Annotated in this window: 57 protein-coding genes (2 of these 57 cut by a window edge); 21 read left to right on the top strand and 36 right to left on the bottom strand. The window is 61.2% G+C overall.

The annotated features are described in order from the left end of the window. The 4 genes from AC0J41_RS24880 to AC0J41_RS24865 all read left to right on the top strand — a co-directional run. Positions 1 to 1,697, top strand: the 3' portion of a protein-coding gene (locus AC0J41_RS24880) for a putative 2-aminoethylphosphonate ABC transporter permease subunit (protein WP_473013851.1). It extends 28 nt beyond the left edge of the window; the window shows 1,697 of its 1,725 coding nt (coding positions 29-1,725); its start codon lies off the left edge, out of view; its stop codon occupies positions 1,695 to 1,697. Positions 1,698 to 1,738: 41 nt separating this feature from the next. Next, positions 1,739 to 2,764, top strand: a complete 1,026-nt coding sequence (locus AC0J41_RS24875) for a putative 2-aminoethylphosphonate ABC transporter substrate-binding protein (protein WP_025112065.1) — start codon at positions 1,739 to 1,741, stop codon at positions 2,762 to 2,764. A gap of 146 nt (positions 2,765 to 2,910) precedes the next feature. After that, on the top strand, positions 2,911 to 4,044 hold the full coding sequence (locus tag AC0J41_RS24870; protein WP_025112066.1) for a TIGR03364 family FAD-dependent oxidoreductase: 1,134 nt from the start codon (positions 2,911 to 2,913) through the stop codon (positions 4,042 to 4,044). Beyond that, positions 4,044 to 4,601: a phosphonate degradation HD-domain oxygenase gene (locus AC0J41_RS24865; protein WP_473013850.1), complete on the top strand. Its 558-nt coding sequence runs from the start codon at positions 4,044 to 4,046 to the stop codon at positions 4,599 to 4,601. The genes AC0J41_RS24870 and AC0J41_RS24865 overlap by 1 nt, the downstream gene beginning before the upstream one ends. A 122-nt stretch (positions 4,602 to 4,723) precedes the next feature. Here the strand turns inward: AC0J41_RS24865 and AC0J41_RS24860 are convergent, their stop codons facing one another. Both AC0J41_RS24860 and AC0J41_RS24855 read right to left on the bottom strand, forming a co-directional pair. Next, positions 4,724 to 6,100 (bottom strand): GTPase/DUF3482 domain-containing protein, encoded by a 1,377-nt coding sequence (locus tag AC0J41_RS24860; RefSeq protein WP_473013849.1) that lies wholly within the window; start codon positions 6,098 to 6,100, stop codon positions 4,724 to 4,726. Next, positions 6,093 to 7,466 (bottom strand): DUF2868 domain-containing protein, encoded by a 1,374-nt coding sequence (locus tag AC0J41_RS24855; RefSeq protein ID WP_473013848.1) that lies wholly within the window; start codon positions 7,464 to 7,466, stop codon positions 6,093 to 6,095. Before AC0J41_RS24855 ends, AC0J41_RS24860 begins: the two co-directional genes overlap by 8 nt. 85 nt (positions 7,467 to 7,551) lie before the next feature. Between AC0J41_RS24855 and AC0J41_RS24850 the strand changes: the two genes are divergently transcribed. Next, positions 7,552 to 8,064: a dihydrofolate reductase gene (locus AC0J41_RS24850; RefSeq protein WP_025112070.1), complete on the top strand. Its 513-nt coding sequence runs from the start codon at positions 7,552 to 7,554 to the stop codon at positions 8,062 to 8,064. 104 nt (positions 8,065 to 8,168) lie between these two features. Here the strand turns inward: AC0J41_RS24850 and AC0J41_RS24845 are convergent, their stop codons facing one another. After that, positions 8,169 to 9,560, bottom strand: a complete 1,392-nt coding sequence (locus tag AC0J41_RS24845) for an L-cystine transporter (RefSeq protein ID WP_473013847.1) — start codon at positions 9,558 to 9,560, stop codon at positions 8,169 to 8,171. 241 nt (positions 9,561 to 9,801) lie between these two features. On the opposite strand from AC0J41_RS24845, the gene AC0J41_RS24840 reads away from it, so the two are divergent. Further along, positions 9,802 to 10,863, top strand: coding sequence for an HAD family hydrolase (locus AC0J41_RS24840; RefSeq protein ID WP_473013846.1), 1,062 nt, complete (start codon positions 9,802 to 9,804; stop codon positions 10,861 to 10,863). 227 nt (positions 10,864 to 11,090) lie between these two features. Here the strand turns inward: AC0J41_RS24840 and ilvD are convergent, their stop codons facing one another. The 6 genes from ilvD to AC0J41_RS24810 all read right to left on the bottom strand — a co-directional run bounded on the left by ilvD (position 11,091) and on the right by AC0J41_RS24810 (position 18,803). Beyond that, the gene (gene ilvD / locus AC0J41_RS24835) at positions 11,091 to 12,932 is read right to left on the bottom strand and encodes a dihydroxy-acid dehydratase (RefSeq protein WP_025112073.1); all 1,842 of its coding nucleotides are present in this window, start codon (positions 12,930 to 12,932) and stop codon (positions 11,091 to 11,093) included. 258 nt (positions 12,933 to 13,190) lie between these two features. Next, positions 13,191 to 14,423 (bottom strand): MFS transporter, encoded by a 1,233-nt coding sequence (locus AC0J41_RS24830; protein WP_473013845.1) that lies wholly within the window; start codon positions 14,421 to 14,423, stop codon positions 13,191 to 13,193. Then, positions 14,416 to 15,393, bottom strand: coding sequence for a diiron oxygenase (locus tag AC0J41_RS24825; protein ID WP_473013844.1), 978 nt, complete (start codon positions 15,391 to 15,393; stop codon positions 14,416 to 14,418). Before AC0J41_RS24825 ends, AC0J41_RS24830 begins: the two co-directional genes overlap by 8 nt. After that, positions 15,390 to 16,463, bottom strand: a complete 1,074-nt coding sequence (locus tag AC0J41_RS24820) for a SagB family peptide dehydrogenase (RefSeq protein ID WP_473013843.1) — start codon at positions 16,461 to 16,463, stop codon at positions 15,390 to 15,392. The genes AC0J41_RS24825 and AC0J41_RS24820 overlap by 4 nt, the downstream gene beginning before the upstream one ends. A 441-nt stretch (positions 16,464 to 16,904) precedes the next feature. Continuing rightward, on the bottom strand, positions 16,905 to 18,101 hold the full coding sequence (locus tag AC0J41_RS24815) for a class I SAM-dependent rRNA methyltransferase (RefSeq protein WP_473013842.1): 1,197 nt from the start codon (positions 18,099 to 18,101) through the stop codon (positions 16,905 to 16,907). Positions 18,102 to 18,263: 162 nt separating this feature from the next. After that, positions 18,264 to 18,803: a type 1 glutamine amidotransferase domain-containing protein gene (locus AC0J41_RS24810; RefSeq protein WP_473013841.1), complete on the bottom strand. Its 540-nt coding sequence runs from the start codon at positions 18,801 to 18,803 to the stop codon at positions 18,264 to 18,266. A gap of 228 nt (positions 18,804 to 19,031) precedes the next feature. Here AC0J41_RS24810 and AC0J41_RS24805 point away from each other — a divergent pair, with 228 nt between their 5' ends. The 3 genes from AC0J41_RS24805 (at position 19,032) to AC0J41_RS24795 (ending at position 21,062) form a co-directional block, all read left to right on the top strand. After that, positions 19,032 to 19,844 carry an HDOD domain-containing protein gene (locus tag AC0J41_RS24805; RefSeq protein ID WP_177327356.1) on the top strand — a complete coding sequence of 271 codons (813 nt, stop codon included), beginning with the start codon at positions 19,032 to 19,034 and terminating at the stop codon, positions 19,842 to 19,844. 12 nt (positions 19,845 to 19,856) lie between these two features. Beyond that, positions 19,857 to 20,669, top strand: coding sequence for a bifunctional DNA-formamidopyrimidine glycosylase/DNA-(apurinic or apyrimidinic site) lyase (gene mutM, locus AC0J41_RS24800; RefSeq protein WP_003229159.1), 813 nt, complete (start codon positions 19,857 to 19,859; stop codon positions 20,667 to 20,669). A gap of 69 nt (positions 20,670 to 20,738) precedes the next feature. Continuing rightward, entirely contained in the window at positions 20,739 to 21,062 is a 324-nt protein-coding gene (locus AC0J41_RS24795) for a hypothetical protein (protein WP_025112081.1), read from the top strand. A gap of 132 nt (positions 21,063 to 21,194) precedes the next feature. Here AC0J41_RS24795 and AC0J41_RS24790 read toward each other — a convergent pair whose 3' ends face one another. The 5 genes from AC0J41_RS24790 to AC0J41_RS24770 all read right to left on the bottom strand — a co-directional run bounded on the left by AC0J41_RS24790 (position 21,195) and on the right by AC0J41_RS24770 (position 25,865). Further along, the gene (locus tag AC0J41_RS24790; RefSeq protein ID WP_003195146.1) at positions 21,195 to 21,446 is read right to left on the bottom strand and encodes a YfhL family 4Fe-4S dicluster ferredoxin; all 252 of its coding nucleotides are present in this window, start codon (positions 21,444 to 21,446) and stop codon (positions 21,195 to 21,197) included. A 102-nt stretch (positions 21,447 to 21,548) separates the two neighbouring features. After that, positions 21,549 to 22,028, bottom strand: a complete 480-nt coding sequence (gene coaD, locus AC0J41_RS24785; RefSeq protein WP_003229157.1) for a pantetheine-phosphate adenylyltransferase — start codon at positions 22,026 to 22,028, stop codon at positions 21,549 to 21,551. 115 nt (positions 22,029 to 22,143) lie between these two features. Then, complete coding sequence (locus tag AC0J41_RS24780; RefSeq protein WP_473013840.1) at positions 22,144 to 23,739, bottom strand: GMC family oxidoreductase; 1,596 nt, start codon at positions 23,737 to 23,739, stop codon at positions 22,144 to 22,146. A gap of 121 nt (positions 23,740 to 23,860) precedes the next feature. Next, entirely contained in the window at positions 23,861 to 24,406 is a 546-nt protein-coding gene (locus AC0J41_RS24775) for a hypothetical protein (RefSeq protein ID WP_025112083.1), read from the bottom strand. Positions 24,407 to 24,434: 28 nt separating this feature from the next. After that, on the bottom strand, positions 24,435 to 25,865 hold the full coding sequence (locus tag AC0J41_RS24770; protein WP_473013839.1) for a coniferyl aldehyde dehydrogenase: 1,431 nt from the start codon (positions 25,863 to 25,865) through the stop codon (positions 24,435 to 24,437). A 145-nt stretch (positions 25,866 to 26,010) separates the two neighbouring features. Between AC0J41_RS24770 and AC0J41_RS24765 the strand changes: the two genes are divergently transcribed. Both AC0J41_RS24765 and AC0J41_RS24760 read left to right on the top strand, forming a co-directional pair. Beyond that, entirely contained in the window at positions 26,011 to 26,682 is a 672-nt protein-coding gene (locus AC0J41_RS24765; RefSeq protein ID WP_025112085.1) for a TetR/AcrR family transcriptional regulator, read from the top strand. Positions 26,683 to 26,713: 31 nt separating this feature from the next. Further along, positions 26,714 to 27,568 carry a sulfurtransferase gene (locus AC0J41_RS24760; protein ID WP_473013838.1) on the top strand — a complete coding sequence of 285 codons (855 nt, stop codon included), beginning with the start codon at positions 26,714 to 26,716 and terminating at the stop codon, positions 27,566 to 27,568. 113 nt (positions 27,569 to 27,681) lie between these two features. Here the strand turns inward: AC0J41_RS24760 and AC0J41_RS24755 are convergent, their stop codons facing one another. From AC0J41_RS24755 to AC0J41_RS24730, 6 genes are all read right to left on the bottom strand, one after another. Continuing rightward, complete coding sequence (locus AC0J41_RS24755) at positions 27,682 to 28,521, bottom strand: AraC family ligand binding domain-containing protein (protein WP_473013837.1); 840 nt, start codon at positions 28,519 to 28,521, stop codon at positions 27,682 to 27,684. Continuing rightward, positions 28,518 to 29,513: a hydrolase gene (locus AC0J41_RS24750; protein ID WP_473013836.1), complete on the bottom strand. Its 996-nt coding sequence runs from the start codon at positions 29,511 to 29,513 to the stop codon at positions 28,518 to 28,520. The genes AC0J41_RS24755 and AC0J41_RS24750 overlap by 4 nt, the downstream gene beginning before the upstream one ends. Positions 29,514 to 29,576: 63 nt before the next feature. Continuing rightward, positions 29,577 to 30,188, bottom strand: a complete 612-nt coding sequence (rsmD, locus tag AC0J41_RS24745) for a 16S rRNA (guanine(966)-N(2))-methyltransferase RsmD (RefSeq protein WP_025112089.1) — start codon at positions 30,186 to 30,188, stop codon at positions 29,577 to 29,579. Beyond that, positions 30,188 to 31,675: a M16 family metallopeptidase gene (locus tag AC0J41_RS24740; protein WP_473013835.1), complete on the bottom strand. Its 1,488-nt coding sequence runs from the start codon at positions 31,673 to 31,675 to the stop codon at positions 30,188 to 30,190. The genes rsmD and AC0J41_RS24740 overlap by 1 nt, the downstream gene beginning before the upstream one ends. Further along, positions 31,668 to 33,023: a M16 family metallopeptidase gene (locus AC0J41_RS24735; RefSeq protein WP_025112091.1), complete on the bottom strand. Its 1,356-nt coding sequence runs from the start codon at positions 33,021 to 33,023 to the stop codon at positions 31,668 to 31,670. The genes AC0J41_RS24740 and AC0J41_RS24735 overlap by 8 nt, the downstream gene beginning before the upstream one ends. A 152-nt stretch (positions 33,024 to 33,175) precedes the next feature. Beyond that, complete coding sequence (locus AC0J41_RS24730) at positions 33,176 to 33,370, bottom strand: hypothetical protein (RefSeq protein WP_025112092.1); 195 nt, start codon at positions 33,368 to 33,370, stop codon at positions 33,176 to 33,178. Between AC0J41_RS24730 and ftsY the strand changes: the two genes are divergently transcribed. From ftsY to rpoH, 4 genes are all read left to right on the top strand, one after another. Continuing rightward, on the top strand, positions 33,369 to 34,907 hold the full coding sequence (gene ftsY, locus AC0J41_RS24725; RefSeq protein WP_473013834.1) for a signal recognition particle-docking protein FtsY: 1,539 nt from the start codon (positions 33,369 to 33,371) through the stop codon (positions 34,905 to 34,907). The two genes, AC0J41_RS24730 and ftsY, sit on opposite strands and share 2 nt — an antisense overlap. Further along, positions 34,904 to 35,575 (top strand): cell division ATP-binding protein FtsE, encoded by a 672-nt coding sequence (ftsE, locus tag AC0J41_RS24720; RefSeq protein WP_003229148.1) that lies wholly within the window; start codon positions 34,904 to 34,906, stop codon positions 35,573 to 35,575. The genes ftsY and ftsE overlap by 4 nt, the downstream gene beginning before the upstream one ends. After that, positions 35,572 to 36,597 carry a permease-like cell division protein FtsX gene (gene ftsX / locus AC0J41_RS24715; protein WP_025112094.1) on the top strand — a complete coding sequence of 342 codons (1,026 nt, stop codon included), beginning with the start codon at positions 35,572 to 35,574 and terminating at the stop codon, positions 36,595 to 36,597. The genes ftsE and ftsX overlap by 4 nt, the downstream gene beginning before the upstream one ends. A 115-nt stretch (positions 36,598 to 36,712) precedes the next feature. Beyond that, positions 36,713 to 37,567: an RNA polymerase sigma factor RpoH gene (gene rpoH, locus AC0J41_RS24710; protein ID WP_003229146.1), complete on the top strand. Its 855-nt coding sequence runs from the start codon at positions 36,713 to 36,715 to the stop codon at positions 37,565 to 37,567. A gap of 179 nt (positions 37,568 to 37,746) precedes the next feature. Here the strand turns inward: rpoH and mtgA are convergent, their stop codons facing one another. Beyond that, on the bottom strand, positions 37,747 to 38,469 hold the full coding sequence (mtgA, locus tag AC0J41_RS24705; protein ID WP_025109130.1) for a monofunctional biosynthetic peptidoglycan transglycosylase: 723 nt from the start codon (positions 38,467 to 38,469) through the stop codon (positions 37,747 to 37,749). A gap of 74 nt (positions 38,470 to 38,543) precedes the next feature. Here mtgA and AC0J41_RS24700 point away from each other — a divergent pair, with 74 nt between their 5' ends. From AC0J41_RS24700 to trmB, 4 genes are all read left to right on the top strand, one after another. Next, positions 38,544 to 38,915, top strand: coding sequence for a DUF423 domain-containing protein (locus AC0J41_RS24700; RefSeq protein ID WP_025109131.1), 372 nt, complete (start codon positions 38,544 to 38,546; stop codon positions 38,913 to 38,915). A gap of 90 nt (positions 38,916 to 39,005) precedes the next feature. After that, complete coding sequence (thiS, locus tag AC0J41_RS24695) at positions 39,006 to 39,206, top strand: sulfur carrier protein ThiS (RefSeq protein ID WP_025109132.1); 201 nt, start codon at positions 39,006 to 39,008, stop codon at positions 39,204 to 39,206. A 60-nt stretch (positions 39,207 to 39,266) separates the two neighbouring features. Next, on the top strand, positions 39,267 to 40,061 hold the full coding sequence (locus AC0J41_RS24690) for a thiazole synthase (RefSeq protein WP_025109133.1): 795 nt from the start codon (positions 39,267 to 39,269) through the stop codon (positions 40,059 to 40,061). 9 nt (positions 40,062 to 40,070) lie between these two features. Continuing rightward, entirely contained in the window at positions 40,071 to 40,796 is a 726-nt protein-coding gene (gene trmB / locus AC0J41_RS24685) for a tRNA (guanosine(46)-N7)-methyltransferase TrmB (RefSeq protein WP_016983240.1), read from the top strand. 133 nt (positions 40,797 to 40,929) lie between these two features. Here trmB and AC0J41_RS24680 read toward each other — a convergent pair whose 3' ends face one another. From AC0J41_RS24680 to AC0J41_RS24635, 10 genes are all read right to left on the bottom strand, one after another. Next, the gene (locus AC0J41_RS24680; RefSeq protein ID WP_003229134.1) at positions 40,930 to 41,253 is read right to left on the bottom strand and encodes a DUF3392 domain-containing protein; all 324 of its coding nucleotides are present in this window, start codon (positions 41,251 to 41,253) and stop codon (positions 40,930 to 40,932) included. A 35-nt stretch (positions 41,254 to 41,288) separates the two neighbouring features. Continuing rightward, positions 41,289 to 42,494: a radical SAM family heme chaperone HemW gene (gene hemW / locus AC0J41_RS24675; protein WP_473013833.1), complete on the bottom strand. Its 1,206-nt coding sequence runs from the start codon at positions 42,492 to 42,494 to the stop codon at positions 41,289 to 41,291. Continuing rightward, entirely contained in the window at positions 42,491 to 43,087 is a 597-nt protein-coding gene (rdgB, locus tag AC0J41_RS24670) for an RdgB/HAM1 family non-canonical purine NTP pyrophosphatase (RefSeq protein WP_473013832.1), read from the bottom strand. Before rdgB ends, hemW begins: the two co-directional genes overlap by 4 nt. Further along, the gene (locus AC0J41_RS24665) at positions 43,084 to 43,518 is read right to left on the bottom strand and encodes a DUF4426 domain-containing protein (RefSeq protein ID WP_025109136.1); all 435 of its coding nucleotides are present in this window, start codon (positions 43,516 to 43,518) and stop codon (positions 43,084 to 43,086) included. Before AC0J41_RS24665 ends, rdgB begins: the two co-directional genes overlap by 4 nt. 26 nt (positions 43,519 to 43,544) lie before the next feature. Further along, the gene (metW, locus tag AC0J41_RS24660; protein ID WP_025109137.1) at positions 43,545 to 44,165 is read right to left on the bottom strand and encodes a methionine biosynthesis protein MetW; all 621 of its coding nucleotides are present in this window, start codon (positions 44,163 to 44,165) and stop codon (positions 43,545 to 43,547) included. A gap of 7 nt (positions 44,166 to 44,172) precedes the next feature. Then, positions 44,173 to 45,312 (bottom strand): homoserine O-succinyltransferase MetX, encoded by a 1,140-nt coding sequence (gene metX / locus AC0J41_RS24655; protein ID WP_473013831.1) that lies wholly within the window; start codon positions 45,310 to 45,312, stop codon positions 44,173 to 44,175. Between the two features lie 230 nt (positions 45,313 to 45,542). After that, positions 45,543 to 45,836: a DUF167 domain-containing protein gene (locus AC0J41_RS24650; protein ID WP_025109139.1), complete on the bottom strand. Its 294-nt coding sequence runs from the start codon at positions 45,834 to 45,836 to the stop codon at positions 45,543 to 45,545. Then, positions 45,833 to 46,423 carry a YggT family protein gene (locus AC0J41_RS24645; RefSeq protein WP_025109140.1) on the bottom strand — a complete coding sequence of 197 codons (591 nt, stop codon included), beginning with the start codon at positions 46,421 to 46,423 and terminating at the stop codon, positions 45,833 to 45,835. The genes AC0J41_RS24650 and AC0J41_RS24645 overlap by 4 nt, the downstream gene beginning before the upstream one ends. 10 nt (positions 46,424 to 46,433) lie before the next feature. Then, positions 46,434 to 47,252, bottom strand: coding sequence for a pyrroline-5-carboxylate reductase (proC, locus tag AC0J41_RS24640; protein ID WP_025109141.1), 819 nt, complete (start codon positions 47,250 to 47,252; stop codon positions 46,434 to 46,436). A gap of 33 nt (positions 47,253 to 47,285) precedes the next feature. Then, positions 47,286 to 47,972, bottom strand: a complete 687-nt coding sequence (locus tag AC0J41_RS24635; RefSeq protein ID WP_473013830.1) for a YggS family pyridoxal phosphate-dependent enzyme — start codon at positions 47,970 to 47,972, stop codon at positions 47,286 to 47,288. Positions 47,973 to 48,028: 56 nt separating this feature from the next. Between AC0J41_RS24635 and AC0J41_RS24630 the strand changes: the two genes are divergently transcribed. Next, positions 48,029 to 49,063, top strand: a complete 1,035-nt coding sequence (locus AC0J41_RS24630; RefSeq protein ID WP_473013829.1) for a type IV pilus twitching motility protein PilT — start codon at positions 48,029 to 48,031, stop codon at positions 49,061 to 49,063. A gap of 132 nt (positions 49,064 to 49,195) precedes the next feature. On the opposite strand, the gene AC0J41_RS24625 is transcribed toward AC0J41_RS24630, so the two are convergent. Beyond that, positions 49,196 to 49,822, bottom strand: a complete 627-nt coding sequence (locus AC0J41_RS24625; protein WP_003229112.1) for a C40 family peptidase — start codon at positions 49,820 to 49,822, stop codon at positions 49,196 to 49,198. A gap of 250 nt (positions 49,823 to 50,072) precedes the next feature. On the opposite strand from AC0J41_RS24625, the gene AC0J41_RS24620 reads away from it, so the two are divergent. Next, complete coding sequence (locus AC0J41_RS24620; protein ID WP_025109144.1) at positions 50,073 to 50,504, top strand: NINE protein; 432 nt, start codon at positions 50,073 to 50,075, stop codon at positions 50,502 to 50,504. 81 nt (positions 50,505 to 50,585) lie between these two features. Here the strand turns inward: AC0J41_RS24620 and AC0J41_RS24615 are convergent, their stop codons facing one another. From AC0J41_RS24615 to AC0J41_RS24600, 4 genes are all read right to left on the bottom strand, one after another. Then, on the bottom strand, positions 50,586 to 50,990 hold the full coding sequence (locus AC0J41_RS24615; protein ID WP_025109145.1) for a hypothetical protein: 405 nt from the start codon (positions 50,988 to 50,990) through the stop codon (positions 50,586 to 50,588). 40 nt (positions 50,991 to 51,030) lie between these two features. Then, a complete protein-coding gene (locus AC0J41_RS24610; RefSeq protein WP_473013828.1) occupies positions 51,031 to 52,017 on the bottom strand; it encodes a lipid II-degrading bacteriocin in 987 nt (328 codons plus the stop codon). 309 nt (positions 52,018 to 52,326) lie between these two features. Beyond that, on the bottom strand, positions 52,327 to 53,598 hold the full coding sequence (locus AC0J41_RS24605; protein ID WP_473013827.1) for a dihydroorotase: 1,272 nt from the start codon (positions 53,596 to 53,598) through the stop codon (positions 52,327 to 52,329). Next, positions 53,595 to 54,112, bottom strand: partial view of an aspartate carbamoyltransferase catalytic subunit gene (locus tag AC0J41_RS24600; RefSeq protein ID WP_025109148.1) — the 3' portion only. 487 nt of this gene lie beyond the right edge of the window; 518 of the gene's 1,005 nt are visible here — the last part of the coding sequence; its start codon lies off the right edge, out of view; it ends in the stop codon at positions 53,595 to 53,597. The genes AC0J41_RS24605 and AC0J41_RS24600 overlap by 4 nt, the downstream gene beginning before the upstream one ends.

Here is a 54,112-nt window from a genome sequence, read left to right as displayed (position 1 = left end):
CGCACAAGCGAGTGCAGCAGACTTCCCGTGCCGAAATCGGTGACCGGATCTTCGTCCTCGGCGGCAAACTCCTGCTGCTGTTGCTGCTCGGTGTTGCGGTATTGCTGCCGTTGCTGGCGATCTTCTGGCGCGGTTTCAGCAGCGAAGCCGGGCAGGGCGGTGGCTGGGTCGCGGCGAAAGAGTTGGTAACCAGCGACAATTTCCACTGGCTGCTCGGCAACAGCCTGAAAGTTTCCCTCAGCGTCGCGGCCATTGTCGTACCGCTGGCCTACCTGTTTGCCTACGCCCTGCAACGCACGTTGATTCCGGCGAAAGGCATCTGGCGCGGGATTTCCCTGCTGCCACTGATGGCGCCGTCGATGTTGCCGGGCATTGCGCTCGTCTATCTGTTCGGCAATCAGGGCATGTTGCGCGGGCTGCTTTCGGACAACATCTACGGCTTCTGGGGGATTGTGCTGGGCGAGGTGATCTACACCTTTCCGCATGCGTTGATGATTTTGCTCTCGGCGCTGTCGCTGGCCGATGCGCGCCTGTTTGATGCCGCGTCGAGCATGGGGGCCAGCCCGGCCAAGGCTTTTCGCAGCATTACCTGGCCGGCAACGCGTCAGGCGGTGTTCGCCGCGTTCTGTCTGGTGTTCACCCTGACCATCACCGATTTCGGTGTGCCGGTGGTGGTCGGTGGCGACTATCAAGTGCTGGCGCTGGAAGCCTACAAAGCCGTGGTCGGCCAGCAGCAGTTCGGTCGCGGAGCGCTGATCGGCATGGTGCTGTTGCTGCCGGCGCTGTTCAGCTTCGGCGTCGATGCCTGGTTGCGTCGACGTCACGGTGATTCCATGAGCGGGCGTGCGCAGGTGTTCAAACCAGCGCCATCGAGGCTGCGCGACGGCTGCTATCTGGCGATTGTTTTACTGATCAGCGCCGCGTTGATTCTGGTGTTCGGCATGGCGGTGTTCTCCTCGCTGGTGAAGTTCTGGCCTTACAACCTGTCGCTGTCGCTCAACCACTATCAGTTCAACGAAACCGCCGGCGGTGGCTGGCTGGCCTACAGCAACAGCCTGAAGATGGCGCTGGGCACGGCACTGATCGGCAGCGTGCTGATCTTCACCGGCGCATACCTGATGGAGAAAACCCGCAGCCAACGCGGCCTCAACCTGACCCTGCGCATGCTCAGTTTTGTGCCGATGGCGGTGCCGGGGCTGGTGCTCGGTCTCGGTTACGTCTTCTTCTTCAACCTCAGCGGCAACCCGTTGCACGTGCTCTACGGCACGATGACGCTGCTGATCGTCTGCACCATTGCGCACTATCTGACCACCGCACAAATGACCGCGACCACCGCGCTGCGCCAGCTCGACGCCGAGTTCGAAGCCGCCGCGCTGTCGCTCAAGGCGCCGCTGTACCGGCATTACCTGCGCGTCACCGTGCCGATCTGCCTGCCGGCGCTGCTGGACATCGTGCGCTACCTGTTCGTCTCGGCCATGACCACGGTGTCGGCGGCGATCTTCCTCTACAGCCCCGACACCATCCTCGCGGCGGTGGCGGTGCTGAACATGGACGACGCCGGCAACGTTGGCGGCGCGGCGGCGATGTCGACCCTGATTCTGTTCACCTCGGCGGGCGTGTCCTTGCTGCTGGCGTGGGCTTCGCGCGGCTTGCTGCGCCGTTCCCAGGCCTGGCGGCAAACCGCGCCCGGTCACTGATTCAAACCTGCCAACCTCAACTCACCTACAGGAAAACGATCATGTTCAAGCCTATGGCCCTGGCCGCTGCTGTGCTCGCTACTTTCAGCCTGAATGCCTTCGCGGCAAAAACCGAGTTGACGGTGTACACCGCCCTCGAAGCCGAGCAACTGACCGCTTACAAGGCCGCTTTCGAGAAGGCCAACCCGGACGTCGAGATCAAGTGGGTGCGCGATTCCACCGGGATCATCACCGCCAAACTGCTGGCCGAAAAGGCCCGTCCGCAGGCTGACGCGGTGTGGGGCCTGGCCGCTTCGAGCCTGGCGATCCTCGACCAGCAAGGCATGCTGCAAAGCTATGCGCCGAAGGATCTGGGCAAGATCGGCGCGAACTACCGCGACGCCGCCAACCCGCCAGCCTGGGTCGGCATGGACGTCTGGGCTGCGACTATTTGCTTCAACACCGTCGAAGCCCAAAAGCAGGGCCTGAGCAAGCCCGTGAGCTGGCAGGACCTGACCAAGCCTGAGTACAAGGGCAAGATCGTGATGCCCAACCCGGCGTCGTCCGGCACCGGTTTCCTCGACGTCAGCGCCTGGCTGCAAACCTTCGGCGAGAAGCAGGGCTGGGCCTACATGGACGGTCTGCATCAGAACATCGGCCAGTACGTTCACTCCGGTTCCAAGCCTTGCAAACTGGCGGCGGCGGGTGAATTCCCGATCGGTATTTCCTTTGAATACCCGGCCGTACAACTGAAACGCCAAGGCGCGCCGCTGGACATCATCCTGCCGAAGGAAGGCCTGGGTTGGGAGATTGAGGCGACTGCCGTGATCAAAGGCACCCCGCATGAAGACGCGGCGAAGAAACTCGCTGACTTCTCCGCCAGCGCCGAGGCGATGGATCTGTACAAGGAGAACTTCGCTGTTCTTGCGCAGCCGGGGATCGCCAAGCCGCAGACCGAACTGCCGGCCGACTACGAGCAGCGTCTGATCAAGAACGACTTTGCCTGGGCCTCGAAGAACCGTGACGAGATCCTCACCGAGTGGCGCAAGCGTTATGACGGCAAGTCCGAGAAAGTCGTTGCCAAGTAAGACCTTTATCGACTGACAGGGCCTCTTCGCGAGCAAGCCCGCTCCCACATTGGATCTTCAGTGAACGCAAATTCTGTGTGCACCAAAAATCCCCTGTGGGAGCGGGCTTGCTCGCGAAAGCGGTCTCGCATTCAGGGAAAATTTCCATGACACATCACCAAGACCTGCTCATCGTAGGCGCCGGCATCCTTGGCCTGTCCCACGCCTATGCCGCCGCCAAACGCGGCCTCAAGGTCAGCGTTTTCGAGCGCACCGCCACGCCCATTGGTGCCTCGGTGCGCAACTTCGGCCAGGCGCTGGTCACCGGTCAGCCGCCGGGCCCGATGCTCGAACTGGCCAAGGCCAGCCGCGACATCTGGGGCGACTGGGCGCAACTCGCCGGTTTGCAGATCAAGCGCAACGGCTCTTACCTGTTCGCCCGCACTGAAGCCGAAGAACACCTGCTGGAAGCCTTCTGCAACGGTCGCGCCGTTGAGCACGGTTACAACATCCAGCTCCTGCGCGGCGCCGCATTGCGCGACGTGTACCACGGCCAGTTCAGCCACCATCGCGCCGCGTTGCACGGCATGGACGATCAACAGCTGTACTCGCGGGAAGCTATTCCGGCGCTGATCGAATACCTGCGCCGCGACCTCGGCGTCGAGTTTCACTTCAGCACGCTGGTGCGCGACGTCGAACCGGGGCGCCTGCAAAGCACTGCCGGCAGCTTTACGGCAAAGCAGATCATCGTCTGCTCCGGTCACGACTATCAGACCCTGCTGGCCGAGCCGATTGCCGCGCTCGACCCGCAGATCTGCCGCTTGCAGATGCTGCGTGGCAAACCGCAGGTCGAACTGAATCTGCAACACGCCTTGCTCACCGGTTTGAGCTGCGTGCACTACGGCGCCTTCGCCGATTTGCCGGAAGCAGCGGCGGTGCAGGCGCAAATCCTGCGCGAGCAACCGCACCTGCATGACAACGGCATTCACCTGCTGATCAGCCCGACGCCGTATGGCGAATTGATCATTGGCGATTCGCACCATTACGGCAGCGACCCGTCGCCGTTCAACGCCGAGCAGGTCGACAACTGGATGCTGGAACTGGCCGAGCAGACGCTGGGCTGCAAGGTGCAAGTGGTCGAGCGCTGGCAGGGCGTCTATGGTTCCCGAGGGCCGGGGCCGTTTTCGTTCCTGCGCCCGGCAGCGGGGCTGAGTGTGGCGTTGATGCACACCGGCGTCGGCATGAGCGTCGGCCCGGCGCTGGCCGAGCGCAATGTCGCGCAGTTGCTGGAGGAAGTCTGATGGCCGATCACAAACAAGTCGTCGCCCGGGTGTTCGGGTTGTACGAGCGCTTTGGCAGCAGCGATTACATCGGTGAACCGGTGTCGCAGATCGAACACATGTCCCAGGCCGCTGAACTGGCGATCGCCGAAGGCTTCGACGATGAAGTAGTGCTGGCGGCGTTCTTCCATGACATCGGGCATTTGTGTGCCGAGGGTGCCGAGAACATGGGCGGTTATGGTGTGGTCAGCCATGAGCGGCTGGGCGCCAATTACTTGCGTGAGGCCGGTTTCAGCGAGCGTCTGGCGCGGCTGGTGGAATACCACGTGCAGGCCAAGCGTTATCTGACGCTGCGCGAGCCGGGGTACTTTGAGCGGTTGAGTGAAGCCAGTCGCAAGACGCTGGCGTATCAGGGCGGGGTGATGAGTGAGGCCGAGGCAGATGCGTTTGAGTGCGATCCGTTGTGTGCGCTGAGTTTGCGCATGCGCCAGTGGGATGAGCTGGCCAAGGAGATGGCGGTGCCGGTGATGGATCTGGGAGTCTTGAAGGAGAAAGCGGTGCGGCTGCTGGCGGCGTAATCCGTGTCACCTAGTCGCGCCATTCGCGGGCAAGCCCGCTCCCACATTCGACCGAGTGCCAGCAGAAGGAAAGCGATCCAACTGTGGGAGCGGGCTTGCTCGCGAAGAGGCCGGTTCAAGCGCTACAAATCTGCAGCCAGCCAATCAATCTGCTCCTGCCGCTCAGCCTGATTCAGCTTTGGATGCGGATTGAGCGAAGACCACTGCGGATGCGCCCGCGCCTTGCTCAGCGCATCTGGCAGCTTGCCCTCGCGCCAGGTCTTGTCCTGCGGGGTGGCGACCTGAACCGCGTCCATCGCCGCATGGCCTCGGGCATTCAGTGCCTGCAGCAACTGCCGTTGACGCAACGCCAACAAGCGCAATACGCCGTCATCCACCGTCAATTCCCGCTGGCCCTTGATCTTGCCCAGTAGGCGACTGCCATAACTGCGCGCGGTCTGTAGCGCGCCGCCAGCGATTGCACCGGCCAAAGCTGCGGCACCGAGAGTAATCCCGCCCACCAGCAAATCCACACCAGCCCCGGCAGCGGCGCCTGCCGCAATCCCGCCGCCGACGCGAACCCCCAGTTGCTTCAACGTTTCGGGGTTGAACAAATCATCGCCCCAACGCCCATCGAGCAACGGCAGATCACTGGCGGCCGCGTCCTGCGGGCGAAACGCGTAGAGCTTGAGCAACGCCTCGACGCACTTCTGTTCACGCTGACGCACAGCTTTGCGCAGTTCGCTGATCGCTTGCTGCTCCTGCTCGGCGTCGCTGACCACACTGCGCCGGCACGCAGCGCAGTCGATCAGCAATTCGGCAATCAAGCGCGCAGCACTTTGCTGGCGCGCCAGGCGTTGGGCCTGTTGATCGGCGATCAGGCGCTCCAGTTGCGGACGGGCATTTTCCAGCAGCAACGCGAGGCTTTCGTACAGCCGCCGCTCACCATCCTCCGGCGGCGCGACGCTGTCGAAGCGCACCAGCGCATGCAGGCCGAGCCGCGCCAACGCTTCGCGCCAGTCCGGCTCGCGATGGTTGGCGCTGCTGACGAAATTCAATACCGGCAGCAGTGGCTTGCCACAACTGGCGAGCACTTCGAGTTCATCGCGGTACTTGGCCAGCACCGGTTCGCGGGCGTCGATCACATAGAGACCGGCGTCGGAGGCGAGCAGTTGTCGCAGCACTTTCGCCTCCTGTTCGAAACGCTGGCGTGCCTCGCTGCCGTCGAGAAAGCGCGCCACTCGTGCCGGACCATCGAGGCGTTCGCCGGGGCGTTCCAGGCGCTCGAGGAAATCCAGCAGAGCAATCGCGTCTTCCAATCCCGGTGTGTCGTAGAGATCAAGCAGCGGCTCACCGTCCACCGACAACCGCGCACCCTCGACATGCCGGGTGGTGCTCGGCCGGTGCGAGACTTCGCCGAAGCCGACATCGCGGGTCAGGGTGCGCAGCAGCGAGGTCTTGCCGACGTTGGTGTGGCCGACCACCGCAAGTTTCAGCGGCGCTTTCCGGGCATCAGTCATGACCGTTCTCCAGCCAGTTCAACGGGGCGCAATCGGCGAACGGCAGCTCCAGTTGCTGCAGCGCCACGTGCCAATCGCCGAGGCGGGCGCTGTCCAGCGCTTCACCGGGCGGCGCTTGCAGCAGCCAGACGCGGGTGGCGCTGGCATTGCGCGCCAGTTCGGCGATCAGCGCGAGGCTGCCGCGATCCGGCGAGCGCCGTGGATCGCAGGCGATCAGCAGGCGCGCCGGGGGGAAGCGACTGAGTTGTTCGAGCAGTTTGTGTCGCGACTCGCGGCTGTCGAGGATGCCGGCGTTGCTCACGGTTTTCGGCAGGGCCGGTGGCCAGGGACGCTGGTCGTCGAGTTCGATGGCGACCAGCAGGGCACCGTCGCTCGCATGTTCGCTGACGCTGCTTTCGACCCGATGCAACTGCTGCGGCGCGGCGTCATTGATGCCGAGGCGTTCGCTGGTGGGCATCAGGCGTTCGCGCAACTGGGCGTAGCCGGGCAGGTTCAAGTCCAGGCTCAGTGCGGTTTTGCCGCTGCTCCAGCGCCAGAAGCAAAACAGTGCCAGCAGCAGGCGCGGCAGCACGCCGTAGACCACCAGTACACCGACCAGCCAGGTCGCCCAGGCCTGCCGCGCGCTTTCGATGTCCAGCGCGGCGGCGCCGCTGGCGCGGATCATTTCCACGCTCGGCACGTTGAAGCCGAGCAGCGCCGGCAGCGCGCCGAGGGCCTGGGTCATGTGGATGAAGGTGTCGGCGCTGAGGATCGTGGTTTCCCAGACGAAGCCGTAGCGCCGGGTCGCCATCAGCGTCAGCAGCAACACCAGCGCGCTGAGCATCGCCAGCAGCCACAATCCGTTGACCAATGTGCCGAGCGCCCAGCGGTTGAGCTTCTTGCGTTGCAGCATCAATAGCAGGGCTGGAGCCAGTTGTGCGGCTTTGGCGTCACGGGCGAACTTTTCGCTGAGCCACAGCCACAAGCGTCCAAGGGTGGCGCCGTGTTCGCCGGCAAAAATCAGCCCCAACGCCCAGCTCGACAGCAGAATCAGGTTCAGTCCGAGCAGGCTGCCCAAGGCCCAGAACACATTGACCGGTGTCTGGCTCAGCGCGGCGAAAGCCAGGCCGGCACCACTCAACACCGCGAAAATCATCAGCAGCACCAACGCCAGACGTGCGCCTTGCAGCCAGTGAGTGAGAGCGGCACGCAACCCGTCGCGTTCGGCCAGCCATGCTGCCCGGCGTTGAATGCGGCTCAGCAGATCGCCACCGGCCGCGCGGGCCAGACGATTGGCTTCCAGATCCTCCAGGGGGCCTGCGTGTTCTTCACGCAGGCGGACGGTTTCGGTCAGCCAGAGGTTTTGCAGTGGAGTGAGTTCAGTCACGCGCCATTCCGTTGCTCAATTGAGCAGTGAGCATAACCGCTGTGGCGCTTATCGGGTCAAGCGAGGCTCTGGTATCCTCGCCGGCATGACTAAATCACTCCCCCTCAGCCTGATCGCAGCCCTCGGTGAAAACCGTGTGATCGGCGTCGACAACAGCATGCCCTGGCACCTGCCGGGGGACTTCAAATACTTCAAGGCCATGACCCTCGGCAAGCCGATCATCATGGGCCGCAAGACCTGGGATTCTCTCGGTCGTCCGCTGCCGGGCCGCTTGAACATCGTGGTCAGCCGTCAGGCCGATCTGGTGCTGGAAGGGGCGCAGGTGTATCCGTCGCTGGAAGCTGCCGTGGTTCGCGCCGAGGAATGGGCGACAGAGCAGGGTGTTGGTGAGCTGATGCTGATTGGCGGCGCGCAGTTGTATGCGCAAGGGCTGGCGCAGGCTGATCGTCTGTATCTGACCCGCGTGGCGCTGAGCCCGGAAGGGGATGCGTGGTTTCCGGAATTCGATCTGAATCAGTGGAAACTGGTGTCGAATGTGGCCAATCCGGCTGAGGGCGACAAGCCCGCGTACAACTTCGAAGTTTGGGAAAGGGCCTAAGCGCTTCGCGAGCAAGCCCGCTCCCACAGGGGACTTGTGTCGATCACAGATCCGATGTGGGAGCGGGCTTGCTCGCGAAGAGGCCCGCTCAATCACTGAAAAGCTTAAGCCTGAGCCAGCTCCGCATGCTCATCCGCATCCAGCAGTTCTTTATCCGTCTGCTGCATCACCTGGCTGGTAATCGCACCCGCCGTGATCGAGCCACTCACGTTCAACGCCGTACGCCCCATGTCGATCAGCGGCTCAACCGAAATCAGCAGCGCCACCAGTGACACCGGCAAGCCCATCGCCGGCAGCACGATCAGCGCCGCAAACGTCGCGCCGCCACCGACACCGGCCACACCGGCCGAGCTCAGGGTCACAATCGCCACCAGCGTCGCGACCCACAGCGGATCCAGCGGGTTGATGCCCACGGTTGGCGCTACCATCACCGCCAACATCGCCGGGTACAGGCCGGCGCAGCCGTTCTGGCCGATGGTCGCACCGAACGAAGCAGCGAAACTCGCCACCGATTGTGGAATCCCCAGACGACGGGTCTGCGCTTCGATGCTCAGCGGAATGCTCGCCGCGCTGGAGCGGCTGGTGAACGCGAACGTCAGCACCGGCCAGATCTTGCGGAAGAAGCGCAGCGGGTTGATCCCGGCCGCCGACACCAGCAGGCCATGCACCACGAACATCAGGCCCAGACCGAGGTACGAGACCACGACGAAACTGCCGAGCTTGATGATGTCCTGCAGGTTGGAACCGGCGACCACTTTGGTCATCAGCGCCAGCACGCCGTACGGGGTCAGCTTCATCACCAGACGCACCAGACGCATCACCCAGGCTTGCAGGGTGTCGATGGCGTTGATCACTTTCTGACCTTTCTCGACGTCATCCTTGAGCAGTTGCAGCGCAGCAACCCCCAGGAATGCAGCGAAGATCACCACGCTGATGATCGAAGTCGGCTTGGCCCGGGCCAGGTCGGCGAACGGGTTCTGCGGAATGAACGACAGCAGCAGCTGCGGCACATTCAGGTCGGCGACCTTGCCGGCATAGTCGGTCTGAATGGTTTGCAGGCGGGCCATTTCCTGAGTGCCGGCGACCAGACCTTCGGCGGTCAGGCCGAACAGGTTGGTCAGGCCGATGCCGATCAGCGCCGCAATCGCGGTGGTGAACAGCAGGGTGCCGATGGTCAGGAAGCTGATCTTGCCCAGCGATGAGGCGTTGTGCAGACGCGCCACCGCACTGAGGATCGAGGCGAACACCAGCGGGATCACGATCATTTGCAGCAACTGCACGTAACCGTTGCCCACCAGATCGAACCAGCCGATCGAGGCTTTCAGCACCGGGTTGCCAGCACCGTAGACGGTATGCAGGGCGACGCCGAACGCCACGCCCAGACCCAGCGCAAGCAGGACTTTTTTCGCCAGGCTCCAGGTGGTGTGGCGGGTTTGCGCCAGGCCAAAGAGCAGGGCGAGGAACACCAGCAGATTGAGGATCAGCGGCAGATTCATGAAGACTCCGATAAGACTTGTGCCAGTCGCCTTCTTGGGCAACTGCGAACCGGCAAGCCTAACAGTTTGATTTCCAATGAATTAATACCGAAATCGCAGGTCGTCCGTCGTTTTTGGAATAAGCGCTTGTCGCTCTCGGCAATGCAGCTGGCGTTGAGGAGACGTAAGCGGTCGCTGACAGACGAGGACTGTCACACTTATTTGTTAGCGTCGATGTCTTTACATCAGGGAGAAAGCGCCAATGAAGTTCGCACCGAAGTTTCTGGCTGTCGCACTGACGTTAGGGTTGGGTCTGGCAGGTCAGGCGTTCGCCACTGACCTGAAACACTGGCCGGCGGATCAGGCCAAGGCACTGGACGCGATGATCGCGGCCAACGCCAACAAGGGTAACTACGCGGTGTTCGACATGGACAACACCAGTTACCGCTACGACCTCGAAGAGTCGTTGCTGCCGTTCATGGAAAACAAGGGCCTGATCACTCGCGACAAACTCGATCCCTCCCTGAAACTGATGCCGTTCAAGGACACCGCCGACCACAAGGAAAGCCTGTTCAGTTACTACTATCGCCTGTGCGAAGTCGATGACATGGTCTGCTACCCGTGGGTGGCGCAGGTGTTCTCCGGCTTCACCCTCAAGGAACTCAAGGGGTATGTCGATGAGCTGATGGCTTCGGGCAAACCGGTACCAACCACCTATTACGATGGCGACGTGGTGAAGAACCTCGACGTGCAGCCGCCGAAAGTCTTTACCGGTCAGGCTGAGCTGTACAACAAGCTGATGGAGAACGGCATCGAGGTCTACGTGATGACTGCCGCCTCTGAAGAGCTGGTGCGCATGGTCGCTGCCGATCCGAAGTACGGCTACAACGTCAAACCGCAGAACGTGATCGGCGTGACCACGTTGCTGAAGAACCGCGAAACCGGCGAGCTGACCACTGCGCGCAAGCAGATCACGGCTGGCAAGTATGACGAGAAGGCCAACCTTGGCCTCGAACTGACCCCATACCTGTGGACCCCCGCCACCTGGATGGCCGGCAAGCACGCGGCGATCCTGACCTACATCGACGAGTGGAAAAAACCGGTGCTGGTGGGCGGCGACACCCCGAGCAGCGACGGTTACATGCTGTTCCACGATGTGGATGTGGCCAAGGGCGGTATTCACCTGTGGGTCAACCGCAAGGACAAATACATGACTCAGTTGAACGGCATGATGGCCAAGCACGCAGCAGCGCAGGCCAAGGAAGGTTTGCCGGTGACAGCGGACAAGAACTGGGTGATCGTCAAGCCTGAAGAAATTCAGTAAGCCCCGGTCCTCTGTGGGAGCACAGACTCCGGGATCACTGACAGTCCCTGTGGGAGCGGGCTTGCTCGCGAAGAAGGAGTGTCAGGCGACAGTTTTTTTGACCGGTAGACCGCTTTCGCGAGCAAGCCCGCTCCCACAGTTTTGATCTTCAGGGTCTGGGATATTTTCATCAGGCAAAAAAATGCCCCGCACTTTGGCGGGGCATTTTTGTTTCTGCGATTGGACGCTTACAGCCCGTCGAGCATCGCCTTGTTACGTACGGCACCCTTGTCGGCGCTGGTCGCCAGCAGGGCGTAGGCCTTGAGCGCGGTGGTCACTTTGCGAGGGCGCTGTTCCACCGGTTTCCAGCCTTTCTTGTCCTGCTCGATCCGGCGTGCAGCCAGTTCTTCATCACTGACCAACAGGTTGATCGAGCGGTTCGGAATGTCGATCAGCACTTTGTCGCCGTCCTGCACCAGACCGATCGCGCCACCGGCGGCGGCCTCTGGCGAAGCGTGACCGATGGACAGGCCCGACGTACCGCCGGAGAAACGACCGTCGGTGAGCAGCGCACAGGCTTTGCCCAGGCCTTTGGATTTGAGGTACGAAGTCGGGTAGAGCATTTCCTGCATGCCCGGGCCGCCTTTCGGGCCTTCGTAGCGAATGATGACGATGTCGCCTTCCTTCACTTCGTCAGCGAGGATGCCGCGCACCGCACTGTCCTGGCTTTCGAAGATCTTCGCGTTGCCTTCGAAGACGTGGATCGACTCGTCGACGCCGGCAGTTTTCACCACGCAGCCGTCGAGGGCGATGTTGCCGTACAGCACGGCCAGGCCGCCTTCTTTCGAATAGGCGTGCTCGAAGCTGCGGATGCAGCCGTTTTCACGGTCGTCGTCGAGGGTTTCCCAACGGGTCGACTGGCTGAACGCCGTCTGCGTCGGGATACCGGCAGGACCTGCCTTGAAGAAGTGATGCACGGCTTCATCGGTCGTCTGGGTGATGTCCCACTTGGCGATGGCTTCTTCCATGCTGCGGCTGTGCACAGTCGGCAGGTCGGTGTGCAGCAGGCCGCCACGGGCCAGCGAACCGAGGATGCTGAAGATGCCGCCGGCGCGGTGCACGTCTTCCATGTGGTACTTCTGGATGTTCGGCGCGACCTTGCACAGTTGCGGCACGCTGCGCGAGAGGCGGTCGATGTCGCGCAGATCGAAATCGATCTCGGCTTCCTGGGCGGCAGCCAGCAAGTGCAGGATGGTGTTGGTCGAACCGCCCATGGCTATGTCGAGCATCATCGCGTTCTCGAACGCCTTGAAGTTGGCGATGTTACGCGGCAGCACGGATTCGTCGTTCTCGCCGTAGTAACGCTTGCACAGCTCGACGATGGTGCGGCCTGCCTGCAGGAACAGCTGTTCGCGGTCGCTGTGGGTAGCCAGGGTCGAACCGTTGCCTGGCAGGGCGAGGCCCAGCGCTTCGGTCAGGCAGTTCATCGAGTTGGCGGTGAACATGCCGGAGCACGAACCGCAGGTCGGGCAGGCGCTGCGCTCGTACTCGGCGACTTTCTCGTCAGAAGCGCTGGAGTCGGCGGCGATCACCATGGCGTCGACGAGGTCGAGGCCGTGGGAAGCGAGTTTGGTCTTGCCGGCTTCCATCGGGCCGCCGGACACGAAGATCACCGGAATGTTCAGGCGCAGAGCGGCCATCAGCATGCCCGGGGTGATCTTGTCGCAGTTGGAAATGCAGACAATGGCGTCGGCGCAGTGGGCGTTGACCATGTACTCGACGGAGTCGGCGATGATCTCGCGGCTCGGCAGCGAATAGAGCATGCCGTCGTGGCCCATGGCGATGCCGTCGTCCACGGCGATGGTGTTGAATTCTTTCGCTACGCCACCGGCGCGTTCGATTTCACGGGCAACCAGTTGACCGAGGTCTTTGAGGTGCACGTGGCCCGGAACGAACTGGGTGAAGGAGTTGGCAATGGCGATGATCGGCTTCTTGAAGTCGTCATCTTTCATCCCGGTGGCGCGCCACAGTGCGCGGGCGCCGGCCATGTTGCGGCCGTGGGTGGATGTTTTCGAACGGTAATCAGGCATTGGAGCACTCCGGGCGGCTAATCAGGTATCAAAAGGGAGTGAGCTTCTATTGACGTCTGGAACACTCAGAAATGGCCGTGTGTCCTGGATGTTGCCGATGACTTTGCGGGATCGCCGCTTGCCTCAGCCTGAGCTCATAAACCCGCCGGGGGATGAATGGCGATGAATCAGCCGATTCTACACCGCTGGCGTCCGGAGGGAATGGCGCAAAGCATTGTTCCAGTGCCGACGGTGCGTGTGGCATGACGACCGGCAGGCTCAATCGCCGCCCGTGGGGGCGATGGCACTGCTTTCGATGACTCTGGCGCGACGATTGATCCGCTTGTTCAACGCCAGTGCGATGCAACTGAGCAGGACAAAACAGTAACCGAGGGTTGCTTGAAGGTTGCTCGGGCTCAGGCTGATCAGGGCGCTGATCAAACCGCCACAGATGAAGATGATCGTACTGCCGGCCGATGCCGCAGTGCCGGCGTTTTCCGGGAACAGGCCCATGGCTCGCGAGGTGGCGGCCGGGCGCGCAATGGTGGTGCCCGCAGTGCAGATCAGCATAGGGATCAGTACCGTGACGGGTGAGAGCGCGAAGTGCTGCGACAGGAACAGCATCACCAGCCCCGCCAGCAGGATCATGCTCAAACCCGCGACGATCTGGTGCGCGGAGCTGATGCGCAGGCTCAGCAGCGCAGCGGCAATCCCGCCAACGATATAGGCCGCACCGTAGACCAGCAGGATCAGCGAATACTCATAGGCCGACAGCTGCAGTTGATCCATGAAGATCAGTGGCGAGATGACGATGAACGAGAAATGGCAGGCAAACGCAAATGCGGATATGAGCCAGTAACCGACGAACTCGAAATCGCCCAGCACTCGGCGATAGGCATTGAGGAAGTTGAGCGGCGTGTTGCGAACGACGCGATGACTGTTCTCCAGAAAAAACCAGGCCTTGACCAGTACAGCTGCCGCCAGCGCAGTGAATACCCAGAAGCTGCCACGCCAGCCGAGAGTGGCTTGCAGAAAGGTGCCGGCCAGCGGCGACACTGAAATGAAAATTCCGGTCGCGGTCACCATCAGGATGCGCAAGCGGTCGCGCTCCTCACCCTCGAACAGATCCTGAACCAGCGCCTGGGACAGCACGAAGCAGCCACACCCCAATGCCTGCAGCAACCGGAACGCCAGAAAGAGAGTGTAGTCGCGGGTCATGGCGCAGCCGAGCGCCCCCAGCATCGACACACCCATGCCTGCGAGCAGCAATCCTTTACGGCCGATCACATCGGAGAGTGGCCCGATCAACAGTTGCGCGAACGCAATCCCTACGGCGAACAGGCTGATCGACAGCGCAATGTCCGCCGGGGAACTGCGAAAGTGTTCGGCCAATGCGGGGAACGAGGGCAGCAGCACGTCCAGAGGAAACACCCCAAGCAGGACCATGGCCAGCAGAAGACTGACGGCGCCGCGTTTTTGTCGGGCAGTAGCGGTGTTTACTCGGTCATTCATCGATCAGGCCTGCCTTGGCAAAAAGTTTGCGGTTATGCGGCAGCGCAAAGAACCCTGCCTGCTCCAGTGCATGCAGCGTCGCGCCGGCGCCTGAGCGCGCTCGTTGCCGGTTGGCCTGTGCGGTCGCCAGGCCGCTGACAATCTGCGCCACATCGGTTTCTGCAATGCCGACGCCCCGCAGACTCTGTCGCAGCCAGCGTTCGTCCACTTCGAAGAAGATCCCGATGGCGTCCAGCAGGGTTCTGGCGGTGAAGGTGCGCTGGCGGCTGTTCAGGGTCAGCCACAAATAATGGAACACTTCGCTGAAGTAACGACTGTGGCGGGCCTCGTCGCTCAGGTGATCACGCAACATGCTGTTCACGCTGCTGACCAGAGTTTCGCGGCAAACCTCCAGCAACTCCCGGGCAATGATGGTTTCGGAGACGAAGCCGAGCACAAACCACGCCAGCGGACGTTGGCTCTCGGTTGTGCGGGCAATCAGGGCGTTCATTCGGGTGATTCGCAAGGGCATCACCGGACGTTCGACGAAACCATGCAAGTCGGCAATCTGGCTGGCCAGTCGATCAGAGAACAGCGCGTGGTAGCCCTCATCCGTGTAGAGCTGCAGTGCAGCAGTTTTCATCCGTGGCGGAATGTAGGCCGGCAACTCGCCGTGGACGATGGTTTCCACAGCCCGGTTGACGATGCGGTGTTCGAGCAGGGTGGTGTAGTCAAGAAAATGCACCAGATGGTTGGCAGTCAGGCGATGCATGACGGTTGTACCTGCGGCCTGAATGGCGGGGTGCGCCAGATACGGCAGGAAGGCCGGCGGGAACCAGAAACGGGTTTGCAGTTGTTGCTGCACGTCTTGCGGTAGCTGGTAGTCGTTTTGGCTGGTGCGTACCGAGGCACTGGTGTTCCAGTCGCCGAGGGTAAACCGGAGCGCCCAGGAAACCGGCGCCGAAGTCGAATCTGCCAAGGGGGCCGTCATGCTTGCGTCTCCTGGAGCAGATCCTGCATTTCCTGGCACATCGCCTGACCGTCACTCGCGCCGCAACCGACAAAGAACAGCGGCTGCTCGGCACTGCCTTCGATGCCCAGCAGGGTTTCGACCTGCTGATCGCCGAATGCCCCTGTCAGCCAGGTATTGAGGCCCAGAGCCGTGGCCACCAATTGGAATGATTGGGAAAGGTGGCCAGCTTCGACGAAGGCCATGCGGTAGGCCCGGGAGTGTTGATACTTCCACCAGAGCTTGTCGAAACGCGCGGTGATGAACAGCCCCAACGGCAAGTTATTGATGAAATGTTGCCCAGCCAGAAGCTGGCCCAACGCCGACTCGGGCAATGGACCGACCGGACTCAAGGCGTGCTCGGCCGGGTGATAGGCGTAAATGCCCGGTGCCAGGCCGCTGACGTTCTGCACCAGTACAAAACCTTCGCAGGCGTTCAATCCGCCACCCGACGGGCTACTGCGTCGGGCGCCGAGGCCTTGGGCGATGCTGGCGTCGCGATCGTTTTCACGTTCGTCTAGATAACCCAGCGAGAGATACAGCAGCGTGGCAACGGTTTCGAGGGTGATTGCTTCGCCGGTAAACGCGCGACAGGTCTTTCGCTGCAGCAGCGCATTGCCCAGGCTGCTTTCAGTCAATGTGGCGGGGGACGGCAGCATGATGCGTCGTTCGACGCCCGGAACCGGGCGCTCCCTGTCAGGAGCGTCTGAGGCCAGCACTTCATTGCAGTGATCCAGGTATTGTCGGGACCATTCATGGATATTCTGCGGCACGTTTTCACAGGGAATGTTCTGTGTGCCGATATGGTAGATCTTCGATAACTCGTCCCAGCCCCATTCGGGACTGTTTATCTTTGTAATGGTTAATATTTTTGCATTTGATAGTTGTGTGTCTATGGTGTTGCAGTGATCAAACAAGCTTGGGTTGTGAATAAGTTCTGCAAGTCTCGATGAATAATCGATATCGAGTTCATGTTGGGTGTGTTCTTTGTAGTTCCAGACAATAAGTCCGGGTGTGCGCGGCAGTATGAATAAATAAGGATTTATGTGCATGTTGGCTCTTCGCTCTGGACAAAGTCGAAAGGACGCTGGGGTGCCGGCACTCCCCAGCGTCCACCTTACTTAGCGGGTTTTAGGGGCGACCAGAAAAGCCAGGTTTGCGATTTTGTTAGCTTCCAGAGTAATTGCTTTCATAGTATGAACTCCATGTTCAGTGATATTGGGTATCACCTCGTGGTGACAACTTAATCATAGTTTGTAATGAGTTATTGGCAAGTGATTATTAAGTAGGAAAATTCCAGTAATTTTGTCAGAGTGGTCGCGTGGTCAAAGCATATTTGTAAGTTATAGAGTGTTAAATCGAATGCGCAGGGAAATTTCCTTCAATTGTTCGAGAAGTTATGTGTAGGACGATAGAGAGAGAACAGGCATTCGGCGACGTTGCATCGCCAGACAACAAGCGGGGAGCCCTTGGGCTCCCCGTTTTTGTGCCAATCAGCTGTTAGGCAGCAGGCGGCAGGTGATGCTCTTGATGTAGCGGGTTTCGGCGATGGCCGGGTGGATCGGGTGATCCGGGCCTTGACCGCCGCGTTCGAGCAGCTGGATGTTACGGTCCAGATGACGGGCGCTGGTCAGCAGGATGTTCTGCAGATCATCTTCCGGCAGGTGCATCGAGCACGAAGCGCTGACGAGGATGCCGTCCTTGGTGAGCAGGCGCATGGCTTGCTCGTTCAGGCGACGGTAGGCGCCTTCACCGTTTTTCATGTCTTTCTTGCGTTTGATGAACGCTGGCGGGTCGGCAACGATCACGTCGAAACGCTCTTCGCTGGCCTTGAGCTCTTTCAAGGCTTCGAACACGTCGCCTTCGATGCAGGTCATCTTGTCGGCGAAGCCGTTCAGCGCAGCGTTGCGTTCAACGCCGTCGAGGGCGAAGCCCGACGCGTCGACGCAGAACACTTCACTGGCGCCGAACGCCGCCGCCTGCACGCCCCAGCCACCGATGTAGCTATAGAGGTCGAGGACGCGTTTGCCTTTGGCGTAGGGAGCCAGGCGGGCGCGGTTCATGCGGTGGTCGTAGAACCAGCCGGTTTTCTGGCCTTCGATGACCGGCGCTTCGAACTTCACGCCGTTCTCTTCCAGTGCCACCCACTCCGGCACCAGGCCGAACACGGTTTCGACGTAACGGTTGAGGCCTTCGGCATCACGGGCGGCAGAATCGTTCTTGAACAGAATGCCGCTTGGCTTGAGCACTTGGGTCAGTGCGGCGATCACGTCGTCTTTATGCGCTTCCATGGTCGCCGAGGCGATCTGGACCACCAGGATGTCACCGAAACGGTCGACCACCAGACCTGGCAGCAGGTCGGAGTCGCCGTAGACCAGGCGGTAGAACGGCTTGTCAAACAGGCGCTCGCGCAACGACAGGGCCACGTTCAGGCGGTGCACCAGCAACGATTTGTCCAGCGGCAGTTTGATGTCGCGCGACAGCAGACGCGCGCAGATCAGGTTGTTCGGGCTCATGGCGACGATGCCCAGCGGCTTGCCGCCGGCGGCTTCGAGAATCGCCTGATCGCCGGCCTTGAAGCCGTGCAGTGGCGTGGCGGCCACATCGATTTCGTTGCTGTAGACCCACAAGTGGCCGTTGCGCAGGCGACGGTCGGCGTTGGCTTTGAGGCGCAGGCTAGGCAGGGACATGACGTCGCTCCGGAAAAAAGAGCGGGAGTATACCGTGTTGGGACTGGTGCCGGGATTGGAGAGCGATGAAACGCTGATGACGCCTTCGCGAGCAAGCCCTCTCCCACATTTGCACGCTTTCCAATGTGGGAACGAGCCTGCTCGCGAAAGCGATTTTGAATGCTACGCCGACAGCGCGCTGATCAGCTCCTTGCTGAACGCCGGAATATCGTCGGGCTGGCGGCTGCTGATCAGATTGCCATCCTTGACCACTTCTTTGTCGACCCAATTGGCCCCGGCATTCACCAGATCATCCTTGACCGTCTTGTAGCTGGTCATGGTCTTGCCGTTGACCAGCCCGGCGGAAATCAGCAACCAGCTGCCATGGCAGATCACCGCAATCGGTTTGCCGGCGGAGGCTCCGGTCTTGACCAGGTGCTGGGCATCCTGGTCGATGCGGATGGTGTCGGAGTTCTGTACGCCGCCCGGCAGGACGATCGCGTCGTACTGCTCGCTGCTGGCGCCTTGGAACGTCTGGTTGACCTTGAAGTCGTCCGCCGGCTTGTCGTGGTTCCAGCCTTTGACCTTGCCGGCCTCGGCGGAAAGGATGTCGACCTGGGCGCCGGCTTGCTCCAGTGCCTGCTTGGGACCGGTCAATTCGACCTGTTCGAAACCGTCTGTTACCAAAATGGCGATGCGTTTGCCGTTGAGGGAAGTGGCCATCGATAAGCTCCTGAGTCTGCGGGAATTTGCCGCCGCACGGGATCGGGGTGATCCCTTGGGCATTACAGATTCCGAAGCCGTGGCCTGAATGAAAGTTCCTGACAATTGCCCACTGGTGTGTCGTCGCGCGGTTTTTAGAGGTTAGAATCGCCGCCTGTCCCAGAGTGTGTACTTATGTCCCAAGAGCTGACCACCGAACAGATTCAACAATCCCTGCAAGGCATCAGCGTGCCCGCGCAGCCGCAGATCATGGTGGATCTGCAAATGGAGCAGTACATGCCCGACCCGGACCTGGAGGTGATCGCCAAGCTGATCTCCCAGGATCCTGGCTTGTCCGGCTCGCTGCTGAAAATCGTCAATTCGCCTTATTACGGCCTGAGCAACAAGATCACTTCGATCCAGCGCGCGGTGAATCTGTTGGGCAGCCGCTCGATCATCAACCTGATCAACGCGCAGTCGATCAAGGGCGAGATGAACGACGACACCATCGTCACCCTCAACCGTTTCTGGGACACCGCCCAGGACGTGGCGATGACCTGCCTGACCCTGGCCAAGCGCATCGGCACTCAGGCCGGCGATGAGGCCTATGCCCTGGGCCTGTTTCACGATTGCGGGGTGCCGTTGATGCTGCAACGGTTCCCCAACTACATGTCGGTGCTGGAAAAGGCCTACGCCAATGCCAGCGCAGAGTGCCGGGTGGTGGACACTGAAAACGCCGAGTTCAACACCAACCATGCAGTGGTCGGCTACTACACCGCCAAGTCCTGGCGCCTGCCGGAGCACGTCAGCGCGGCCATCGCCAATCACCACAATGCACTGGCGATTTTCAGCGATGAGTCCTCGCGCAACAGCCAGCTGAAAAACCTGTTGGCGATCCTCAAGATGGCCGAGCACATTTGCGCCTCCTATCGGGTACTGGGTAACCAGACCGAGGATTTCGAATGGAACGCTGTCGGCCCGCTGGTACTCGATTACGTGGGGCTGTCGGACTACGATTTCGAAACGCTCAAGCAAACGATCCGCGACCTCGGCGCGCATTGATTCGAGGATGCCATGCCTGAACTGCCGGAAGTCGAAACCACCCGCCGGGGCATTGCCCCGCACCTGGAAGGCCAGCGCGTCAGCCGGGTGATCGTACGTGATCGCCGGCTGCGCTGGCCAATCCCCGAAGACCTTGATGTGCGCCTGTCCGGGCAGCGCATCGTGTTGGTCGAGCGGCGGGCCAAGTACCTGTTGATCAATGCCGAGGTCGGCACCTTGATCAGTCATCTGGGGATGTCGGGCAACCTGCGTCTGGTAGAGGTCGGGCTGCCGGCGTTGAAGCATGAGCACGTCGATATCGAGCTGGAGTCCGGGCTGGCCCTGCGCTACACCGATCCGCGGCGCTTCGGCGCGATGCTGTGGAGCACCGATCCGCTCAATCACGAACTGCTGATTCGCCTCGGGCCGGAACCGTTGACCGATCTGTTCGACGGCGAGCGCCTGTTCCAGCTGTCGCGCGGGCGTTCGATGGCGGTCAAACCGTTCATCATGGACAACGCGGTAGTGGTCGGTGTCGGCAACATTTACGCGACCGAAGCCCTGTTCGCTGCCGGGATCGACCCGCGCCGCGAGGCCAAGAGCATCTCCCGGGCGCGTTATCTGAAGCTGGCCATCGAGATCAAACGCATCCTCGCCGCTGCCATCGAGCGTGGCGGCACCACGTTGCGTGATTTCATCGGTGGCGACGGGCAGCCGGGGTATTTCCAGCAGGAGCTGTTCGTTTATGGCCGTGGCGGTGAGCACTGCAAGGTCTGCGGCACCGGCCTGCGCGAAGTGAAGCTCGGTCAGCGGGCCAGTGTGTTCTGCCCGCGCTGCCAGACCTGAAGCAAAAAGCTGAAAAGGTCCTACGGTCTATAGTGAGTTGTCTCACTGTTCAGCCCGAAGGATCGTGCCATGAAGCCCCTGCAAGTCCTGCTCATTGCGCTGCTGTTGTGTTCCAGTCTGCCGACCCGGGCGACGGAGGGCGGCAGCGGTGACCCACGCTACGCGATTCAGAACCCTCCGGCCTACGCCATGATTGGCGATTTGCTGATCGCCCGACCGTTGCTGGTGGTGGCGACGGTTCTGGGTGCGGGGGTGTTTGTGGTGTCGTTGCCGTTTACCGCGCTGGGTGGCGGGGTGGGCGATGCGGGGCAGGCGTTGGTGGTCGACCCGGCGAAAGCAGCGTTCGTGCGCTGTCTGGGGTGTACGGGGGAGGGGTTCGAGCAGCGGGAGTGAGCTGATCCCGTTGTGCGGTGTTGTTGGCGGCCCCTTCGCGAGCGAGCCCGCTCCCACAGTTTGAAATGCATTCCAATGTGGGAGCGGGCTTGCTCGCGAAGAGGCCCGGAAGCGCGCTACAAAACGGCCAGATCAGGCCTTGCCAGTAATCTTGCGGTACTTCTCCATCAACTGTTCTTCAGTCTCCGGATGCGCTTCGTCCAGCGGAATGCAATCCACCGGGCAGACCTGCTGGCACTGCGGCTCGTCGTAGTGGCCGACGCACTGGGTGCACAGGTTAGGGTCGATCACATAGATCTCTTCGCCTTGGGAAATGGCGGCGTTCGGGCACTCGGGTTCGCAGACGTCGCAGTTGATGCAATCGTCGGTGATGATCAGGGACATGCTAACTCCAGCCGGGGCGGCAGGCCCGGGCGCTATAAATCAATGCGCGTAATTGTGCCGCATTGGCGCCCGCAGTGCACGCGGGCGCCGTTTGAACGGTCGTTACTTCTTGAAGCGCAGGGTCAGGGCATCGGCCACGGCCGGGTGCACGAACTTGCTGATGTCGCCGCCCAGCGCCGCAATTTCCCGCACCAGGGTCGAGGAAATGAACGAATAGCGTTCGGACGGCGTGAGAAACAGGCTCTCTACGTCCGGGGCCAACTGGCGGTTCATGTTGGCCAGCTGGAATTCGTATTCGAAGTCCGACACCGCGCGCAGACCACGCAGGAACACATTGGCGTTCTGCTCTTTGGCGAAATGCGCCAGCAGCGTCGAGAAGCCGACCACTTCCACGTTCGGCAGGTGTTTGGTGACCTCGCGAGCCAGTTCGACCCGTTGTTCCAGCGGGAACAGCGGGTTTTTCTTGGGGCTGGCGGCGACCGCAATGATCACGTGATCGAACAGGCGCGAGGCGCGTTCGACCAGATCGCCATGGCCCTTGGTAATAGGGTCGAAGGTACCTGGGTACAACACTCGGTTCATCGCGTCGTCCTGGCGGGAGTCCGTTGGGGAGTCGGATGGTATCGCAGCCGTCCCGGTCGGCCAAGTCGCCTGTTGGGTAAGAAAGCACTATAGACGACGCGATAAACCGGTTTTTTCACGGATTTCTCAGCCGATCGGCGAGGGCCGTCGCCAGTTGTGCGGTCAGCCCGTACACCGACAATTGCGGGTTGGCGCCAATGCTGGTGGGGAACAGCGAGCCGTCGTGAATCGACAGATTGCTCAGTTGGTGATGCCGGCCGAGGCTGTCGGTGACCGCGCTTTTCGGGTCTTCGCCCATTGCACAACCGCCCATCACGTGGGCACTGCCAAGGCGTGTGCGGTACAGCTCAAGGCTCAAACTGTCGATCAAGGTGCGGGCTTCGGCCAGGGTTTTCACGTAGCGCGCATCGGCGTGCATCGGCATCACCGCTTTGGCGCCGCCGGCAAACTGGATTTCGGCCATGCTGTGAAAGGCGCGGCGCAAGCCTTCCCAGGCGTAAGGCGAGACCTGGTAGTCGAGCACCGGCGAGCCGTCGCCACGCAACTCGACGCTGCCGCCGGGGCTGTCCGGGTGGAAACCGTCGCGCAGCAGCGCGAGCATCGCGTGGGTGCGCGGCAGGTCAGCCATGTGTTCGGCGTTCTGCTGGCCAAAGCCGCCCAGCAGTGTTGCTGCCAGAGCCGGCTGCAGCGGTGGTACTTCGAGTTTGTAGCCCATTGGGCCGCTGGTGCCGTCCTTCCATTGGAAATGATCCGAGTAGATCGACTGCGGCGCGCCGTAGAACGGATTGATCACTTCGTCGAAACGCCCGGCGGACATGTTTACCAAGTGCAGGAAGGTGCGTTTGCCGAGGCGCTGATGCGGGTCCGGCGCGTCCGAACGCAAAAGCAGGGCCGGGCTGTTGATGCCGCCACCGGCCAGCACGTAATGCTGCGCCTTGACCGTGATTTTGTACCCGGTCGGTGAGACGCAGCGCTCGTCCATTGCCACGCACTGCAGGCCGGTGATTTTGTCGCCGTTGATCAGCAGTTTTTCCGCACGGGCCAGGTACAGCAGCTCGCCGCCCTTTTCCAGCGTCGCGGGAATGGTGGTGACCATCATCGACTGCTTGGCGTTGGTCGGGCAGCCCATGCCGCAATAGCCGAGGTTCCAGCAACCGCGCACGTTGCGCGGGATCACGTGCCAGCTATAGCCGAGTTGCTCGCAGCCCTTGCGGATCACGTCGTTGTTGGCATTGGGTGGAACCCTCCACGGTGCGACGCCCAGGCGCTGCTCCATTTTCTCGAACCACGGCGCCATCTCGGCCGGACTGTGGCCTTTGACGTTGTGCTCTCTGGCCCAGTGTTCGAGGGTCGGCTCCGGGGTGCGAAAGCTCGATGTCCAGTTGATCAGCGTGGTGCCGCCCACCGCGCGGCCCTGGAGGATGGTGATCGCGCCGTCCTTGCTCATGCGGCCGATGCCTTCCTGGTAAAGGCTGCTGTAAGCCTTGTCCTCGAGCATCTTGAAGTCGGAACTGGTCTTGAGCGGGCCTTCTTCGATCAGCAGCACTTTGTAGCCGGCGGCGCTGAGGATTTCTGCCGTGGTGCCGCCACCGGCACCGCTGCCGATGATGGCCACGTCGGCTTGCAGCGTCAGGTCGTCGCTCAGTTGTGCGCCGTTGTAGGTTTTCCAGCCACGGGCGAGGCCTTCGCGGAACGGGTCGGGTACAGGCATCGATCAGGTTCTCTTGTTCTTGTTGTTCTTGTGGGCCCCTTTGCGAGCAAGCCCGCTGCCACAGGGGAATGCATTTCAAAATGTGGGAGCGGGCTTGCTCGCGAAAGGCGCGGCGCCGATTTCAGACGGTAGGCGGTCCCGGGTAGCCGCAATGCCCCCACGAATCTGCGCGGGTGTACCAGGCCATCATCACCATTTGCTGCAGGGAACTGTGGCCCATGCGCAGCAGGCTCAATGAGCTGTTCTGCCAGCGTTCGAGGAAGTGGCGCATCGCCTCGGGACTGGCGTTTTCCCAACTGCCCCAAATGCCCGTGAGCGGCCCGCGGGTGACCGCCATGCCGAGCACGTCGAACAACTGCCGAGTGAGTTTGAGCATCTCCGGCGACAGGTGATCGAGGCTGTAGTCGAGCGACTTGAGGGTGCCATCGATGGCAGCGGGCATTTTTTCGCTCGCCACGGCGCCGTCGAGCATCACCGGAATCAGGGCGCGCAGGAACAACAGGTCGCCGTCGCGCAAAGCGACGAAGCCGCTGGCTGCGACACTCGATGAGCAGCCACTGAGGCTGGCGCCAAGGCCGGCGGTAGCGAGAAACGCAGTGGCGCCGAGGCTGAATTTCAGCAGACCACGGCGCGACAGGGCAGGTGTTTCGGTCAGGCTTGGGTGCATCGTTGTTATTACCCGGCGGTGACGACGATTAGCGGATGAACAGCTTCTGGATCAGTTTCTGAATCGATTTGCCGTACGGCGGGTAGATCAGTTTCGCCGCGTTGAAGCGCTGTTTGATCAGCACACCCTTGGCCTTGCTGAAGGTCAGGAAGCCTTCGTGGCCGTGATAGTGGCCCATGCCCGACGGGCCGATGCCGCCGAACGGCATGTCGTCCTGCGCCACATGCAGCAGGGTGTCGTTCAGGCACACGCCGCCGGAGTGGGTTTCGTGCAGTACGCGGTTCTGTTCGCGCTTGTCGTAGCCGAAGTAGTAAAGCGCCAGCGGACGAGGCCGCTGATTGATGTAGGCAAATGCCTGGTCCAGATCCTGGTACGGCACGATCGGCAGCAGTGGGCCGAAGATTTCATCCTGCATCACGATCATTTCGTCAGTGACGTTCAGCAACAGGCTGTGCGGCATGCGCCGGCCCTGACCCTGGTCGAACAGCGGGATCAGCAGCGCGCCCTTGCTGGTGGCGTCGCTGACATAACTGTTGAGCCGGGCCAGTTGGCGCTCGTTGATGATCGCGGTGTAGTCCGGGTTGTCGGCGAGGGTCGGGTAGAAGCTGTTGACCACCTGACGATAGGCTTCGACGAACGCGCCGACGCGGTCTTGCGGCACCAGCACGTAATCGGGGGCGACGCAGGTTTGTCCGGCGTTGAGGGTTTTACCGAAGGCGATGCGTTCGGCGGCGTCTTTGAGCGGTACGTCGCGGGAGACGATGGCCGGGGATTTGCCGCCCAGTTCGAGGGTTACCGGGGTCAGGTTTTGCGCCGCAGCGCGCATCACGTGTTTGCCGATGCTGGTGGCGCCGGTGAACAGCAGGTGGTCAAAGCGCAGACAGGAAAACGCCACGCCGATGTCCGACTCGCCGAGCACCACGCACACCAGGTCTTCGGGGAAAATCCGCGCGAGTAGAGCCTTGAGCAGCAGGCCGGTGGCGGGCGTCGATTCGCTGAGCTTGAGCATCACCCGGTTGCCCGCCGCCAGTGCGCCGACCAGCGGGCCGATGGCCAGATACAACGGGTAGTTCCACGGGACGATGATGCCGACCACGCCGAGTGGTTGATACACCACTTTCGCTGACGCCGGCTGAAAGGCCATGCCGACTTTGCGCCGCGAGGACTTCATCCAGCCCTTGAGGTGCCGACTGGCGTAATGAATGCCGTGCAGGCTGGGCATCAGCTCGGCGAGCAGGGTTTCATCGGCGCTGCGATGGCTGAAATCCGCGCTGATAGCGTCGATCAGGGCCTGACGCTCATCGCTGAGCAAGTCGCGCAATGCCTTGAGCCATTGCTGACGCTGGGCCGCTGGTGGCATCGGGTTGGCGGCATAGGCGGTGCGCTGTGCCGCGAACAACCGGTCAAGCTCTTCCAGCGGCTGTTGCAGCGTTTGCAGGTAAGCAATGTCGGCAGTCATCGTCTGCTCCGGATTTATTGTAGTGAGGACTTTTTAGAGTCTATGCTCTACAAAGTCAAATGACTTCCCGACACAGCTTTGTTTTATCCATTTCCGGTTAGGTCGTAAGATGCCCCTCACCGCACTCTGAATTAAAGCTCAAGCCATGGCCCCACGAATAAAAACCAGCGAGCGCATCGTGCAGAACAGCCTCGAACTGTTCAATCAGCAGGGCGAGCGCAGCATCAGTACCAACCACATTGCGGCCCACATGGAGATTTCTCCGGGCAACCTGTACTACCACTTCCCCAACAAGCAGGCGATCATCGCTGTACTGTTCAGTGAGTACGAAAGCCTTGTGGACAGCTTTCTGCGCCCGCCGCAGGGGCGTGCCGCCACGGTCGAAGACAAGCGCTATTACCTCAAGGAACTGCTGTCGGCGATGTGGGGCTATCGTTTTTTGCATCGCGATCTGGAACACCTGCTCGACAGCGACCCGGACCTGGCGGCGCGCTACCGGCGTTTCTCCCAGCGCTGCGTGATCCAGGGCATGGCGATCTACGAGGGATTTGTGGCGGCCGGCATTCTCAAGATGGATCGGGTGCAGATCGAATCCCTGACGATTAATGCCTGGATCATCCTCACCTCCTGGGTGCGCTTTCTGTGCACCACCCGGGAAAACTCCAACCACCTCAGCGAGCAGGCCATCAAGCGTGGCGTGTATCAGGTGTTGGTGCTGGAAGCCGGGTTCGTCACCGATCAGGCCCGTGAAGAGGTGAATGCCTTGTTCGACGAGTTTTACGTGCCGCTGGCCCAGGCCCTCGAGGAAGGGCAGTAACCCATTTCGAAGTCGCTCACAGGAGTCCGTTATGCCGATTGCGCAACTGATCAGCCCGAACGCACTGGATGCCCGCAAGGAGCAGCCGGGGCTGGTGATTCTTGATTGTCGTTTTGCCCTCGAAGACCCGGACTACGGGCAGCGCAGCTATGCCGAAGGGCACATTGCCGGGGCCCGTTTCGCCGACCTTGAGCGCGACCTCAGTGGCACGGTCATCAAAGGCGTGACCGGACGCCATCCGCTGCCTGAGCCGGCGGCGTTGATCGAACGCCTGCAAGCCTGGGGCATCGATGCCGACAGCGATGTGGTGCTTTACGACGACGGCCCCGGCGCCTACGCGGCCCGGGCCTGGTGGTTGCTGGCGTGGCTGGGCAAGCGCGACGGCGTGTTCATTCTCGACGGCGGTCTCAAAGCCTGGCACGCAGCCGGTCTGCCGCTGAGCCTGGATGCGCCAGCGGTCAGCCGGGGCAACTTCAGTGGTCAGCCGGACCTGAAACTGCTGCTGAGCGCCGAGCAATTGCAGCAACGCCTCGCTCAGCCGTCGCTGACGTTGCTCGACGCCCGCGCCTTGCCGCGCTTCAAGGGTGAGGTGGAGCCGATCGACCCGATTGCCGGGCACATTCCCGGTGCGCAATGCGCGGCGTTTACCGAGAACCTGGGTAGCGACGGGCGCTTCCTGCCGGCGGATCAGCTCAAGCAGCGGTTTGCCGCGAAACTCGGTGATCGCTCGCCTGCGGAACTGGTGGCTTATTGCGGTTCCGGGGTGACGGCGTGTCACAACCTGTTTGCGCTGTGCCTGGCGGGTTATCCGTTGGGTACGTTGTATGCCGGGTCGTGGAGTGAGTGGATCAACGAGCCTTCCCGCGGGATCGCCACGGGCGAATAACCACTGCCAATCCCCCCTGTGGGAGCGGGCTTGCTCGCGAAAGCGGTGCGTCAGCAAACATCACTGTTGACTGACGCACCGCTTTTTCGCGAGCAAGCCCGCTCCCACAAGGGTTAATCGTCATCGATAGATTGTCGGGCGCTGCGATACGCCGCCGGCCCCACGCCATACACCTGCTTGAACTGCCGGCTCAGATGACTCTGATCGGCGAAGCCCAACTGCATGGCGACCTCCACCGGCAGACAACCGTGCTGCAATAAACCCCGTGCAGTGGCGATGCGCTGCTGCATCAGCCAAGTGTGCGGCGGCATGCCGGTGGCGCGGCGAAATACCCGGGCGAAGTGGAAGGGCGACAGGTTCACCGCCGCGGCCAGTTCTTCCAGCGACGGCGGCGCGGCCAGTTGCGCATGCAACAACTCCTTGGCCAGCACCACCGCGCGGTGTTCCTTGCCCGGCTTGCCGTTGATTTGCACTGCCGCATGGCGCTGCAACAGCAGCATCATCATCTCGCGCCACACCGTCTGCTGTTGCAGCGCGCTGGCCGGACTTTCCAGCAGGCGATGCAACTGACAGAAACCGTTGACCAGATCCGGGTCGCGGTACAGCGTCGCGCCAAATGCCGGCAGTGGCGCGGTGGGCAGTTCCAGTTCCTCGAGCAAGGACACGATCTGCCCGGTGTCGGGGTAAAACGCCCGGTACAGCCAGCCGTCCTCGGTGCCTTTGTGGCCGGTGTGCAATTCGTCCGGGTTGATCAGCACCAGGGTGCCGCTGCCAGCCAGGTGTTCGGCGCCGCGATAGCGATAACGCTGGGCGCCGGCCATGATCATGCCGATCACGTAGCCGTCGTGGACGTGCGGGGCGAAGCGATGATCGATGTAGCGTGCCGACAGCAACTCGACCCCGGCCAGTGGCGCGGTTTGCCAGAAACGGATCGACTCGCCCTGATCGCTCATGGCGTCACGCCGGCCAGCCATTGCGGGATGCGCCGTTCCAGGTAGTAACCAGGCTGGCGGAAGGTGCCATCGACAAACCCGACATGCCCACCCTTGGCCTGCAGCTCGAACTGCGTAGTGGCGGACAACTCCTCGGCCGTCGGCAGACTGTGGGGGAATACGAAGGGGTCGTCGGCGGCCTGAATGATTAACGTCGGCGTGCGGATCTCACCGAGAAAGTAGCGACTCGATGCCCGGCGATAGTAGTCCTCGGCATCGGTGAAACCGTGCAGCGGCGCGGTGACACGGCCATCGAAGTCCCAGAAGGTGCGCATGTTCTCCAGCGAGCCGAGCGCCGCCAGTGCCGCCAGGCCATCCGCACGGCCGTCGTGCTGGAACTGGCGTTGCTTGTTCTTGATGTAAGCGACCATCTCACGCATGAAGTGCGCCTGATAGACCTTGGAGAAACCCTGGCCGATGCGGTCGGCACATTGATCGAGGCGAAACGGCACCGACACGGCGACCGCACCGAGCACGCAGCTGTCGCTGCCGGTTTCTCCCAGATGCTTGAGCAGCACGTTGCCACCCAATGAATAGCCGACCGCATACAGTGGTGCTAGCGGCCGTTGGGCGCGCAGATGTTTGATGGCTTCGGCGAGGTCTTCGCTGGCGCCGGAGTGGTAGCTGCGCGGTAGCAGATTGGGTTCGCCGGAGCAGCCGCGCCAGTTTAGCGCGACACTGGCCCAGCCCTGCGCGGCGAGTGCAGCCTGGATCCCGACAACATAAGGCGAATTGGACGAGCCGGTCAGCCCGTGCAACACCAGCACCAGAGGCGCCTCGGCGCTGTGCGGGCCATGCCAGTCGAGATCGAGGAAGTCACCGTCGTCCAGCCATAGGCGTTCGCGCTGGCGGTCAAGGTGTACGGTGTTGCGCCACAGCGGCCCCCACAAGGTTTGCAGGTGCGGATTGCCGAGGCCGAAGGCGGGGCTGAAGCGTTCTGAAGAAGCGGGCACGATGGTTCTCGATGCAGCGTGGCGAGCCTCGGTTGAGGCGCGCCACTTGTTCAGGCCAGTCGGTTAACCGGCGATCTCTGCCATACGTTGCCACAACGCGTAGTACACCCGCCCGGATTTCTGCTCGCGGTGCAGGCGCCAGTTGCCCGGCAGGCCCAGCGTCGAAGGCGCGGTCTCGCTTTCAGTGTAGATCCACGAATCGGGCGCGAGCCATTGGCGTTCTTCCAGCAGGGTGCAGACGGCTGGCAGCAGGTTCTGGTTGAACGGCGGATCGAGAAACACCAGGTCGAACGGCGTGGCGACCTGGGTTTCCAGATAGCGCAGAGCGTCGGCGGTCTGCACCTGACCGTTGGTGCAGCGCAGGGTGCCGAGGTGTTCCTTCAGACTCGACACGGCGATGTGGCTGGCATCCAGCGCCTGCCCCATGGCCGCGCCACGGGACAGAGCCTCAAGAAACAGCGCACCACTGCCGGCGAACGGATCCAGCACTTTGGCGCCGGCTACATACGGCGCGAGCCAGTTGAACAGGGTTTCACGCACGCGGTCCGGCGTCGGGCGCAGGCCCGGTGCATCGGGGAAGCTCAGTTTGCGGCTGCGCCATTCGCCGCCGATGATGCGCAGTTGGTTCACACCGTTGTGGACGTTCTGCGCAGGTTTTTTAGGACGAGTAGCCATTAATGCTCCGGAACCCCGAGCGGTTGCTCGGCAGGTTTATCAGATGGGGCCGGTAACGGCTTTTGCGGCACGGTCGGGCCAGCGCTGACGATGACCATTTTGTCCGTGCTCAGGTGTTTGTTCATCGCGTCTTTGACCTGCTCGACAGTCAGGCTCTGGGACTGACGCATGAAGTCATCCAGATAGCTCAACGGCAGATTATAGAAGCCCATGGCGCCCAGTTGGCCGACGATATCGGCATTGCTCGCGGTGGACAGCGGGAAGCTGCCGGCCAGTTCGCGCTTGGCGTCGTCGAGTTCTTTCTGGGTCGGGCCGGTCTTCAGGTAATCGGCAAGCACGTCCTGCACCAGTTTCAGCGTGCCTTCGCTCATTTCCGCGCGGGTCTGCAGGTTGATCATGAACGGGCCACGGGCCTGCATCGGGCTGAACCCGGAGTAAACGCCGTAAGTCAGGCCGCGCTTCTCGCGCACTTCGCTCATCAGACGGGTGCCGAAGCCGCCGCCACCGAGGATCTGGTTGCCCATCGACAGCGCTGCGTAGTCCGGGTCGTCACGGTCGATGCCCAGTTGCGCGAGCAACAGGTTGGTCTGCTTGGACGGGAACTCGATGTGGCCGATGCTCGCCTTGGGTTCCTGCGGCTGAGCGATCTTCGCCAGCGCCGGGCCTTTGGGCAGGGCGCCGGAGACCTGATTGGCAATCACCTCGGCCTCGGCGCGAGACAGGTCGCCGACCAGCGCGATCACCACGTTGCCGGCCGCATAGGCCTTGGCGTGGAACTCACGCAGCTGCGCCAGGGTGATCTTCGGTACGCTCTGCGCATTGCCGTCGCTGGAATGCGCGTACGGGTGGTCGCCGTACAAACGCGACATCAGCTCGAGGCTGGCGAGTTTGCCGGGGTTCTGTTTCTGGTATTCGAAACCGGCGAGCATCTGGTTCTTGATGCGCGCAAAGGAATCGGCCGGGAACGTCGGTTTGCCCACGACTTCGGAAAACAGCTTGAGTGCCGGCTCGCGTTGTTCGGCGGCACTCAGGCTGCGCAGCGAGGCCAGCGCCATGTCTTTATAAGCGCCGTTGCCGAAATCCGCGCCCAGGCTTTCGAAACCCTGGGCGATGGCGCCAACGTCCTTGCCGGCCACGCCTTCGTTGAGCATGGCATTGGTCAGGATTGCCAGGCCCGGTGCGTTGCCGTCCTGGCTGCTGCCCGCGGCGAAGATCAGGCGCATGTCGAACATCGGCAGTTCGTGGGCTTCGACGAACAGCACTTTGGCGCCTTCGGCAGTGTTCCAGGTCTGCACATCGAGCTTGCGACTGGCCGGAGCCTTGCCGTCGAGTTCGGCCAGCGATTGCAGCTTCTGGCTGGTCTTGGCGTTATCCAGCGCTTCGCTGGCGTCGGTTTTGGCGCCGGGCATCAGGTAAAACGCGGCGGAGCCGATCACCGCAACGGCGATCAGGCCGAGCAGCAGGCGTGGGGATTTGCGCTCACTCATGAGTCGTCTCCAGTGGCAGGACGTGGGCGACGCTGAGACGTTCGCGGGTGAAATACAGCTTGGCGGCGTTCTGGATGTCTTGCGGGGTCACGCTTTCCAGATCGGCCAGTTCGGTGTCCATCAGTTTCCACGACAGGCCTACGGTCTCCAACTGGCCGATGGCTGTAGCCTGGCTGGTGATCGAATCACGTTCGAAAACCAGACCGGCGATCACTTGTGCACGCACGCGCTCCAGTTCTTCGGCGGACGGCGCGGTGGTTTTCAGCTGTTCCAGCAGTTTCCACAAACCGGCCTCGGCTTGCGCCATGGTCTTTTTCTTCTGGGTGTTCGGTGTCGCCGACAGGGTGAACAGGCTGTCACCCCGAGTGTAGGCGTCGTAGCTCGACGAACCGCCGGAAACCAGCTCTTCGCCGCGCTCCAGTTGCGTCGGGATGCGTCCGCTGTAGCCGCCGTCGAGCAGCGCCGAGATCAGACGCAGGGCGTTGACCGAGCGCTTGTCTTCAGCGGTGGCGATGCTTGGCACGTTGAAACCGAGCATCAGGCTGGGCAGTTGGGTCTGCACATGCAGGGTGATCTGGCGTTCGCCAGGTTCGGCCAGCTCCAGCGGTTTCTTCGCTGGCGGCACGTCACGCTTGGCGATCGGTCCGAAGTAGCGCTGGGCGAGGGTCTTCACTTCGTCCGGGGTGACGTCGCCGACGACCACCAGCGTGGCATTGTTCGGCACATACCAGGACTGATACCAATGACGCAGCTCTTCGACCTTCATCCGGTCCAGGTCAGCCATCCAGCCAATGGTCGGCGTGTGGTAGCCGCTGGCTGGGTAAGCCATCGCCTTGTAGCGCTCGTAGGCCTTGGACATCGGCTTGTCGTCGGTGCGCAGGCGGCGCTCTTCCTTGATGACTTCGATTTCCTTGGCGAACTCGTCAGCCGGCAGGCGCAGATTGGCCATGCGGTCGGCTTCCAGTTCAAACGCCACGCCCAGCCGGTCGCGGGCCAGTACCTGGTAATAAGCGGTGAAGTCGTCGCTGGTGAAGGCGTTCTCTTCGGCGCCCAGATCACGCAGGATCAGCGAGGCTTCGCCGGGGCCGACTTTTTCGCTGCCCTTGAACATCATGTGCTCAAGCGCGTGGGACAGACCGGTCTGGCCCGGGGTTTCGTAGCTGGAACCGACCTTGTACCAGACCTGCGACACCACCACCGGCGCGCGATGGTCTTCGCGCACGACGACCTTGAGGCCGTTGTCGAGGGTGAATTCGTGAGTCGGTTGCGGGTCGGCCGCCAGGGCCGAAAGGGGCAGGCAGACTGTGCTGAGCAGCAGGCCTGCAGCGCGGCGGGCTAGAGCATTCATTCGTTTTTTAACCTGTTGGGCTGCCCGCTTGGTCTTAGCCTAGGCGGGCGAGGAGGTGCTAGGATACTGATCCGTTTTACTGGCGGCCACGCCTATCAGGCCACTGATCGGTCTATAGGTTGTATGGGTTTCCGGCAGAAGCTTTGAGTTTGTCAGCTAAACTCTGCGTTTTCGCCGACGATGCCGTTCCAGTCCTTCGTATTAATCGACCTTTGAGGTGCCTGTGGCGCCTCGACAAAATGTTGCGCGTGAACAAGCTGGATGAAACACAGTCTGTTCTGCATCGAATATTTATTTGCCGGGGCGCCCTTATGGCGCGTCGCTACCGTGAGATAGCCGTCCTCCATGTTTGGTTCCAACGACGACAAGAAGACCCCAGCTGCGGCTGGCGAGAAGAAAAGCCTGTTCGGATGGCTGCGTAAGAAACCGCAGGAACCCGTCGTCGAACAGCCGCCTGCGATTCCTGAGCCAGCCCCGGCGCCAGTAATAGAAGAAGAGCCGGCGCCGATCGTTCTACCGATTGCCGAGCCGGTGCTGCAGCCGGCTGAACCTGCGCCAGAGCCTGAAGCGCCGGTGGCGGCTGAATTGCCGCCGATTCCGGCGGCTGAGCCGTGGCTGACCTTGCCGGTAGCGGAAGAGCCGGTGGCATTGGTCGAAGAGGCCGCGCCGCACATCACGCCAGTGATTCCTGCGCCTGCCGCGTTGGTGCCTGAAATTGCCCCAGCGCCGGTGGTTGAGCCGGTTGTCGAGCCTGCGCCGATTGTTGCCGAACCTGTTGCTCCGGTGTTTGTTGCCCCGGTTGTACCGGTCGTCCAACCCGCCGAGCCTGCACCTGCACCTGCACCTGCACCTGCACCTGCACCTGCACCTGCACCGGTTATCGCTGCGCCAGCCGCGCCGGTTGAGTTGGTGGCTGAAACTCCGGTCGACGCCCCGCGCACCGAAGCAACCAAAGCCGGTTTCTTCGCCCGCCTCAAACAAGGCTTGTCCAAGACCAGCGCCAGCATCGGCGAAGGCATGGCCAGCCTGTTCCTCGGCCGCAAAACCATCGACGACGATCTGCTCGATGACCTCGAAACCCGTCTGCTGACCGCTGACGTCGGTGTCGAAGCCACCACGCAGATCATCCAGCGCCTGACCCAGAAGGTTGCCCGCAAGGAACTGGCCGACGCCGAAGCGCTGTACAAATCCCTGCAGGCCGAGCTGGCCGCGATGCTCAAACCGGTCGAACAACCGCTGAAAATCGCCTCGCAGAACAAGCCATTCGTGATTCTGGTGGTTGGCGTCAACGGCGCTGGCAAGACCACCACCATCGGCAAACTGGCGAAAAAGCTGCAACTGGAAGGCAAGAAAGTCATGCTCGCCGCCGGTGACACGTTCCGCGCCGCTGCCGTTGAGCAACTGCAGGTCTGGGGCGAGCGCAACAAGATTCCGGTGATCGCCCAGCACACCGGTGCTGATTCGGCTTCGGTGATCTTTGACGCCGTGCAGGCCGCCAAGGCCCGTGGCATCGACGTGCTGATCGCTGACACCGCCGGTCGTCTGCACACCAAAGACAACCTGATGGAAGAGCTGAAGAAGGTGCGCCGGGTGATCGGCAAGCTCGACGCCGACGCGCCGCACGAAGTGCTGCTGGTGCTCGACGCCGGTACCGGCCAGAACGCCATCAACCAGGCCAAGCAATTCAACCAGACCGTCGAACTGACCGGCCTGGCGCTGACCAAGCTCGACGGCACCGCCAAGGGCGGGGTGATTTTCGCCCTGGCCAAGCAGTTTGGCCTGCCGATCCGCTACATCGGCGTCGGTGAAGGCATCGACGACCTGCGTACCTTTGAGGCCGAACCCTTTGTCCAGGCACTGTTTGCCGAGCGGGAGCGTTCATGATTCGTTTCGAACAGGTCGGTAAACGCTACCCGAACGGTCACGTCGGCTTGCATGAGCTGAGCTTTCGAGTCCGTCGTGGCGAGTTTCTGTTTGTCACCGGCCACTCCGGTGCCGGTAAGTCCACGCTATTGCGCCTGTTGCTGGCGATGGAGCGACCGACCAGCGGCAAGCTGCTGCTGGCCGGACAAGACCTGAGCACCATCAGCAACGCACAGATTCCGTTTCTGCGCCGGCAGATCGGCGTGGTGTTCCAGAACCACCAGTTGCTGTTCGATCGCACGGTGTTCAACAACGTTGCGCTGCCGTTGCAGATTCTCGGGCTGTCCAAGGCCGAGATCGCCAAGCGTGTCGATTCGGCACTGGAGCGCGTGGCGCTGTCGGATAAAACCGATCTGTACCCGGGCGACCTGTCCACCGGTCAGCAACAGCGCGTCGGCATCGCCCGCGCCATCGTTCACCGCCCGGCTCTGCTGTTGGCGGACGAACCGACCGGTAACCTCGACCCGCGTCTGGCGGCCGAGATCATGGGCGTGTTCGAAGACATCAACCGCCTGGGCACCAGCGTGCTGATCGCCAGTCACGACCTGGCCCTGATTGCGCGCATGCGGCACCGCATGCTGACCCTGCAGCGCGGCCGATTGATCGGCGACGGGGAGGCCGGCGTATGAGTGCGACACGCAGTCCGAAGGTTTCCGAGCGCGTGGCCCCGAAGGCCGCTGACCCGCAACCGCCGAAGAAGAAAAAACACGACGATGACGACGGCCCTGACTTCTCCACGCTGTTGCGTTCGTGGATCGAAAGTCACCGCGCCAGCCTGCTCGACAGCCTGCGTCGCCTCGGCAAGCAGCCTATCGGCAGCTTCTTCACCTGCATGGTGATGGCCGTGGCGTTGAGCTTGCCGATGGGCCTGTCGCTGCTGATCAACAACGTCGAGCGTCTCGGCGGCTCTTGGCAGCGTGCGGCGCAGATTTCGCTGTATCTGCAACTGGACGCCACGCCGGATCAGGGTGAGTCGTTGCGCGAACAGATCAAAGGCATGCCCGGTGTGGCTGATGCTGAATATGTCGGCCGCGATCAGGCGCTGGAGGAGTTTCAGCAGCAGTCCGGTCTGGGCGAAGCCCTGCGCGAACTCCCGGAAAACCCGCTGCCGGGCGTGGTGCTGGTAACCCCGAAGGAGGTCGACAAGCCGACTCTGGAAGCATTAAGACAAAAACTTTCCGAGCTGCCCAAGGTACAACAGGCGCAACTTGATCTAGTCTGGGTCGAGCGTCTGGCCGCCATCCTCAAGCTCGGCGACCGGTTTGTCTTCGGTCTGACGGTGTTGCTGGTTTCTGCATTACTTTTGGTGATAGGCAATACCATTCGTCTTCATATTGAAAACCGCCGCACAGAGATAGAAGTGATTAAACTCGTCGGCGGCACCGACAGCTACGTGCGTCGTCCTTTCCTTTATATGGGCGCGTTGTATGGCTTCGGTGCGGGGGTTCTGTCCTGGGGGGTGCTGGCGTTCGGCCTTAACTGGCTGAATGACGCGGTAGTTGGACTGGCCGGCTTGTACGGCAGTGATTTCGCGCTGGCCGGAGTGCCAGTTGCCGACGGTCTGTCGCTCTTGCTTGGCGCGGTGCTGTTGGGTTATATCGGTGCATGGATTGCAGTCGCACGTCATCTCAGGGAGCTGGCGCCGAAGTAGAATCTTTTTTGCGCGTGATTGACCTTGCGGTTTTTTTGGGAACTTGTACTTGAATTCCCGGTCAATTTTTCGCAGTGCCGAGAGGCACGAGTATGTAAGTGGGAGGTTTTTTCGCATGACCAATTCTTTGCAACCTGCGTACGCGTTGGTTCCGGGTGCGAACCTGGAAGCTTATGTGCACACCGTCAACAGCATTCCATTGCTGACGCCGGAGCAGGAGCGTGAACTGGCCGAGAGTCTCTACTATGAGCAGGATTTGGGGGCGGCTCGGCAGATGGTGCTCGCCCACCTGCGTTTTGTTGTACACATTGCCCGTAGCTATTCCGGCTACGGCCTGGCTCAGGCTGACCTGATCCAGGAAGGTAACGTCGGCCTGATGAAGGCCGTGAAGCGCTTCAACCCGGAAATGGGTGTGCGTCTGGTGTCGTTCGCCGTGCACTGGATCAAGGCGGAAATTCACGAGTTCATCCTGCGCAACTGGCGCATTGTGAAAGTCGCGACCACCAAGGCCCAGCGCAAGCTGTTCTTCAACCTGCGCAGCCAGAAGAAGCGTCTGGCGTGGCTGAACAACGAGGAGGTCCACCGTGTGGCGGAAAGCCTCGGCGTCGAGCCGCGGGAAGTGCGCGAGATGGAAAGTCGCCTGACCGGCCATGACATGGCCTTCGACCCGGCCGCAGAAGCGGACGACGACAGCGCTTTCCAGTCGCCGGCCAATTACCTGGAAGACCACCGGTACGATCCGGCGCGTCAACTGGAAGATGCCGACTGGAGCGACAACTCCAATCACAACCTGCACGAAGCGCTGGAAGTGCTGGACGAACGCAGCCGCGACATCCTCTACCAGCGCTGGCTGGCAGAAGAGAAAGCCACGCTGCACGACCTGGCGCAGAAGTACAACGTGTCGGCCGAGCGGATCCGTCAGCTTGAGAAGAGCGCGATGAACAAGCTCAAGTTGTCGATCGCCGCATAACCGGCGAGCTGGCCATAACAAAACGCCCCGATCAGCGATGATCGGGGCGTTTTTTATGGCTTGGCGCAAAAACAATGTGGGAGCGGGCTTGCTCGCGAAGGCGCCGTGTCAGACAACATCAATGTTGAATGATCTACCGCCTTCGCGAGCAAGCCCGCTCCCACTGGGGATCTTCAGCGTTATTCGGCCCAGGGCGCCCGACGCGAATCATTGAGCCCCAGCAGATAACTGGTGCCGCCCAACTGGCTCATCTGCTGCCGAATCCAGCCGGCCCGGCGCGACACATACGCGGTTGGATGGCTGGCGCTCCACACTCGCGGATTAGGTAATACCGCCGCCAGGTAACTCGCCTGCTGACGCGACAGTGACTTGGCGCTTACGCCGAAATGATGGCGGGCTGCGGCTTCGGCGCCAAACACACCGTCATCCCATTCGACGCTGTTCAGGTACACCTCAAGAATTCGCTGCTTGGGCCAGAGCACCTCGATCAGCGCGGTAAACCAAGCTTCCAGGCCTTTGCGCAGATAGCTGCGACCCGACCACAGGAACAGGTTCTTCGACACTTGCTGGCTCAAGGTGCTGGCGCCGCGAATCGAGCCGCCGAGTTCGTTGTGGGCCAACGCCGCCTGGATCGCACCGAAGTCAAAACCCCAGTGCTCGGGAAACTTCTGGTCTTCGCCGGCCATGACCGCGACTTTGAGGTCATCGGAAATCTCGTCCCACGGTTTCCAGGTGCGCTGCAGGTCGATCGGTTCGCCGTCGACCCAGGATTCGACCTTGCGCTCGACCATCAGCGCGGTCCCCGGTGGCGGCACGAAGCGAAACAGCAAAACCAGCAATACGCTGCCGCCCGCGAACCAGAGCAGGGCCTTCGTGAGACGACGCAAAAGTGAACGCAACATAGAGATGGCTTGGCCGAACCGATAGAGCGGGCCATTATACAGACCCTGCCGAACGAGTCTGACTGGAGTTCCACATGCTGCGTGGCTTTCTGATGCTGGCCGCTTTCTTTGGTTTTACCGGTGTCGCCCTCGGCGCATTCGCCGCCCATGGTCTGAAAAACCGCCTGACCCCCGAGTACCTGGCGATCTTCCACACGGGCGTGACCTATCAACTGGTGCACACCCTGGCGCTGTTCGGCGTGGCGCTACTCGCTTCGCAAATTCAGGGGCGGCTGGTGACTTGGGCGGGGGCTTCGTTCACCGTCGGCATCCTGTTGTTCTCCGGCAGTCTGTATCTGCTGACCACCACCGGCATCAGCAAGCTCGGCATCATCACCCCGTTCGGCGGCCTGGCGTTTCTGGTGGGCTGGCTGTGCCTGGGCCTCGCCGCCTGGCGGTTGAGCTGACCGGGCAGTCCATTTCACGATGAATGGCTTGGGTCGCCCAGTCTGATCGGGCTAGAATGCCAGCCCCTAAAAATGATGGCGGCCTAGCGCATGCGCATTCAGTTGAACGGCGAATCCCTTGAACTGCCCGACGGTGAAACCGTTGCGGCCCTGCTGACCCGTCTGGAACTGACCGGACGCCGGGTAGCAGTCGAGCTCAATCTGGATATCGTCCCGCGCAGTCAGCATGCCGAGACCACGCTCAACGACGGCGACAACGTCGAAGTGGTGCACGCCATCGGCGGCGGCTAGCCGCCCGGCTCGCAAGGGCACAGAATTCTGCAAGACCCTCACCCCTAAAGAGGACTCCCCATGAGCATCGTTCGTAGCGACAAGCCTTTCGTCCTGGCCGGTCGTACTTACCAGTCGCGTTTGCTGGTTGGCACCGGCAAGTACCGTGACATGGAAGAAACCCGTCAGGCCATCGAAGCCTCGGGTGCCGAGATCGTCACCTTCGCCGTGCGCCGCACCAACCTCGGTCAGATCGAAGGCGAGCCGAACCTGCTCGACGTGCTGTCGCCGGAGCGCTACACCTTCCTGCCAAACACCGCCGGTTGCTACGACGCCATCGAAGCTGTGCGCACCTGCCGTCTGGCCCGTGAGCTGCTCGACGGCCACAATCTGGTGAAGCTGGAAGTGCTGGCCGACCAGAAAACCCTGTTCCCCAACGTGATTGAAACCCTCAAAGCCGCGGAAACGCTGGTCAAGGAAGGCTTCGACGTGATGGTGTACACCAGCGATGATCCGATTATCGCTCGCCAACTGGCGGACATCGGCTGCATCGCGGTCATGCCGCTGGCCGGTCTGATCGGTTCGGGCCTGGGGATCTGCAACCCGTACAACCTGCAGATCATCCTTGAAGAAGCCAGGATTCCTGTGTTGGTCGATGCCGGTGTCGGCACGGCGTCCGACGCAACCATCGCCATGGAGCTGGGTTGCGATGCGGTGCTGATGAACTCGGCCATCGCCCACGCCCAGCAACCGGTGATGATGGCCGAAGCCATGAAACACGCCATCGTTGCAGGCCGTCTGGCCTACCTCGCTGGTCGTATGCCGAAAAAACTCTATGCCAGCGCCTCTTCGCCGCTGGATGGTCTGATCAAGTAAGAGCCATTGATGACTGAATCGAACGACACGCCTATCCAGACGGAAGAGGGCGACGAGCGCCAACACCGCCGCATCAAGAGTTTCGTGATGCGCGCCGGGCGCATGACCGAAGGCCAGCAACGTGGTCTGGATCAGGGCGCGCCGCTGTACGTGCTGCCACTGGCTGACGCGCCGGTGGATTACGATCAAGTGTTCGGCCGTTCGGCACCGCGCTCGCTGGAGATCGGTTTCGGCATGGGCCACTCGCTGCTGGAGATGGCCGCGGCCGCGCCGGATCAGGACTTCATCGGTGTTGAAGTGCACCGGCCGGGTGTTGGCGCGCTGCTCAATGGCGTACTGACCCAGGGCCTGACCAACCTGCGCGTCTACGATTGCGATGCGATCGAAGTGCTCAACCGCTGCATCGCCGATAACAGCCTCGATCGCCTGATGCTGTTCTTCCCGGACCCATGGCACAAGAGCCGTCACCACAAGCGTCGCATCGTTCAGGCGTCCTTCGCCGAGCTGGTGCGTAGCAAGCTGAAGGTTGGCGGCATCCTGCACATGGCCACCGACTGGGAACCGTACGCCGAATACATGCTGGAAGTGATGAACGTTGCTCCGGGCTATCGCAACCTCGCCGAAGACGGCAAATGCGTACCACGCCCGGCCGAACGCCCGATCACCAAGTTCGAACGTCGCGGCGAACGTCTTGGGCACGGTGTGTGGGATCTGAAGTTCGAGAAACAGTCCTGAGCATCACGCAAAACCCAATGTGGGAGCGGGCTTGCTCGCGAAGGCATCGGATCAGTCAACATCAACGTTGAATGATCGATAGCTTTCGCGAGCAAGCCCGCTCCCACAGTTGTTTTTGGGTCGGCTGAAAAGATCAGCGGCGGTCAGCGACGACGCCGATCAGCACCAGCACCACCAACAACACCGGCGCCAGGCTGTAGTTGTTGAACTGGCTCAAGCCCTTGACCACCCACGGCGTGGCGTAGATCAGCGCTGCGCCACTGCCGATCACGCACAGCAGGGCCATCAGCGGTACGCGCAGGGCGCCGGCGATGCTGCCCAGGCGTTGTTCGACCCAGCCTTTGAAGTCGGCGCCAAACAGCACCAGCAGGCAGCCCACGAGGGCCAGGGCGATTTCCGAGAGATTGCTGCGGCTCCAGCGGGACACGGTGGCGAGCAGGTCGAGTATCAAATCCATGCGTTTTTCCTTGGGGCTGCCGTTGGGGCGTGGGCTCAGCTCAGAAATTTCTGCAGCAAGTCGTTGAGAAAGAGTTGTCCGCGCTCGGTGGCCGCCAGACGTGACGGTTCGACCTGCATCAGGCCGCTTTGTTCGGCCTCCTTGCGGTGTTCGGCGAGACTTTCCAGGGGCAGGCCGGTGCGCTCCGGGTACAGGTGCGATTCCACGCCAGCCGTCAGGCGCAGCGCGTTCATCAGGAACTCGAACGGCATCTCGTCGTTGCCCAGGGCTTTCTCGCCGGCCTGGAAGCTCTTGGCCGGGTTCAGATAGTCCTTCGGCAGGCGCGTTTTCCAGGTGCGCACAATGCGTCCGTCCGGGTGGCTGAGCTTGCCGTGGGCGCCGGCACCGATGCCGATGAAGTCGCCGAAACTCCAGTAATTGAGGTTATGCCGCGCCGGGCGTCCGGGCTGGGCGTAGGCCGACACTTCGTATTGCGCGTAACCGTGTTCCGCCAGCAGCGCTTGCCCGGCCTCTTGAATGTCCCACAGCGTGTCGTCTTCCGGCAGCACCGGCGGCTGGTTCCAGAACACCGTGTTCGGCTCCAGTGTCAGCTGATACCAGGAGATGTGCGTCGGTTTCAGCTCGATCGCCTGGCGCAGGTCGCTCAAGGCATCGTCCAGCGATTGATCGGGCAGGCCATGCATCAAGTCGAGGTTGAAGTTATCGAACCCGGCCTGCCGCGCCATACCGGCCGCGCGCACCGCTTCGTCGCCGTTGTGGATGCGTCCAAGGGCTTCAAGCTTCTGCTGCTGGAAGCTCTGGATGCCGATCGACAGGCGATTGATCCCCAGTTTGCGGTACGCGACGAACTTCTCTTGTTCGAAGGTGCCGGGGTTGGCTTCCAGCGTAATTTCGATATCAGGGGCGAACGGAATGCGCTCCTCGACGCCTTTGAGCAAACGCCCAAGCGCTTCGGCACTGAACAGGCTCGGCGTGCCGCCGCCAAAGAAGATCGAACTGATTTCGCGCCCGTACACCGCGTGCAGGTCCTGATCGAGATCGGCCAGCAGCGCGTCGACGTATTCCTGCTCCGGCAGCACCGGGCTGGCGGTGTGCGAGTTGAAATCGCAATACGGGCATTTGCGTACACACCACGGGATGTGGATGTACAGCGCCAGGGGCGGCAGCGTCGGCAGCGGTGCCCGAGGCGAAGAGGCGGCGCCGCCGATGATCAGCGACGACGCAGAGGGGCTGGCGGTCATTTCAGGCCCAGACGCTGGCGCAGCAGATCCATTGCACGGGCGCGGTGGCTGATCTGGTTCTTGTCGGCCGGGCTCAGTTCGGCGCTGGACACGTCACGTTCCGGCACCCAGAACAGCGGGTCGTAGCCGAAACCGTGTTCGCCGCTGGCGGCGGTCAGGATGCGCCCGTGCCACAGGCCTTCGCAGAGGATCGGCAACGGATCGTCGGCGTGGCGCACCAGCGCCAACACGCAGACGAATTGCGCGCCGCGCTCGGCTTCAGGCACGTCTTTCAGGGCTTCGAGCAGTTTGGCATTGTTCGCCGTATCGCCCTTGCCGTCGGCGTAGCGCGCCGAGTAGATACCCGGCGCGCCGCCGAGGAAGTCCACCGCCAGACCGGAATCATCGGCCAGCGCCGGCAGACCGGAAAGGCGCGCGGCATTGCGGGCCTTGAGGATCGCGTTCTCGACGAACGACAGACCGGTTTCTTCCGGCTCGACCTTGCTCCATTCGCCGATCGAGCGCAGTTGCACCGAGTCGCCGAGCATGGCCTGGAGTTCTTTGAGTTTGCCGGCGTTATGGCTGGCCAGTACGAGTTGCTTGAGGTTCATCATTCGCCGGGAAAGAGTTCTTGGTTGAAATTGATGGTGTTGATCTTGTCACCGTTCTGCACCTTGATTTCAAAGGTGCGCGTTTCCTGCTGGTCCACCGGGTATTGGGCGATGTAGTAGATCGCGCCCTGTTCGGTGATCTGACGGAAATTCAGCGGCACGCTCTGGCTGGTCAGGTCTTTGACCGTGCCGGTGACGCTGGCGATCAACGGTTTGCCGTCCTTGATCACCGAGACATTGATCACGCCCTGGTTCTTGCTGCGGATCAGCTCGGCAGCCTTGGCGATGTCTGGCTGCAAATACGTGGAGTTGAAGGTGTTGTAGTGCACCGTCACGTCGCCGAAGGTTTCCTGGCGCTCGCTTTTGATGACGTCGGCTGCCATGGCCGTGACGCTCAGGCAGGCAGTTAATAACAACAACGCTAGACGACCCATGATCGTGCTCCTCGAAATGTCGTGGTTCAGACCGCGACCCGATGATCTGCAAGCACCGGGCTGCTGACGCGGTAGATACCTATCTCACCTAACAGATTAGGCCATAGCTTACTGGCCCACCCGTGACGGTGCTGTTGATCCACGGCAAGCCGATCAATGACCTTCGCATCACGTTCGCGACAAAGTTCTTCAAAGTCTTCGAAGGTGCAGAAGTGGATGTTCGGCGTGTTGTACCAGGTGTACGGCAGGAACTCGGACACCGGCATGCGGCCCTTGCTCGCCAGGTACCAGCGGCAGCGCCAGTGGCCGAAGTTGGGGAAAGTGATGATGCACTGGCGACCGACCCGGAGCATTTCGTCGAGGATCTTGTCCGGGTAATGCACGGCCTGCAGAGCCTGGGTCATGACCACGATGTCGAAGCTATTGCTGGCGAAGTTGCCCAGGCCCTTGTCCAGGTCCTGCTCGATGACGTTGATGCCCTTGGCCACACACTCGGCGATGTTGTCCGCGTCGTTTTCCAGGCCATAACCGGTGACCTGCTTGTGGTCGCGCAGCCAGGTCAGCAGTTCGCCGTCACCGCAACCGAGGTCGAGGACGCGGCTGCCGGCGGGGATCCATTCCTGGATGATTTCCAGATCAGCTCTCATGGCTTTCTCACAACGTGATTCGGTTCATGTAATTGCCGAACGCCTGCAAATAACGCGGGATCGGAATCAGGAAGGCGTCGTGGCCCTGTGGTGCGTCGATTTCCAGATAGCTGACGTCTTTGCGCGCCGCCATCAACGCGTCCACCAGCTCCCGCGAGCGGGCCGGGGAGAAGCGCCAGTCAGTGGTGAACGACATCACACAGAATTTGGCCGTGGCGTTCTCGAAAGTTTTCGCCAGGTTATCGTCGAAGTTCGCCGCCGGATCGAAGTAGTCCAGTGCCTTGGTCATCAACAGATAGGTGTTGGCATCGAAACGGCCGGAGAACTCTTCGCCCTGATAACGCAGGTAGCTTTCGACCTGGAACTCGACGCTGTGGAAGTCGTAGTTGAGCTTCTCGCTCTTCAGGCCACGGCCGAATTTCTCGCCCATCGAGTCGTCGGACAGGTACGTGATGTGCCCGACCATCCGCGCCAGCATCAGCCCGCGCTTGGGGATCACGCCTTGTTCCTGGAACGAACCACCGTGGAACTCGGGGTCGGTGAGGATGGCCTGACGCGCCACTTCGTTGAAGGCGATGTTCTGCGCCGACAGTTTTGGCGCCGAGGCGATGGCCAGACAGTGACGCACGCGATCCGGGTAGGTGATGGTCCACTGCAGGGCCTGCATGCCGCCGAGGCTGCCGCCGATCACTGCCGCGAACTGACGGATGCCGAGCAGGTCGGCCAGACGCGCCTGGCTGTGCACCCAGTCTTCCACGGTGAGCACCGGGAAGTCGGCGCCGAACGGCTTGCCGGTGTCCGGATTGATACTGCTCGGCCCGGTGGAGCCGTTGCAGCCGCCGAGGTTGTTGAGACTGACCACGAAGAACTTGTTGGTATCGATCGGCTTGCCCGGGCCGATACAGCTGTCCCACCAACCGGGCTTGCGGTCGTCGACGCTGTGATAGCCGGCGGCATGGTGATGCCCGGACAAGGCGTGGCAGATCAGCACGGCGTTGCTCGCCTGCGCGTTCAGCGTGCCGTAGGTTTCGTAGATCAGGTCATAGGCCGGCAGCGAACGTCCACAGGCCAATGCCAGGGGTTCACTGAAGTGCGCCGTTTGCGGCGTCACCAGACCAACAGAATCGGGGGGAAAGGCAGCTGGCATCGACCCTGCTCTCGTTGAAATGAGGCGTAAGTCTAAAGACCGGTGGGGTTAGCGGCAAGCAACGATCGGGCCCTGATGTGTTCGCTCTGGACCGAGGTGCAGCCATTCGCGAGCAGGCTCGCTCCCACAGGGGAATGCGATCCCCTGTGGGAGGGCATTTAGAAGTCAGATCCCTGGAATGCATTCCCCTGTGGGAGCGGGCTTGCTCGCGAATGGGGCGACTCGGTACATCAGATTGGTCGCATCAGATCAGGCAACTCCGGCAACTTCTTCGGCGAGCAAATCTTCACCCGTTTCTGCCGGTTCAACTCACCGCTGAGCAAACTGACCTGGCTCTTCGAGACCCCAAAAGCCTTGGCCAGAAAGCCCATCAGATAAGCATTGGCCTTGCCCTCGACCGGCGGCGCAGTGAGGCGAATCTTCAAGCGATCACCGTGCAGCCCGCAGAAATCATCGCTGCGGGCTGCCGGTTGCAGATGACATTCGAGGATCAGGTCGTCCCCGTCCCAGCGAAACCAGCTCACATCAGCAGGCGCAGGATTTCCGGCATCATCGTCATCGCCGCCAGATTGTTGATCACCAGCATGTCGATCAACTTCAGCGCGAGGAAGGCGAAGATCGGCGACAGGTCCAGACCGCCGAGGTTCGGCAGGATCTTGCGGAACGGTGCCAGCGCCGGTTCGCAGATCTGGTTCACCAGTTCAGCGCCCGGGTTGTGACTGCCCGGGGCGACCCACGACAGGATCACACTGATGATCAGGGCGAAGAAGAAAATCTTCAGGAACAGCGCGGTCACGCCGATGATCGACCAGATGAACAGCTGCAGCGGGTTGCCGGTGGTGCCGTAGGTCAGCAGCAGGGTCAGGGCCATCAGGGCCAGTTGCACCAGAATCGCCAGGACCAGCGACGACATGTCGAGGCCGAATACGCTGGGGATAACCCGACGCAGAGGCTTGAGCAGCGGCTGAGTGGCCTTGACCACGAACTGGCACAACGGGTTGTAGAAGTTCGCCCGCACCAGTTGCAGGACGAAACGCAGCAGCACGATCAACAGGTACAGGCTGCCAAGGGTTTGCAGCACGTAAACCGCTGCGGTGTTCAATCCAATCATGTAAGGCTCCTTATTTGCCCAGTTGTTCGGCCATTTCGGCCGAGCGGTGCGCGGCGGCGCCGAGTGCTTTTTCCACCAGGGCTTCGAAGCCGCCGGCCTGAAACGATTTGATTGCAGCTTCCGTGGTGCCATTTGGCGAGGTCACGCGGCGACGCAGTTCGGCAGCGTCGACGTCACTGGAGACTGCCATGTGCGCGGCACCCAGCGCCGTCTGCAGAGTCAGTTGCTCAGCGACTTCCTGCGGCAGGCCGAGTTTGACGCCGGCGGCGGTCATCGCTTCGATCAGCAGGAAGAAGTACGCCGGGCCGGAGCCGGAGACGGCGGTTACCGCGTCCAGTTGTTGCTCTTCGTTCAGCCACAGGGCGATGCCCACGGCGGACAGCAGTTCTTCGGCCTGCTGACGCTGCTCGGCGGTCACTTCGCTGGTGGCGTACAGGCCGCTGACGCCCTGACGCAGCAGCGCCGGGGTGTTGGGCATGCAGCGCACGATTGGCTGCTCGCCGAGCCACGCGGTCATGCTCGCGCAAGTGATGCCAGCAGCGATCGAGACCACCAACTGCTGTGGTTTCAGGCTCGGGCGGAGGGCCTCGCACACGGCTTTCATCGCCTGTGGCTTGACCGCCAGCACGATAACGTCGACGCCATCGATGGCCTGAGCGTTATCGGCAAAGGTTTCGATGCCGTGTTCGGCGCTGACGCGATTGCGCGTCTCTTCACCCGGATCGCTGGCGCGGATGTGACTGGCTTGCAGACCCTTGGCGCGCAGGCCGCCGATCAGACTGGCGGCCATGTTGCCGGCACCGATAAAGGCAATACGTGTGTTGCTCATGTCAGGTCCTTATTCAGAGATTTGTCAGCCATTTCATGGCTGGCCGTAGTCGCGGGCACCAAACAGGGCGGTACCGATCCGCACCCAGGTGGCGCCTTGGGCGATGGCCGACTCGAGGTCGTGGCTCATGCCCATGGAAAGTGTGTCGAGCGGCAGATTCAGGCTGGCCTGCAGGCGTTGCACGGCAGCAAACGCGGCGTCCTGTTCGGCGCGATCTTCGGTCGGCTCGGGAATCGCCATCAACCCGCGCAACTTCAGGCGCGGCAGGGCGCTGATGGCCTCGGCCAACGCCGGCAGATCGGCCGGGGTGCAGCCGGATTTGCTGGCTTCGCCGCTGACATTGACCTGAATGCAGATGTTCAGCGGCGGCAGGTCGGCCGGGCGCTGTTCGGACAGGCGTTGGGCAATTTTCAGGCGATCCACGGAGTGCACCCAGTCGAAATGCTCGGCAATGGCGCGAGTCTTGTTCGATTGAATGGGGCCGATGAAGTGCCAGATCAAGGGCAGGTCGGCCAGCTCGAGCTGTTTGCCCAGGGCTTCCTGCAGATAGTTCTCGCCGAAATCACGCAGGCCGGCGGCGTGGGCTTCACGCAGATCCCCGGCGGGCTTGGTCTTGCTCACGGCGAGCAACTGAACGCTGTTTTCAACGCGCCCGGCAGCGGCGGTGGCGGCCTGGATGCGCGAACTAACCTGAAGGATGTTGTCTGCTATCGTGGACATCAAGAGGCGCCGGCGGTCTGAAGGTTCGCGGCATTCTACTGGAATTGAGGGACGCTATGGATATCACTGAACTGCTGGCGTTCAGCGCCAAACAGGGCGCTTCCGACCTGCATCTGTCGGCCGGTCTGCCGCCGATGATCCGTGTCGATGGTGATGTGCGGCGGATCAATCTGCCGGCGCTGGATCACAAGCAAGTGCATGAATTGATCTACGACATCATGAACGACACCCAGCGGGTCGACTTCGAGAAACACCTGGAAACGGATTTTTCGTTCGAAGTCCCCGGTGTGGCGCGCTTTCGGGTCAATGCCTTCAACCAGAACCGGGGCGCCGGCGCGGTGTTTCGCACCATTCCGTCGAAAGTGCTGAGCATGGAAGACCTCGGCATGGGCGACGTGTTTCGCAAGATCACTGATGCGCCGCGCGGGATGGTGCTGGTGACCGGGCCGACCGGCTCCGGCAAATCGACCACGCTGGCGGCGATGATCGATTACCTCAACACCCATCGCCATCACCACATCCTCACCATCGAAGACCCGATCGAGTTCGTCCACGAATCGCGCAAATGCCTGATCAACCAGCGCGAGGTGCACCGCGACACTCGCAGCTTCGCCACCGCCCTGCGTTCGGCGTTGCGCGAAGACCCGGACGTGATTCTGGTGGGCGAGATGCGCGACCTGGAAACCATTCGCCTGGCCCTGACCGCCGCCGAAACCGGCCATCTGGTGTTCGGCACGCTGCACACCACCTCGGCGGCGAAAACCATCGACCGGGTGGTGGATGTGTTCCCGGGGGACGAGAAGTCGATGGTGCGTTCGATGCTGTCGGAATCGCTGCTGGCAGTGGTCTCGCAGACGTTGATCAAGAAGATCGGCGGCGGACGGGTGGCGGCGCACGAGATCATGCTGGGAACGTCGGCGATCCGTAACCTGATCCGCGAGGACAAGGTGGCGCAGATGTATTCGGCGATTCAGACCGGTGGGGCGTTGGGGATGCAGACACTCGACATGTGCCTGAAGGAGCTGGTGACCAAGGGCTTGATCAGTCGCGAGCATGCGCGGGAGAAGGCGCGTACGCCGGATAATTTCTGAAGGAGGCTTGCGGTGCTTTCACAGGCCTCTTCGCGAGCAGGCCCGCTCCCACATTGGAATGCATTTCCATGTGGGAGCGAGCCTGCTCGCGATGAGGTCAGTACTGGCGATACAACGTGCGGATCAGTCAGCTCAGCGCTGAACCACACGCATCTGCTTGCCGGCAGGCTCTTTGGGCAGCACACGCTTGGCAACCACGTAATGCTGTTCCCAGTACGGCTTGTTCAGCGTGTCGATGCTCACCGCTTTGCCACGGCGCGGTGCGTGGATGAAGCGGTCGTTGCCCAGGTAGATGGCAACGTGGTTGACCCGACGGCTCTTGATGTTGAAGAAAATCAGGTCGCCCGGTTTCAGATCCTTGCGCTCGACTTTCTCGCCATGACCGCTAGCCATGGCGTTGGAGGTGCGTGGCAGGTCGAACGTGGCGTCGTTGAACGCATATTTCACCAGCCCGCTGCAGTCGAAGCCTTTACTTGGGCTGCTGCCGCCCCAACGATAAGGAGTACCGAGGACGTTGACCGCACGGCTCAGGACGTTGCTGCTTTCCTTGTTGGCCATCGGCGGAACCAGCTTGCCGTGATTCTTGCTGGCGAGCGTGGTGTGTTTCGTTTGTTTGCTGCTCTTGCTCGAAGGAGCCGAAGCATGGGATTTAGGGGTGAAACCGTTAACGTTGGGAAGACGTTGCTCACGATTGGTGGCGTGGGCGGCCAGTGGCATTAATAGGCAGATGGTTAGCCATGTCTTGAAAAATGGTCGCATTAGGCGTGGCTCTTAAAGGTTTGCGCGCAACTTTATAACAGCTTTTTTGTCCCTTCCGAGGCCGTTGGTCGATTCAACCCGGGGGTCAATTTCGCCCAACAAGCGGCAATCTGGCGCAATTGTCGGACAGAACCCAAGCCCTGCAAGGCTTTGAGCAAGGTGTAACGCTCACGAACCACTTGTCGGCTCGACACAAAAAAGTCACAGAGATGCAGAAAAAATTTATCTATCGACGCAAAAGAGGCCATTCATGAACCGCTATCAGCAGGTTGCTCAACCCCAGGATACGCACAGCAAAGTGATCGGTTATCTGCTGTGGATTTTCGGCTTTACCGGTGCTCACCGTTTTTATTACGGCAAGCCCGTCACCGGGACGATCTGGTTTTTCACCTTCGGTCTGCTGGGTATCGGCTGGCTGATCGACGTGTTCCTGATCCCGGCGATGGATCGCGAGGCCGATCTGCGTTTTACCGCAGGGCCGATCGAATACAACGTGGCGTGGATTCTACTGACGTTTCTGGGGGTGTTCGGCGTGCACCGGATGTACCAGGGCAAGTGGATCAGCGGTTTGCTGTACCTGCTGACGGGCGGTTTGTTCTTTGTCGGAGTGCTGTATGACTTCTGGACGCTGAATGATCAGGTCTCGGTGCGTAACGCGCAGAACAGAGGCGCCTTCCAGTAAGTGATAGCGAGGGGGCAGACCGCCGACGCCAGTTCGCACGCTGGCAGGCAAGCCCCCTCGACACCCGGTCTTGCATTTGTGCTATTTCAATTGCGCGAAGGTTTGCATTTGGAAAACGACAAACGTAATGGCCGTGACACCATAAAGTATTGCAATGATGGCGTGATGGGGTTCGGACCAGTAGACAATCCTGTCAACCAAAATCACCAGCGATACTGTTGCAATCAAATAGGCTGACATTTTCAGTAACAGACCTGCGAGCGAGTGGGTGTAGGCCCAGCGTAATAAGAGAATCTGCAGCAGGTGCGTGAGTGTCAGTGTCAGGAAAATAATCAGCGTTGCACCAATGGGAAGGCCGATTGAGTCCTGATTTACATCATATATTTCTGCTCTGAGGTTTTTTATGAGTATGAGTACCCCTGCGCCAGATGTCAGTGCGAGAACAATAGGGTATATATAAATTAACAGTTTGCAGGCTCTGTTCATTCGCTCTCCATTGTGCAGAAGTCTGTGGAAATACTGATGCTCACGGAGCAGGGTGAAATCCAGTTCCGCTCAGCCTTATTTTATGGTCGCCGAAAATATCGATCTCATAATGTGTTCCGGAAAATACTCTACCTGCTGTCGTTAATAACTCAAGGGCAGTTGATCTGTTGCTTGCATCAAAGTCGTAAGTGTCAGTATAGGCTCGAATAACGCCATCGAAAACCCAAGACCCTGTTTTGTCCCGGATAAAGTTTCCCTCCATCTTTAACGTTATTCTTCCCAGATAAGCTCCGGTGACGTTGCTGTCATTAATAGTCGCGTAAGGGATCTTCGGGTCAGATAAGTAATAAGTTCCAGCTTCTCGAGTGCTGGCGATAGAGCTTGCCAATAGTGGCAATTCATTGGCGCTGACATTCAGCCCAATATTGTTGATGTTCACCCTCATCCTCTCACCCTTTCCCCAAAGATAATGAGCGAAAGCTTTGATCGGGCTAAAGGTGCCTCCGGAAAGCTCGGTTGTGAGTGTTTCGTAATTCAGAGTGTAGGGAGCAGTCGCGGAGACTTTGATGAGGGCTTCTATGGCGCTTAGTTTTTGCTGCGCCGCAAATGAATCTGCCAGGCTAAAATTGATGACTTTGTTCTTGAAGTAGCCGTGGCTGATAATGGCGGAGTTGCTTAGTAAATAATTGTCGCTTTCCGTTATTCTCCAGAGATCACGAATTCCACTCAGGGCGTCATTATTAATGGCCTTGCTCACCATTTGCAGTTCGTAGGTGAAGGCTTTGATTCCGGATTTCATTTCAAGCCAGGCATGGAACATATCCATTTCTGCTGAGGTTATTACCGGGCCATTGCTCAGAGGCAGTGAATAGGTTTTACCGTCATTGGTGATGATGGCCTCTCCTGCGCCCTGCCAGTCTGCTGTTGCGTAGGTTCCCCATTTGAAGCCCGAGTCGACTGTAAAGCCGCCAGAACTACTTGTTGTGCCTCTGGTGACAATAGGGGGAAGCGTAAGTCCATTTTTCATATGCTCATCCTTGTGGGTGTTGGTTATCCTTCTGACGGTTTTATATTAATAGCTGTGTGTAAACGTCACCTACGAGAACTTTGTAGGCTGTTTCTGATTGTGTCGAAGCTGTTTTTACAGGGCTGTAAAGCGTCGGAGATTTCTTTATGGCGAGTGGCCGGGTTCCTACGCCGCTTGGTGAAGATAGCGGTGGGAGTGGCGCGAGGGAGAGGGGTGTTGCGAGCAATGAAATTGAGCGGAATTTTTCCAGTAATGATGTTTATCGCTATCAAGCGATAGCAGGCCACTGCAGCCTGCTATCGCTTGTCTTCAGGCCTGGTGGCTGATTCGCCCATCCACCAGCGTGTAACGCACCACACCCGGCAGGGTGTGACCGAGGAACGGGCAGTTCTCGCCCTTCGACAACCAGCCTTCGCCGGCCACGGTGGACGCTTTCGGATCGAACAGCACGATATCCGCCGCGCCGCCCACCGCCAGTTTGCCTGCCGGCAGGCGCAGTGCATCCGCCGGGCCAGCGCTCAGGCGCGCGAGCAGGGTCGGCAGATCCAGCAGACCATCCTCGACCAGTGTCATCGCCAGCGGCAGCAACAGCTCGACGCTACTGATGCCTGGCTCGGTCGCACCGAACGGGGCCAGTTTGGCGTCGCGTTCGTGCGGCTGGTGATGGCTGGAGATCGCTGACACCACTCCGGACTTCACCGCCTCACGCAGACCATCGCGGTCAGCGCGGGTGCGCAGTGGCGGTTGCACGTGATACAGGCTGCTGAAGTCGATCAGCGCTTCATCGGTCAGAATCAACTGGTACAGCGCGACATCCGCGGTGACCTTCAAGCCGCGGGCCTGGGCCTGGGCGATCAGGGCCACACCGCGAGCGCTGGTCAGTTGACTGAAATGCGCGCGTACGCCGGTCTGCTCGACCAGCAGCAGATCGCGGGCCAGGGCCACGGTTTCTGCGGTTTCCGGGATGCCCGGCAAGCCGAGGAAACTGGCGACCGCGCCTTCGTGGGCCAGGCCGCCATCGGCCAGATCGTGATCCTGTGAATTGAAAATCACCGTCAGGTCGAAGGTGGCCGCGTAGTCCAGCGCCCGGCACAGGGTGCGGGTGTTGCGGAAACTCTCCAGACCGTTGCCGAACGCCACACAGCCGGCGTCACGCAAAGCAACGAGCTCTGCAAGCTGTTCGCCGTCCAGGCCTTTGCTCAGCGCGCCAATCGGGAACACCTTGGTGTTGCCGGCTTCGCGGGCGCGGTCGAGGATCAGCTCGGCCACCGCCGAGGTGTCGAGCACCGGTTTGGTCTTCGGTGGGCAGCACAGGCTGGTCACGCCACCGGCCGCTGCGGCGCGGGTTTCGCTGGCGATGGTGCCTTTGCGGCTGTAGCCCGGCTCGCGCAGGGCGACGTTCAGGTTGACCAGCCCGGGGGCGGCCACAAGGCCTTGGGCATCGATGGTTTCGACAGCGCTGAAACCGGCCGGCGCGGCGCCGAGGGCGACGATCTTGCAGGCTTCGACGTGGATATCGGTGACTTGATCCAGGCCGCTGCTTGGATCGATGACGCGGGCGCCGAGAATGCTGAGCTTCACTGGGCGTTCTCCTGCTCGAATTGACGTTGCGCAGTCTGCCCGCTCATGGCCATCGACAGCACGGCCATACGGATGGCGATGCCGTAGGTGACTTGATTGAGGATCACCGAGTGCGGGCCGTCGGCCACTGCCGACTCGATCTCCACGCCACGGTTGATCGGCCCCGGGTGCATGACGATGCAATCGGGCTTGGCCCCGGCCAGGCGCGCCGTGGTCAGGCCGAACAGGCGGTAGAACTCGCCTTCGCTCGGCAGCAGGCCGCCGGTCATGCGCTCACGCTGCAGGCGCAGCATGATCACCACGTCGACGTCCTTCAGGCCTTCGGTCATGTCGGTGTAGACCTTGACGCCGTACTGCTCGATGCCGATCGGCAGCAGGGTTTTCGGCGCGATCACGCGGATGTCCTGGCAGCCGAGGGTCTTCAGGGCGAGCATGTTCGAGCGCGCCACCCGTGAGTGCAGGATGTCGCCGACGATCGCTACCGAGAGGTTTTCGAAACTGCCCTTGTGCCGAC

The sequence above is a fragment of the Pseudomonas sp. Arb-4-2C genome, from assembly GCF_055755015.1.
This window is presented reverse-complemented; position numbering and strand designations above follow the sequence as displayed.

Excerpts from the sequence above, each read along its gene's own strand:
- AC0J41_RS24875 (WP_025112065.1), top strand. The coding sequence starts at position 1,739 with ATGTTCAAGCCTATGGCCCTGGCCGCTGCTGTGCTCGCTACTTTCAGC.
- AC0J41_RS24870 (WP_025112066.1), top strand. The coding sequence starts at position 2,911 with ATGACACATCACCAAGACCTGCTCATCGTAGGCGCCGGCATCCTTGGC.
- AC0J41_RS24865 (WP_473013850.1), top strand. The coding sequence starts at position 4,044 with ATGGCCGATCACAAACAAGTCGTCGCCCGGGTGTTCGGGTTGTACGAG.
- AC0J41_RS24860 (WP_473013849.1), bottom strand. The coding sequence starts at position 6,100 with ATGACTGATGCCCGGAAAGCGCCGCTGAAACTTGCGGTGGTCGGCCAC.
- AC0J41_RS24850 (WP_025112070.1), top strand. The coding sequence starts at position 7,552 with ATGACTAAATCACTCCCCCTCAGCCTGATCGCAGCCCTCGGTGAAAAC.
- AC0J41_RS24845 (WP_473013847.1), bottom strand. The coding sequence starts at position 9,560 with ATGAATCTGCCGCTGATCCTCAATCTGCTGGTGTTCCTCGCCCTGCTC.
- AC0J41_RS24840 (WP_473013846.1), top strand. The coding sequence starts at position 9,802 with ATGAAGTTCGCACCGAAGTTTCTGGCTGTCGCACTGACGTTAGGGTTG.
- ilvD (WP_025112073.1), bottom strand. The coding sequence starts at position 12,932 with ATGCCTGATTACCGTTCGAAAACATCCACCCACGGCCGCAACATGGCC.
- AC0J41_RS24830 (WP_473013845.1), bottom strand. The coding sequence starts at position 14,423 with ATGAATGACCGAGTAAACACCGCTACTGCCCGACAAAAACGCGGCGCC.
- AC0J41_RS24825 (WP_473013844.1), bottom strand. The coding sequence starts at position 15,393 with ATGACGGCCCCCTTGGCAGATTCGACTTCGGCGCCGGTTTCCTGGGCG.
- AC0J41_RS24820 (WP_473013843.1), bottom strand. The coding sequence starts at position 16,463 with ATGCACATAAATCCTTATTTATTCATACTGCCGCGCACACCCGGACTT.
- AC0J41_RS24815 (WP_473013842.1), bottom strand. The coding sequence starts at position 18,101 with ATGTCCCTGCCTAGCCTGCGCCTCAAAGCCAACGCCGACCGTCGCCTG.
- AC0J41_RS24810 (WP_473013841.1), bottom strand. The coding sequence starts at position 18,803 with ATGGCCACTTCCCTCAACGGCAAACGCATCGCCATTTTGGTAACAGAC.
- mutM (WP_003229159.1), top strand. The coding sequence starts at position 19,857 with ATGCCTGAACTGCCGGAAGTCGAAACCACCCGCCGGGGCATTGCCCCG.
- AC0J41_RS24795 (WP_025112081.1), top strand. The coding sequence starts at position 20,739 with ATGAAGCCCCTGCAAGTCCTGCTCATTGCGCTGCTGTTGTGTTCCAGT.
- AC0J41_RS24790 (WP_003195146.1), bottom strand. The coding sequence starts at position 21,446 with ATGTCCCTGATCATCACCGACGATTGCATCAACTGCGACGTCTGCGAA.
- coaD (WP_003229157.1), bottom strand. The coding sequence starts at position 22,028 with ATGAACCGAGTGTTGTACCCAGGTACCTTCGACCCTATTACCAAGGGC.
- AC0J41_RS24780 (WP_473013840.1), bottom strand. The coding sequence starts at position 23,739 with ATGCCTGTACCCGACCCGTTCCGCGAAGGCCTCGCCCGTGGCTGGAAA.
- AC0J41_RS24775 (WP_025112083.1), bottom strand. The coding sequence starts at position 24,406 with ATGCACCCAAGCCTGACCGAAACACCTGCCCTGTCGCGCCGTGGTCTG.
- AC0J41_RS24770 (WP_473013839.1), bottom strand. The coding sequence starts at position 25,865 with ATGACTGCCGACATTGCTTACCTGCAAACGCTGCAACAGCCGCTGGAA.
- AC0J41_RS24765 (WP_025112085.1), top strand. The coding sequence starts at position 26,011 with ATGGCCCCACGAATAAAAACCAGCGAGCGCATCGTGCAGAACAGCCTC.
- AC0J41_RS24760 (WP_473013838.1), top strand. The coding sequence starts at position 26,714 with ATGCCGATTGCGCAACTGATCAGCCCGAACGCACTGGATGCCCGCAAG.
- AC0J41_RS24755 (WP_473013837.1), bottom strand. The coding sequence starts at position 28,521 with ATGAGCGATCAGGGCGAGTCGATCCGTTTCTGGCAAACCGCGCCACTG.
- rsmD (WP_025112089.1), bottom strand. The coding sequence starts at position 30,188 with ATGGCTACTCGTCCTAAAAAACCTGCGCAGAACGTCCACAACGGTGTG.
- AC0J41_RS24740 (WP_473013835.1), bottom strand. The coding sequence starts at position 31,675 with ATGAGTGAGCGCAAATCCCCACGCCTGCTGCTCGGCCTGATCGCCGTT.
- AC0J41_RS24735 (WP_025112091.1), bottom strand. The coding sequence starts at position 33,023 with ATGAATGCTCTAGCCCGCCGCGCTGCAGGCCTGCTGCTCAGCACAGTC.
- ftsY (WP_473013834.1), top strand. The coding sequence starts at position 33,369 with ATGTTTGGTTCCAACGACGACAAGAAGACCCCAGCTGCGGCTGGCGAG.
- AC0J41_RS24730 (WP_025112092.1), bottom strand. The coding sequence starts at position 33,370 with ATGGAGGACGGCTATCTCACGGTAGCGACGCGCCATAAGGGCGCCCCG.
- ftsE (WP_003229148.1), top strand. The coding sequence starts at position 34,904 with ATGATTCGTTTCGAACAGGTCGGTAAACGCTACCCGAACGGTCACGTC.
- ftsX (WP_025112094.1), top strand. The coding sequence starts at position 35,572 with ATGAGTGCGACACGCAGTCCGAAGGTTTCCGAGCGCGTGGCCCCGAAG.
- rpoH (WP_003229146.1), top strand. The coding sequence starts at position 36,713 with ATGACCAATTCTTTGCAACCTGCGTACGCGTTGGTTCCGGGTGCGAAC.
- mtgA (WP_025109130.1), bottom strand. The coding sequence starts at position 38,469 with ATGTTGCGTTCACTTTTGCGTCGTCTCACGAAGGCCCTGCTCTGGTTC.
- AC0J41_RS24700 (WP_025109131.1), top strand. The coding sequence starts at position 38,544 with ATGCTGCGTGGCTTTCTGATGCTGGCCGCTTTCTTTGGTTTTACCGGT.
- thiS (WP_025109132.1), top strand. The coding sequence starts at position 39,006 with ATGCGCATTCAGTTGAACGGCGAATCCCTTGAACTGCCCGACGGTGAA.
- AC0J41_RS24690 (WP_025109133.1), top strand. The coding sequence starts at position 39,267 with ATGAGCATCGTTCGTAGCGACAAGCCTTTCGTCCTGGCCGGTCGTACT.
- trmB (WP_016983240.1), top strand. The coding sequence starts at position 40,071 with ATGACTGAATCGAACGACACGCCTATCCAGACGGAAGAGGGCGACGAG.
- AC0J41_RS24680 (WP_003229134.1), bottom strand. The coding sequence starts at position 41,253 with ATGGATTTGATACTCGACCTGCTCGCCACCGTGTCCCGCTGGAGCCGC.
- hemW (WP_473013833.1), bottom strand. The coding sequence starts at position 42,494 with ATGACCGCCAGCCCCTCTGCGTCGTCGCTGATCATCGGCGGCGCCGCC.
- rdgB (WP_473013832.1), bottom strand. The coding sequence starts at position 43,087 with ATGATGAACCTCAAGCAACTCGTACTGGCCAGCCATAACGCCGGCAAA.
- AC0J41_RS24665 (WP_025109136.1), bottom strand. The coding sequence starts at position 43,518 with ATGGGTCGTCTAGCGTTGTTGTTATTAACTGCCTGCCTGAGCGTCACG.
- metW (WP_025109137.1), bottom strand. The coding sequence starts at position 44,165 with ATGAGAGCTGATCTGGAAATCATCCAGGAATGGATCCCCGCCGGCAGC.
- metX (WP_473013831.1), bottom strand. The coding sequence starts at position 45,312 with ATGCCAGCTGCCTTTCCCCCCGATTCTGTTGGTCTGGTGACGCCGCAA.
- AC0J41_RS24645 (WP_025109140.1), bottom strand. The coding sequence starts at position 46,423 with ATGATTGGATTGAACACCGCAGCGGTTTACGTGCTGCAAACCCTTGGC.
- proC (WP_025109141.1), bottom strand. The coding sequence starts at position 47,252 with ATGAGCAACACACGTATTGCCTTTATCGGTGCCGGCAACATGGCCGCC.
- AC0J41_RS24635 (WP_473013830.1), bottom strand. The coding sequence starts at position 47,972 with ATGTCCACGATAGCAGACAACATCCTTCAGGTTAGTTCGCGCATCCAG.
- AC0J41_RS24630 (WP_473013829.1), top strand. The coding sequence starts at position 48,029 with ATGGATATCACTGAACTGCTGGCGTTCAGCGCCAAACAGGGCGCTTCC.
- AC0J41_RS24625 (WP_003229112.1), bottom strand. The coding sequence starts at position 49,822 with ATGCGACCATTTTTCAAGACATGGCTAACCATCTGCCTATTAATGCCA.
- AC0J41_RS24620 (WP_025109144.1), top strand. The coding sequence starts at position 50,073 with ATGAACCGCTATCAGCAGGTTGCTCAACCCCAGGATACGCACAGCAAA.
- AC0J41_RS24615 (WP_025109145.1), bottom strand. The coding sequence starts at position 50,990 with ATGAACAGAGCCTGCAAACTGTTAATTTATATATACCCTATTGTTCTC.
- AC0J41_RS24610 (WP_473013828.1), bottom strand. The coding sequence starts at position 52,017 with ATGAAAAATGGACTTACGCTTCCCCCTATTGTCACCAGAGGCACAACA.